Source organism: Binatus soli (SeqCode) (assembly GCF_050015535.1).
GTDB lineage: Bacteria > Desulfobacterota > Binatia > Binatales > Binataceae > Binatus > Binatus soli.
In genome coordinates this window covers 114,388-169,925 of the sequence record NZ_JBEKBF010000006.1, presented here as the reverse complement: position 1 = coordinate 169,925, position 55,538 = coordinate 114,388, and the positions used below count along the sequence as shown (strand labels likewise).

60 protein-coding genes, 2 tRNA genes and 1 pseudogene (2 of these 63 only partly in view) are annotated in these 55,538 nt (G+C 62.1%); 27 read left to right on the top strand and 36 right to left on the bottom strand.

Annotated elements, in window-relative coordinates; all coding sequences use genetic code 11:
• The 5 genes in view from menD to menC are tightly spaced (at most 32 nt apart) and all read left to right on the top strand, a layout consistent with a single transcriptional unit that may run on beyond the window.
• On the top strand, window positions 1-57 hold the final stretch of the coding sequence (gene menD, locus ABR989_RS06565) for a 2-succinyl-5-enolpyruvyl-6-hydroxy-3-cyclohexene-1-carboxylic-acid synthase (RefSeq protein ID WP_428126762.1). It extends 1,764 nt beyond the left edge of the window; only the last 57 of its 1,821 coding nucleotides appear in the window; its start codon lies off the left edge, out of view; its stop codon occupies window positions 55-57.
• Entirely contained in the window at window positions 54-908 is an 855-nt protein-coding gene (menH, locus tag ABR989_RS06560) for a 2-succinyl-6-hydroxy-2,4-cyclohexadiene-1-carboxylate synthase (RefSeq protein ID WP_428126760.1), read from the top strand. Before menD ends, menH begins: the two co-directional genes overlap by 4 nt.
• A 32-nt stretch (window positions 909-940) precedes the next feature.
• Window positions 941-1,759: a 1,4-dihydroxy-2-naphthoyl-CoA synthase gene (gene menB / locus ABR989_RS06555; RefSeq protein ID WP_428126758.1), complete on the top strand. Its 819-nt coding sequence runs from the start codon at window positions 941-943 to the stop codon at window positions 1,757-1,759.
• Window positions 1,756-2,655 (top strand): 1,4-dihydroxy-2-naphthoate polyprenyltransferase, encoded by a 900-nt coding sequence (locus ABR989_RS06550; RefSeq protein ID WP_428126755.1) that lies wholly within the window; start codon window positions 1,756-1,758, stop codon window positions 2,653-2,655. The genes menB and ABR989_RS06550 overlap by 4 nt, the downstream gene beginning before the upstream one ends.
• Complete coding sequence (menC, locus tag ABR989_RS06545; RefSeq protein WP_428126753.1) at window positions 2,652-3,743, top strand: o-succinylbenzoate synthase; 1,092 nt, start codon at window positions 2,652-2,654, stop codon at window positions 3,741-3,743. The genes ABR989_RS06550 and menC overlap by 4 nt, the downstream gene beginning before the upstream one ends.
• 408 nt (window positions 3,744-4,151) lie before the next feature.
• On the opposite strand, the gene ABR989_RS06540 is transcribed toward menC, so the two are convergent.
• Window positions 4,152-4,418: a BrnA antitoxin family protein gene (locus ABR989_RS06540; protein ID WP_428126751.1), complete on the bottom strand. Its 267-nt coding sequence runs from the start codon at window positions 4,416-4,418 to the stop codon at window positions 4,152-4,154.
• Window positions 4,415-4,717, bottom strand: a complete 303-nt coding sequence (locus tag ABR989_RS06535) for a BrnT family toxin (protein ID WP_428126749.1) — start codon at window positions 4,715-4,717, stop codon at window positions 4,415-4,417. Before ABR989_RS06535 ends, ABR989_RS06540 begins: the two co-directional genes overlap by 4 nt.
• 161 nt (window positions 4,718-4,878) lie before the next feature.
• Here ABR989_RS06535 and ilvD point away from each other — a divergent pair, with 161 nt between their 5' ends.
• Genes ilvD through ABR989_RS06515 form a run of 4 tightly spaced genes read left to right on the top strand, consistent with a single transcriptional unit; the run spans window position 4,879 to window position 9,100 of the window.
• Window positions 4,879-6,561, top strand: a complete 1,683-nt coding sequence (gene ilvD, locus ABR989_RS06530; RefSeq protein WP_428126747.1) for a dihydroxy-acid dehydratase — start codon at window positions 4,879-4,881, stop codon at window positions 6,559-6,561.
• Window positions 6,558-7,316 carry a M48 family metalloprotease gene (locus ABR989_RS06525; RefSeq protein WP_428126745.1) on the top strand — a complete coding sequence of 253 codons (759 nt, stop codon included), beginning with the start codon at window positions 6,558-6,560 and terminating at the stop codon, window positions 7,314-7,316. Before ilvD ends, ABR989_RS06525 begins: the two co-directional genes overlap by 4 nt.
• Window positions 7,313-8,308: an ABC transporter ATP-binding protein gene (locus ABR989_RS06520; RefSeq protein WP_428126743.1), complete on the top strand. Its 996-nt coding sequence runs from the start codon at window positions 7,313-7,315 to the stop codon at window positions 8,306-8,308. The genes ABR989_RS06525 and ABR989_RS06520 overlap by 4 nt, the downstream gene beginning before the upstream one ends.
• A 6-nt stretch (window positions 8,309-8,314) precedes the next feature.
• Entirely contained in the window at window positions 8,315-9,100 is a 786-nt protein-coding gene (locus tag ABR989_RS06515; RefSeq protein ID WP_428126742.1) for an ABC transporter permease, read from the top strand.
• 33 nt (window positions 9,101-9,133) lie between these two features.
• Here ABR989_RS06515 and ABR989_RS06510 read toward each other — a convergent pair whose 3' ends face one another.
• The 20 genes and pseudogenes from ABR989_RS06510 to ABR989_RS06415 all read right to left on the bottom strand — a co-directional run bounded on the left by ABR989_RS06510 (window position 9,134) and on the right by ABR989_RS06415 (window position 25,261).
• A complete protein-coding gene (locus ABR989_RS06510; protein WP_428126740.1) occupies window positions 9,134-10,021 on the bottom strand; it encodes a polyphosphate kinase 2 family protein in 888 nt (295 codons plus the stop codon).
• 131 nt (window positions 10,022-10,152) lie between these two features.
• Window positions 10,153-10,229, bottom strand: a tRNA-Arg gene (locus tag ABR989_RS06505).
• 109 nt (window positions 10,230-10,338) lie between these two features.
• Window positions 10,339-11,742: an ATP-binding protein gene (locus ABR989_RS06500; protein WP_428126738.1), complete on the bottom strand. Its 1,404-nt coding sequence runs from the start codon at window positions 11,740-11,742 to the stop codon at window positions 10,339-10,341.
• Entirely contained in the window at window positions 11,735-12,496 is a 762-nt protein-coding gene (locus ABR989_RS06495) for a response regulator (protein WP_428126736.1), read from the bottom strand. Before ABR989_RS06495 ends, ABR989_RS06500 begins: the two co-directional genes overlap by 8 nt.
• 25 nt (window positions 12,497-12,521) lie before the next feature.
• Window positions 12,522-13,217 carry a phosphate signaling complex protein PhoU gene (phoU, locus tag ABR989_RS06490; RefSeq protein ID WP_428126735.1) on the bottom strand — a complete coding sequence of 232 codons (696 nt, stop codon included), beginning with the start codon at window positions 13,215-13,217 and terminating at the stop codon, window positions 12,522-12,524.
• A 17-nt stretch (window positions 13,218-13,234) separates the two neighbouring features.
• Window positions 13,235-13,996, bottom strand: coding sequence for a phosphate ABC transporter ATP-binding protein PstB (gene pstB / locus ABR989_RS06485; protein WP_428126733.1), 762 nt, complete (start codon window positions 13,994-13,996; stop codon window positions 13,235-13,237).
• A gap of 2 nt (window positions 13,997-13,998) precedes the next feature.
• Complete coding sequence (pstA, locus tag ABR989_RS06480; protein WP_428126731.1) at window positions 13,999-14,874, bottom strand: phosphate ABC transporter permease PstA; 876 nt, start codon at window positions 14,872-14,874, stop codon at window positions 13,999-14,001.
• A complete protein-coding gene (gene pstC / locus ABR989_RS06475; protein ID WP_428126729.1) occupies window positions 14,874-15,851 on the bottom strand; it encodes a phosphate ABC transporter permease subunit PstC in 978 nt (325 codons plus the stop codon). The genes pstA and pstC overlap by 1 nt, the downstream gene beginning before the upstream one ends.
• A 233-nt stretch (window positions 15,852-16,084) precedes the next feature.
• Window positions 16,085-17,416: a serine--tRNA ligase gene (serS, locus tag ABR989_RS06470; RefSeq protein ID WP_428126728.1), complete on the bottom strand. Its 1,332-nt coding sequence runs from the start codon at window positions 17,414-17,416 to the stop codon at window positions 16,085-16,087.
• Window positions 17,417-17,818, bottom strand: coding sequence for a YraN family protein (locus tag ABR989_RS06465; protein ID WP_428126813.1), 402 nt, complete (start codon window positions 17,816-17,818; stop codon window positions 17,417-17,419).
• Between the two features lie 121 nt (window positions 17,819-17,939).
• The gene (locus ABR989_RS06460) at window positions 17,940-18,659 is read right to left on the bottom strand and encodes a metal ABC transporter permease (protein WP_428126726.1); all 720 of its coding nucleotides are present in this window, start codon (window positions 18,657-18,659) and stop codon (window positions 17,940-17,942) included.
• Between the two features lie 22 nt (window positions 18,660-18,681).
• Window positions 18,682-19,437, bottom strand: coding sequence for a metal ABC transporter ATP-binding protein (locus ABR989_RS06455; protein ID WP_428126725.1), 756 nt, complete (start codon window positions 19,435-19,437; stop codon window positions 18,682-18,684).
• 169 nt (window positions 19,438-19,606) lie between these two features.
• Complete coding sequence (locus ABR989_RS06450; RefSeq protein WP_428126724.1) at window positions 19,607-19,753, bottom strand: hypothetical protein; 147 nt, start codon at window positions 19,751-19,753, stop codon at window positions 19,607-19,609.
• A gap of 17 nt (window positions 19,754-19,770) precedes the next feature.
• Window positions 19,771-20,010: pseudogene (locus tag ABR989_RS06445) on the bottom strand (MBL fold metallo-hydrolase); the annotation flags it as partial.
• A gap of 200 nt (window positions 20,011-20,210) precedes the next feature.
• Entirely contained in the window at window positions 20,211-20,513 is a 303-nt protein-coding gene (locus tag ABR989_RS06440) for a YMGG-like glycine zipper-containing protein (protein ID WP_428126722.1), read from the bottom strand.
• Between the two features lie 293 nt (window positions 20,514-20,806).
• Window positions 20,807-20,882, bottom strand: a tRNA-Asn gene (locus tag ABR989_RS06435).
• A 162-nt stretch (window positions 20,883-21,044) separates the two neighbouring features.
• On the bottom strand, window positions 21,045-21,899 hold the full coding sequence (locus ABR989_RS06430) for a hypothetical protein (RefSeq protein WP_428126720.1): 855 nt from the start codon (window positions 21,897-21,899) through the stop codon (window positions 21,045-21,047).
• A gap of 243 nt (window positions 21,900-22,142) precedes the next feature.
• Complete coding sequence (gene rbp / locus ABR989_RS06425) at window positions 22,143-22,511, bottom strand: RNA-binding regulator (protein ID WP_428126719.1); 369 nt, start codon at window positions 22,509-22,511, stop codon at window positions 22,143-22,145.
• A 236-nt stretch (window positions 22,512-22,747) separates the two neighbouring features.
• Window positions 22,748-23,635: an alpha/beta fold hydrolase gene (locus tag ABR989_RS06420; protein WP_428126717.1), complete on the bottom strand. Its 888-nt coding sequence runs from the start codon at window positions 23,633-23,635 to the stop codon at window positions 22,748-22,750.
• Between the two features lie 396 nt (window positions 23,636-24,031).
• Window positions 24,032-25,261, bottom strand: a complete 1,230-nt coding sequence (locus tag ABR989_RS06415) for an MFS transporter (protein WP_428126715.1) — start codon at window positions 25,259-25,261, stop codon at window positions 24,032-24,034.
• Window positions 25,262-25,457: 196 nt separating this feature from the next.
• Between ABR989_RS06415 and ABR989_RS06410 the strand changes: the two genes are divergently transcribed.
• From ABR989_RS06410 to ABR989_RS06390, 5 genes are all read left to right on the top strand, one after another.
• Complete coding sequence (locus ABR989_RS06410; protein ID WP_428126713.1) at window positions 25,458-26,147, top strand: NuoI/complex I 23 kDa subunit family protein; 690 nt, start codon at window positions 25,458-25,460, stop codon at window positions 26,145-26,147.
• A gap of 4 nt (window positions 26,148-26,151) precedes the next feature.
• Entirely contained in the window at window positions 26,152-26,397 is a 246-nt protein-coding gene (locus tag ABR989_RS06405; protein WP_428126711.1) for a hypothetical protein, read from the top strand.
• Window positions 26,398-26,451: 54 nt separating this feature from the next.
• Entirely contained in the window at window positions 26,452-27,762 is a 1,311-nt protein-coding gene (gene thiC, locus ABR989_RS06400) for a phosphomethylpyrimidine synthase ThiC (RefSeq protein WP_428126710.1), read from the top strand.
• A gap of 4 nt (window positions 27,763-27,766) precedes the next feature.
• Window positions 27,767-29,002: a molybdopterin-synthase adenylyltransferase MoeB gene (moeB, locus tag ABR989_RS06395; RefSeq protein ID WP_428126708.1), complete on the top strand. Its 1,236-nt coding sequence runs from the start codon at window positions 27,767-27,769 to the stop codon at window positions 29,000-29,002.
• 113 nt (window positions 29,003-29,115) lie between these two features.
• On the top strand, window positions 29,116-29,817 hold the full coding sequence (locus ABR989_RS06390; protein WP_428126706.1) for a histidine phosphatase family protein: 702 nt from the start codon (window positions 29,116-29,118) through the stop codon (window positions 29,815-29,817).
• Window positions 29,818-29,834: 17 nt separating this feature from the next.
• Here ABR989_RS06390 and ABR989_RS06385 read toward each other — a convergent pair whose 3' ends face one another.
• Window positions 29,835-31,025: a VWA domain-containing protein gene (locus ABR989_RS06385; RefSeq protein WP_428126704.1), complete on the bottom strand. Its 1,191-nt coding sequence runs from the start codon at window positions 31,023-31,025 to the stop codon at window positions 29,835-29,837.
• A gap of 239 nt (window positions 31,026-31,264) precedes the next feature.
• Here ABR989_RS06385 and ABR989_RS06380 point away from each other — a divergent pair, with 239 nt between their 5' ends.
• The gene (locus tag ABR989_RS06380) at window positions 31,265-32,431 is read left to right on the top strand and encodes a M20 family metallopeptidase (protein ID WP_428126703.1); all 1,167 of its coding nucleotides are present in this window, start codon (window positions 31,265-31,267) and stop codon (window positions 32,429-32,431) included.
• 24 nt (window positions 32,432-32,455) lie between these two features.
• Here ABR989_RS06380 and ABR989_RS06375 read toward each other — a convergent pair whose 3' ends face one another.
• The 6 genes from ABR989_RS06375 to ABR989_RS06350 all read right to left on the bottom strand — a co-directional run bounded on the left by ABR989_RS06375 (window position 32,456) and on the right by ABR989_RS06350 (window position 38,174).
• Complete coding sequence (locus ABR989_RS06375; protein WP_428126700.1) at window positions 32,456-32,710, bottom strand: FmdB family zinc ribbon protein; 255 nt, start codon at window positions 32,708-32,710, stop codon at window positions 32,456-32,458.
• A gap of 8 nt (window positions 32,711-32,718) precedes the next feature.
• A complete protein-coding gene (gene mce, locus ABR989_RS06370; protein WP_428126698.1) occupies window positions 32,719-33,123 on the bottom strand; it encodes a methylmalonyl-CoA epimerase in 405 nt (134 codons plus the stop codon).
• Between the two features lie 8 nt (window positions 33,124-33,131).
• Window positions 33,132-35,528, bottom strand: coding sequence for a tetratricopeptide repeat protein (locus tag ABR989_RS06365; RefSeq protein WP_428126696.1), 2,397 nt, complete (start codon window positions 35,526-35,528; stop codon window positions 33,132-33,134).
• A 78-nt stretch (window positions 35,529-35,606) separates the two neighbouring features.
• Entirely contained in the window at window positions 35,607-36,323 is a 717-nt protein-coding gene (locus tag ABR989_RS06360; protein ID WP_428126811.1) for an HAD-IA family hydrolase, read from the bottom strand.
• 94 nt (window positions 36,324-36,417) lie between these two features.
• The gene (locus ABR989_RS06355) at window positions 36,418-37,293 is read right to left on the bottom strand and encodes a VOC family protein (protein WP_428126695.1); all 876 of its coding nucleotides are present in this window, start codon (window positions 37,291-37,293) and stop codon (window positions 36,418-36,420) included.
• A gap of 224 nt (window positions 37,294-37,517) precedes the next feature.
• Window positions 37,518-38,174: a metallophosphoesterase family protein gene (locus ABR989_RS06350; protein WP_428126693.1), complete on the bottom strand. Its 657-nt coding sequence runs from the start codon at window positions 38,172-38,174 to the stop codon at window positions 37,518-37,520.
• Between the two features lie 198 nt (window positions 38,175-38,372).
• On the opposite strand from ABR989_RS06350, the gene ABR989_RS06345 reads away from it, so the two are divergent.
• From ABR989_RS06345 to ABR989_RS06335, 3 genes are all read left to right on the top strand, one after another.
• A complete protein-coding gene (locus ABR989_RS06345; protein WP_428126692.1) occupies window positions 38,373-39,152 on the top strand; it encodes an RNA methyltransferase in 780 nt (259 codons plus the stop codon).
• An 85-nt stretch (window positions 39,153-39,237) separates the two neighbouring features.
• On the top strand, window positions 39,238-39,513 hold the full coding sequence (locus ABR989_RS06340; protein WP_428126690.1) for a hypothetical protein: 276 nt from the start codon (window positions 39,238-39,240) through the stop codon (window positions 39,511-39,513).
• A 129-nt stretch (window positions 39,514-39,642) separates the two neighbouring features.
• The gene (locus tag ABR989_RS06335) at window positions 39,643-40,653 is read left to right on the top strand and encodes an aspartate-semialdehyde dehydrogenase (protein WP_428126689.1); all 1,011 of its coding nucleotides are present in this window, start codon (window positions 39,643-39,645) and stop codon (window positions 40,651-40,653) included.
• Here ABR989_RS06335 and ABR989_RS06330 read toward each other — a convergent pair whose 3' ends face one another.
• Together ABR989_RS06330 and ABR989_RS06325 are read right to left on the bottom strand one after the other, a co-directional pair.
• A complete protein-coding gene (locus ABR989_RS06330; RefSeq protein WP_428126688.1) occupies window positions 40,654-40,827 on the bottom strand; it encodes a hypothetical protein in 174 nt (57 codons plus the stop codon).
• The gene (locus ABR989_RS06325) at window positions 40,824-43,820 is read right to left on the bottom strand and encodes a choice-of-anchor Q domain-containing protein (protein ID WP_428126687.1); all 2,997 of its coding nucleotides are present in this window, start codon (window positions 43,818-43,820) and stop codon (window positions 40,824-40,826) included. Before ABR989_RS06325 ends, ABR989_RS06330 begins: the two co-directional genes overlap by 4 nt.
• A gap of 299 nt (window positions 43,821-44,119) precedes the next feature.
• Between ABR989_RS06325 and ABR989_RS06320 the strand changes: the two genes are divergently transcribed.
• From ABR989_RS06320 to sat, 5 genes are all read left to right on the top strand, one after another.
• The gene (locus ABR989_RS06320) at window positions 44,120-44,851 is read left to right on the top strand and encodes a HesA/MoeB/ThiF family protein (protein WP_428126685.1); all 732 of its coding nucleotides are present in this window, start codon (window positions 44,120-44,122) and stop codon (window positions 44,849-44,851) included.
• A gap of 10 nt (window positions 44,852-44,861) precedes the next feature.
• Window positions 44,862-45,467, top strand: coding sequence for a ubiquitin-activating E1 family protein (locus ABR989_RS06315; protein ID WP_428126683.1), 606 nt, complete (start codon window positions 44,862-44,864; stop codon window positions 45,465-45,467).
• 30 nt (window positions 45,468-45,497) lie between these two features.
• The gene (locus tag ABR989_RS06310; protein WP_428126681.1) at window positions 45,498-46,181 is read left to right on the top strand and encodes an HAD family hydrolase; all 684 of its coding nucleotides are present in this window, start codon (window positions 45,498-45,500) and stop codon (window positions 46,179-46,181) included.
• A gap of 120 nt (window positions 46,182-46,301) precedes the next feature.
• Window positions 46,302-46,844 (top strand): adenylyl-sulfate kinase, encoded by a 543-nt coding sequence (cysC, locus tag ABR989_RS06305; RefSeq protein ID WP_428126679.1) that lies wholly within the window; start codon window positions 46,302-46,304, stop codon window positions 46,842-46,844.
• Complete coding sequence (gene sat / locus ABR989_RS06300) at window positions 46,841-48,022, top strand: sulfate adenylyltransferase (protein ID WP_428126677.1); 1,182 nt, start codon at window positions 46,841-46,843, stop codon at window positions 48,020-48,022. The genes cysC and sat overlap by 4 nt, the downstream gene beginning before the upstream one ends.
• Before the next feature lie 60 nt (window positions 48,023-48,082).
• On the opposite strand, the gene ABR989_RS06295 is transcribed toward sat, so the two are convergent.
• The 5 genes from ABR989_RS06295 to eutC all read right to left on the bottom strand — a co-directional run bounded on the left by ABR989_RS06295 (window position 48,083) and on the right by eutC (window position 52,292).
• Window positions 48,083-48,478, bottom strand: a complete 396-nt coding sequence (locus ABR989_RS06295; protein WP_428126676.1) for a type II toxin-antitoxin system VapC family toxin — start codon at window positions 48,476-48,478, stop codon at window positions 48,083-48,085.
• Window positions 48,475-48,714: an AbrB/MazE/SpoVT family DNA-binding domain-containing protein gene (locus ABR989_RS06290; protein ID WP_428126674.1), complete on the bottom strand. Its 240-nt coding sequence runs from the start codon at window positions 48,712-48,714 to the stop codon at window positions 48,475-48,477. Before ABR989_RS06290 ends, ABR989_RS06295 begins: the two co-directional genes overlap by 4 nt.
• An 83-nt stretch (window positions 48,715-48,797) precedes the next feature.
• Window positions 48,798-49,670: a VOC family protein gene (locus ABR989_RS06285; RefSeq protein ID WP_428126672.1), complete on the bottom strand. Its 873-nt coding sequence runs from the start codon at window positions 49,668-49,670 to the stop codon at window positions 48,798-48,800.
• A 40-nt stretch (window positions 49,671-49,710) separates the two neighbouring features.
• On the bottom strand, window positions 49,711-50,124 hold the full coding sequence (locus ABR989_RS06280) for a nuclear transport factor 2 family protein (RefSeq protein ID WP_428126670.1): 414 nt from the start codon (window positions 50,122-50,124) through the stop codon (window positions 49,711-49,713).
• Between the two features lie 56 nt (window positions 50,125-50,180).
• Entirely contained in the window at window positions 50,181-52,292 is a 2,112-nt protein-coding gene (gene eutC, locus ABR989_RS06275) for an ethanolamine ammonia-lyase subunit EutC (RefSeq protein ID WP_428126668.1), read from the bottom strand.
• 110 nt (window positions 52,293-52,402) lie between these two features.
• Between eutC and ABR989_RS06270 the strand changes: the two genes are divergently transcribed.
• The 4 genes from ABR989_RS06270 to ABR989_RS06255 all read left to right on the top strand — a co-directional run.
• Entirely contained in the window at window positions 52,403-53,212 is an 810-nt protein-coding gene (locus ABR989_RS06270) for a hypothetical protein (protein WP_428126666.1), read from the top strand.
• Between the two features lie 22 nt (window positions 53,213-53,234).
• Window positions 53,235-53,363, top strand: a complete 129-nt coding sequence (locus ABR989_RS06265; RefSeq protein WP_428126664.1) for a hypothetical protein — start codon at window positions 53,235-53,237, stop codon at window positions 53,361-53,363.
• Between the two features lie 768 nt (window positions 53,364-54,131).
• Entirely contained in the window at window positions 54,132-55,103 is a 972-nt protein-coding gene (locus tag ABR989_RS06260; protein WP_428126662.1) for a retron St85 family effector protein, read from the top strand.
• A 10-nt stretch (window positions 55,104-55,113) separates the two neighbouring features.
• Window positions 55,114-55,538, top strand: partial view of a retron St85 family RNA-directed DNA polymerase gene (locus ABR989_RS06255; RefSeq protein ID WP_428126660.1) — the 5' portion only. 523 nt of this gene lie beyond the right edge of the window; only the first 425 of its 948 coding nucleotides appear in the window; it begins with the start codon at window positions 55,114-55,116; the stop codon falls past the right edge of the window.

The following is a 55,538-nucleotide window of genomic DNA, read 5'->3' as shown; positions in this document are numbered from 1 at the left end:
ATCGAGACGGCGCTCAGCCGGGTCCGCGCCGGATCCGATGCGGGAACCATCCGATGAATCGTCGAATTGCGATCGACGCTGCGACCGTCGAATTCAGCGACGAAGGTCCATCCGCATTGCCGTCGGAAACGGCGGCGCGCGATCCCGTCGTCCTGCTGCACGGTTTCACCGGCAGCAAGGACAGTTGGCGCGATCTGCGCGAGAAACTCCGGCCGGATCGGCGCGTCGTCAGCATCGATTTGCCGGGACACGGAGGCACCCGAGTCGGAATCGAGGTTGAAAATTATTCGATCGAGCACGCGGCGGCGATGGTGATTCGCTTGCTCACGGAGGTTCTCGCAGTCCCGCGCTTCTCGATGCTCGGTTACTCGATGGGCGGCAGGCTCGCGCTGTTTATCGCGCTCAATTATGGCGCTCATATCAACCGGCTGGTGCTGGAGAGCGCTTCTCCGGGCATCGCGGATCCCGGCGAGCGGGCGGCGCGCAGACACGCCGACGCGGAGCTGGCGGCGTTCGCCGAGAGCGCCGGAATCGCAGCGTTCGTCAAACGATGGGAGTCGATCCCGCTGTTTGAGTCGATGGCGCGGATGCCGGCCGAAAAGATCGATCGTATCCGGCTCGAGCGGCTTGGCTGCCGCGTCGAGGAGCTTGGGCGAAGTCTGCGCGGGATGGGAACCGGAGCGCAGCCATGGCTCGGCGACGAATTACCGGCACTGCGCATGCCGATGCTCGCGATCGCGGGCGCGCTGGACTTGAAGTTCACCGTTATCGGCGAGCGAATGGCCGCGCTGGTCAGCGATGCGCGCTTTGAAGCGATCGACGGCGCGGGTCACGCACCGCATCTGGAACGTCCCCGCGAATTCAACCGCGTCGTCGCTGATTTTCTTGGCCGCGAACGGCAAAAGTAAAAACTTAATCCAACACTTTAAGGAGAACCGCAGTGCAAATCGATTGGCATGACGTGCACGATTATAAAGACATCAAATTTCAGAAGGCCGAAGGAATCGCGCGAATTTCGATCAACCGCCCCGAGGTTCGCAACGCATTTCGTCCACTGACGGTGACGGAGTTGCTCGATGCCTTCGCGCGCGCGCGCGAAGACGGCGAGATCGGCGTAATCATCCTGACCGGTGAAGGCACCGAGGCTTTTTGCAGCGGCGGCGATCAGCGCATTCGAGGCGAGCAGGGTTACGTCGGCGCCGACGGCGTCCCGCGCCTCAACGTGCTCGACCTGCAGAAGCTGATTCGCAGCATCCCGAAACCTGTTATCGCGATGGTGGCCGGTTTCGCGATCGGCGGCGGTCATGTGCTGCACGTAGTATGCGATCTGACTATTGCAGCCGACAACGCGGTCTTCGGCCAGACCGGGCCGAGGGTCGGAAGTTTCGACGGCGGTCTGGGCGCGTCGCAACTCGCGCGGCTCGTCGGTCAGAAAAAAGCTCGCGAGATTTGGTACCTGTGCCGGCGCTATAGCGCGGCCGAAGCGCTCGATATGGGATTGATCAACGTGGTTGTGCCAATTGCAGAATTGGAAGAAACGACCGTCCAGTGGTGCCGCGAGATTCTCGCGCAAAGCCCGATGGCGCTGCGATGCCTCAAGTCGGCGTTCAATGCCGAGATGGACGGGATGGCGGGAATCCAGGAACTGGCTGGAAATACCACCTTGCTCTACTACATGACGGAAGAGGCGCAGGAAGGCCGCAACGCCTACAACCAGAAGCGCAAGCCCGACTTCTCGAAGTTCAAGCGCGTGCCGTGAGCGGTCAAGCGATCGAAAATTCGGAGCGGCCGGGCTTTTCGGTTTGGCTTGCCGCGGCGCGACCGCAGACCTTGACCGCTGCCGCGGCGCCCGTGATGGTGGGTCTGGCTTTGGCCCGGCGGAGCGGCCACGTGAGCGCGATGCTCGGGTTGATGACCCTGCTCGCGGCATTGCTGATTCAGATCGGCACCAACCTCGCCAACGATTATTTCGACTTCGTCGCGGGAGCTGACACTGCGGCGCGGCTGGGACCGCTTCGCGTCACGCAGGCAGGCCTGGTCGAGCCTTCGACGGTCAGGAACGCGGCGCTCGGCGTGCTCGGTCTTGCGGCGCTGGTCGGATGCTACCTCGTCTGGGTCGGTGGATGGCCGATTCTGTGCATCGGGATCGCGTCGCTGGCGGCAGCGATCGCATACACCGCCGGGCCATTGCCGCTTGCATACAACGGATTGGGCGATGCGTTCGTGTTCGTATTTTTTGGTCTCGCGGCGGTGAACGGGACGGTGTTTCTTCAGACCGGCACTGCGACTTCGCTTTCGATGGCAGCCTCGATTCCGATTGCGTGCCTGGTCACCGCAATTCTGATCGTGAACAACTTGCGCGACATCGATACCGACGGCAGCGCCGGGAAGCGCACGCTTGCGGTGCGGTTCGGAGGAGATTTCGCACGGGCCGAGTACGGCGGGCTGGTTGCGATCGCATTCCTGATGACGCCAGTGCTCGCCTGGCTCGGGGGCGCGATGCTGTTGTTGCCAATCGCAGCCGCGCCACTCGCGTTTGCGGAAATACGCGCGATTTGCCGGCGCACCGGAGCGGAGTTGAATCAGAGCCTCGCGCGAACCGCCGCGCTGCATCTGGCCTACGGCCTGCTTCTGACCGTGGCGCTCATCCTTTGAAGATCACAGCCGCATCGATCACACCATTTTGCGCGCGCCTCGTGCGGCCGCTCTCGACTGCGCAGGGACGAATCGAATCGCGCGAGGGGTTCGTGTTGACGCTGGAATCGGACTCCGGTGCGCGGGGAATGGGTGAAGCCAGCCCCGCGTATTGGCTCGGCGGTGAGCGAATAGCGGAAACGCGCCGAGCGCTCGAATCGATCGTTCAAAGTGTTGAACGCCATCGCGATTCCGACGAGCTGCGCCGCCTGATCGATGAGAATAGTTCCGGCGGCTCTCCGCTTACGCCCGCCGGATCATGCGCGCTCGACACTGCTCTTATCGATCTCAGCGCACGTCTGCGCGGAGTTCCGATGGCTTCCGTGCTGGGCGGCGAATCGATTGGCCCCGTGCAGGTCTGCGCGCTACTGGCAGGCCTGAGTCCCGAGGAGTTGACCAAGGAAGCGCGCATTGCTGTCGGACGCCGGTACACGTCCTTCAAGCTCAAGGTTGGGGCGCGCGCGATCGCGGCAGACGCGAAGCAGGTTGCATCGTTAAGAATGGCGATCGGAAACGATTTTTCAATCCGTCTCGATGCGAACCGCGCATGGACGCTGGATCAGGCGGAGGTTGCGATGCGTGCGTTCCAGCCCTACGGCATAGAGTTTCTCGAAGAGCCTTTGCGCTCGCCGCAACCGGGCGACATGCGGCGGCTCAGCGATGCCACCGGGGTTGCGCTCGCCCTCGATGAATCAATCAGCGGCGCCGCGGCGCTGGGCGCGTTTGTCGAACATGATGTCGTTGACTACCTCGTCCTGAAAGCAGCGCGGCTCGGAGGCCCGACTCGATGCGCCGAAATTGCGAGACTGGCGGGGACGGCCGGAATCAAAGTCGTGATCACAGATTCTATCGAGAGCGCGGTTGGCATGAGCACCGCGGTACATCTCGCATCGGCACTCTCGCGTCGTGGAACCGCAGTCGGTGCGGGCGGCGCGCGATTTTTCCCGGCTGTATCGTTTTGCGGAGTTGAGTTCCCCTCGGTCTCGCAGGTTCTTCCCGACGGTCCGGGCCTGAACGTCTCGGCTTACACGCCTCGAAAAGGCAAATGACGCAGCCTCCCAATCGCCGCGAGTGCGAAGGTCTAGGAGCCGCTCCTGACCGTCGGCTTTTTCGCGCCACTGATCTGCAAGCCCGAGCCCTTGGGATGCGTGACGCGTCGAATGCGACTCTTCGGCGATGACGTTTCGATAGCGCAATGGCCGCACAGCTCAAGCCACCCGCCGCATGATGAACAGGGATGTTTAGTCGTCGTGTCGCCGCTCGTCACTTTCATGGTCCTAACCTCGGCTGATTCGATGAATACCCTGATCGACCATAGCCGAACCGACCCGCCCGCCGCCATCGCGCCGCCGCCGTTTGCCGGCCGCGCAGCAGCCTGCTAACCCACTGTTCGTGAATCTCGGCCACGCCGCCGCGCCATCGGGAAATGCCAGACAGCGGTTTTCGCGTGGGCACGGTCAGGATTTGAGCTCAGCCTTCAGCCGCTCGGCGACGAACATCTTCAGCAGTGATTGATAGGGCACGTCGCGCTTGTTCGCCAGAAGCTTCAGGCGATCCAGCATCGGCTTCGGGATACGGATCGAGATGGTCTGGGACGAAGGCTTCAGGTTCGGCAGCGTTGTGCGCCTGGCCTTGCGCCAGTCGATATATTCCGTCGAGTCGTGAGACGCCCAAAACTCGCGCTCGGCATCTTCGGTCCTGAATTTCGGCACAGCTTTTTTCATGACGATTGATAGACCTTTCGTTCCTTGCGACTCATATCGCGAGCCGAAATCACGCGGATGAGGCGGCCGCGTATCGTGAACGCCACAAACAGAAGCCTGACCGCATCGGTTTGCCCCAAGGCATAGAGCCGCCCCTCCTCCACCGAATGTTTCTCGTCTTCACCAACGATCAGGGGCTGATTGAAAAAGACCTCCTCGCATTCGGTCGGCACAACCTGATGCCGTTCCCGGACCTTGCCGGCGTTCGCGACGTCCCACTGGAAGCCTTCGCACTCGGCAAATCTCTCCACCCATCCCATCCGCACCCATTGTATATGGTTGGCACATACACTGACAAGCGGCCGCGTTGAATCTCCCGTTCATTCGGCGCTGCGGGGCGGGATTTCGCGGCGGCGCGCGCTGTTATACTAATCATTAATCGCCCTCGGCCGCGGCATCCGATCGCCGCAGGAAACATCACATGGCAGAAAACAAAAATTCTCTACGATCCAACAGCAGCGTCCTCGTCGATGGTCCGTCGCGCGCGCCAGCGCGCGCGATGCTCAAGGCGGTCGGCTTTACCGACGAAGACCTGAGCAAGCCGCTGATCGCGGTCGCGCATACGTGGATCGAAATCATGCCGTGCAACGCCCATCTGCGGGATCTCGCCGCGCACGTGAAGCGGGGAATCCGCGCCGCGGGTGCGACGCCGATCGAATTCAACACAATCGCCGTGTGCGACGGAATCTCGATGGGCACGGCTGGGATGCGCGCGTCGCTCATCAGCCGCGAAGTGATCGCCGACTCGATCGAACTCACCGTGCGCGGGCATCTGTTCGACGGCGTCGTGGCGATGTCGGGATGCGACAAGACTATCCCGGCGACGGTGATGGCGTTGCAGCGGCTCGACCTGCCCTCGCTGATGATTTACGGCGGCTCGATCCAGCCCGGGCGCTTCGGCGATCAGGATGTTTCGATTCAAGACGTGTTCGAGGCGGTCGGGGCGCATTCGGCGGGCAAGATGAAGCTCGAAGACTTGAAGCGGCTCGAGGACGTCGCGTGTCCCGGAGTCGGCGCATGCGGCGGCCAGTTCACCGCCAACACGATGGCGACGGCGACCGAGCTTTTGGGCATCTCGCCGATGGGCTCGAACAGTATTCCTGCGACCGATCCGAAAAAGCCCGAGAGCGCTTTCCAGGCCGGGCGGCTCGTCGTCGATTTGCTCAAGCGCAACATCCGGCCCAGCCAGATAATCACCAAGAAGGCGCTCGAGAATGCGATCGCGGCGGTCGCGATGACGGGCGGATCGACCAACGCGGTGCTGCACCTGCTCGCGATCGCGCACGAAGCGGGAATCGCGCTCGACATCGACGACTTCGACCGGATCAGCTCGCGCACTCCGATCCTCGCCGACTTGAAGCCGGGCGGCCGTTTCCTGGCGACCGACATGTACAAGGCGGGCGGGATTCCGCTGATCGCCAAACGTCTGAAGGAAGCCGGGCTGCTCCACGAAAACGAACTCACCGTGACCGGCCGGACGATTGGGGTCGAAGCCGACGCGGCGCGCGAGACGGCGGGGCAGGAAGTTGTGCATTCAATCTTGAAGCCAATCAAGGAAACCGGCGGGCTGGTGATTCTGAAGGGCAACCTCGCGCCGGAAGGATGCGTGGTGAAAGTCGCGGGGCATGAGCGCATGACGCATCGCGGGCCGGCGCGCGTGTTCGACTGCGAAGACGATGCGTTCAAGGCGGTGTCGAAGCAGCAGATTAAAGCCGGCGACGTCGTCGTGATCCGCTACGAGGGGCCAAGGGGCGCGCCCGGGATGCCCGAGATGCTGGGCGTCACGGCGGCGCTGTCGGGACAGGGCCTGGGAGAATCGGTCGGGCTGCTGACGGACGGACGTTTCTCGGGCGCGACGCACGGCCTGATGGCGGGACACGTCGCGCCGGAAGCGGCGGTCGGCGGACCTATCGCGGCGATCCGCGACGGCGACGTAATCACGTTCGATATCGCCAAGCGGAGACTCGACGTCGATCTCACCGATGCGGAAATCAAGACGCGGCTGAAGAACTGGAAGGCGCCGGAGCCTCATTACAAGAGCGGCGTGATGGCCAAGTACGCGCAGTCGGTATCGTCGTCGTCGCGCGGCGCCGTAACCAATTGAGGGAGTCAATCGAAACGACAGCGGCGGCGCCCGCGCGCCGGTACCGGGCGATGGCGCTGGCGGCATTCGCGATGCTCGCAGGCGTCGTCGTTGTCGGCGCGAATTCGATTCGCGCCGATGACGACTGGCACGTCGTCGAGCGGCATACCACAAACGCGCCGGCCGACACGGACACGGCGCCCGCTGACCCAGCGGCGGCTGGCACGTTCAAGGCGTGCGGCGAAGCGGCGCGGCCGGCGGGCGAGCCGTACAAGACGATCGTCGCGCAGCTCAACGATATGTGGGGAACGAATTTCCCGGTTTACGAATCGCTCAAAGCCGGCTCGCCGCACGCAAGCATCGGCGGATGCATCTTCTACAACCAGCAGTTCCTCGACGGCCTGCTTCAACAGTGGATGAGAGTCGACGACCCGGACACCGTTCGGCCGATGCTGTACGCGATCTTCGCGCACGAGATCGGCCATCTCGCGCACGGCGACTTCGATCCCGGCAGCGCCAACGTCCCGGTGAGGAACAAGGAACTCGCGGCGGATCAGTTCGCCGGTTACTCGCTCGAGCGCATGGGGATTCGGCGCCTCGATGCGGTCGAAGTGACGCGCTACTACCAGCTCACGGGCGACGACTTCGTCGGCGCCGCGTCGGGGCACGGCAACGGCGCCGAGCGCTCCAGGGCGTTTCAGGACGGATGGCATCGCGCCGCAATCGGACTGCCGGAACAAGGCACGCAGCCCGCGGGCGGGCTAGGCGAACCGTGAGCGCCTCGACAATTTCTAATCCATCGCAGACCGCGGACGACGCGATTCGCGGCGAATCCGGCGCGCTTGACGTGCGCGCGCTCGGCTTTCGCTACGGCGATCGCGAAGCGCTCAGCAATGTGACTTTTTCGATCGCACTCGGCGAGTTCTTTGGCTTTCTGGGACCCAACGGCGGCGGCAAAACCACCTTGTTCAAGTTGCTCTCGACGCTGGTGCCGATTCAATCGGGAAGTGCGCGAATGTTCGGTCACGACCTGGCGGGCGAAACCGGCGCGGTGCGGCGGCGGCTCGGCGTCGTGTTTCAGCATCCGAGTCTCGATGGCAAACTGACGGTCGGCGAAAATCTCACCAATCATGGTCATCTATATGGAATCACCGGCAGGCGGCTGCGCGAGCGGATTGCGGCGATGCTCGATCTCCTCAGACTGTCGGCGCGGGAACGCGACCGGGTAGAGACGTTGTCGGGCGGACTGCAGCGGCGGGTCGAGCTCGCCAAGGCTCTTCTCCACGAGCCGGAGCTGCTGCTGCTCGACGAGCCCAGCACGGGGCTGGATCCGGCGGCGCGCCGCGAGTTTTCCAACTACCTAGAGCATCTGCGCGAGCACGCGGGCGTGACCGTCGTGCTGACGACGCATTACATGGAAGAGGCGGAGCGATGCGATCGCATCGGGATCCTGCATGAAGGCAAGTTGGTCGCAATCGCGCCGCCGGGCGAACTCAAGTCCGAAGTCGGCGGTGACGTGATCGTGATCCGGGCGCAAGCGCCTGAACTCCTGCAACGGAAGATCCTCCAGCGCTTCAAGCTCAGGAGCCAGCTCGTGGACGGTGCGATCCGTATCGAACGGATCCGCGGGCATGAATTGGTTCGCGACCTGATCGACGCATTCGGCGAGGAGATCGAGTCGGTCTCGTTCGGCAAGCCGACTCTCGAGGACGTATTCGTGCACCTCACCGGGCATCAGTTCTTCGCGGAAATGGCCCAGACGGAATAGACGGAGATGCGCGAAATTTTTCTTCAGGCCGCAACGCTCTGGCAGCGCGAGATCGTGCGGTTCATCCGGCAACCGATCCGCGTGATGAGCGCGATTGCGACGCCGCTGGTCTTCTGGCTGCTGCTCGGCGCCGGCCTGCAAGCGTCATTCAAGCCGAGCGGGATGCCGGCCGGCATCGACTACGCGCAATACTTTTATCCCGGCGTGATCGTGCTGATGCTGCTGTTCACGGCGATCTTCGCGACCGCCTCGACCGTGGACGATCGCCGCCAGGGTTTTCTGCAGGGCGTGCTGGTCGCGCCGATCTCACGCGCGACGATCGTGCTCGGCCAGGCGCTTGGCTGCACGACGCTGGCCCTGATGCAGGGAGCTATTTTCCTCGCGATGGCGCCGCTGGCGGGAATCCGGCTGAGCCTCGAAGCGATCGCGGTGTCGGCCGCGATGATGGCGGTTATCGCGTTCGCGATGACCAGCATCGGGCTGACGATGGCGTGGCGAACCGAATCGACGCAGGGCTTCCATGCGTTCATGAACATGCTCTTGCTGCCCATCTGGATGCTGTCGGGCGCGGTTTTTCCGGTCGCGGGCGCGCCGGCATGGTTTCAGTGGACGACGCGGTTGAATCCCCTGACCTACGCTGTGGATGCGCTTCGGCGGGCACTGTATCTCGCCGAGCCGGCCTCGAGCGGCGCGACGATGCCGATGGGATCGTCGGTGGCGATTGCGATCGCGTTTGCCGCGTTCGCGTTTATCCTGGCGACGCGCGTCGCGCGGAACGCCTCAACGATTTGAGGGCGATTCAGCGCCGGGGCATGCGCGCAAGGGTCAGTGATGGCCTTCATGCTCGAGGGCGACGCGCGCGGCTTTCAGTTCCTTGCGTTTGGCGGCGCCGACCATCGGATAGTGGAGATTGAGATCTTCGAGAGCGCTGATGACCGCGTCGGCCACCACCAGCCGCGTGTACCATTTCTTGTCCGCGGGAACGACGTACCAGGGCGCGTGCGGAGTGGCGGTGTGCTGGATCATTTCCTCGTAGGCCGCCATGTACTCGTGCCATCGTTCTCTTTCCGTGACGTCGGAGGCCGAAAACTTCCAGTTCTTGGCGGGCTCTTCGAGACGGCTCAGGAAGCGCTGCTTCTGCTCCTCCTTCGATAGATTGAGAAAGAACTTCCGGATGACGACGCCATTGCGCCACAGGTAATGTTCGTATGCGTTGATGTCAGCGAAGCGTTCATTCCAGATGTTCTTCGTGACGAGCGCCGGCGGCGTCCGTTCGCGCTCGAGCATCTCCTTGTGCACGCGGACGACGAGAACCTCTTCGTAGTAGGAGCGGTTGAAGATTCCGATTCGGCCACGCTCGGGAACGCACTTGGAGGTCCGCGAGAGGAAGTCGTGATTGAGTTCTTCGGCGGAAGGCTCCTTGAACGAATAAACCTGGCATCCCTGCGGATTGATGCCGGACATCACGTGCTTGATGACGCCATCCTTGCCGGCGGCGTCCATCGCCTGAAGGATCAGCAGAATTGCCCATCGATCCTGCGCGTAGAGCTTGTCCTGCAATTCGCTCAGCCGCTCGATCCCGCGCGGCAATTCCTTTTCGGCCTGCTTTTTCGATTTCAGACCGCTGCTGTCCGCGGGGTCGAAGTCCTTCAAGCGAAACTTGCGGCCGTCATCGATGCGGTATGGTTTTGAGAAATTGCGCGCGGCTGACATAAGGATGCGCTCCTCCGATTCGGTCCCAATTTGCCTATCCCTGTTTGGCGGACCCGCACGATCGTTACACCACGCCGCGCCCGGCAGTCGAGCGCAAGCCGTGCGGCGCAATTTTCAATTCGAGGGATGGATGGTGCGCCCTGAGGGACTTGAACCCCCGACCTGATGATCCGTAGTCATCCGCTCTAATCCACTGAGCTAAGGGCGCGTCGGAACCCTAGAAATTTTCACATCGCAGCCTTGCGAGCAAGCTGATCTGCGCCCCTCGAACACGCGCGAAGCGCCGCTTGCGTCCCTCTTAACACCGGGTGCGGGGGTCACCCCTGCTGCGCGGCGGGAATCCAGACGGATACCGTCGTTCCTTCATGCACCTTGCTCTCGATCCGCAGCGCGCCATGATGCAACTGGACGATGTGCTTGACGATCGCCAGGCCCAGGCCGGTGCCGCCCAGTTCGCGCGAGCGGGCCCGATCGACGCGATAGAATCGCTCGGTCAGGCGCGGGATATCGGCGGCTGGAATTCCCTCGCCGGTATCAGCGACGACCAGCGCGACGCCCGGCTTGGCGTCTGCTCCGTTGGCGCCCGCGGCTGCGCGAGCCTCGACCGTGACGCGGCCCTCGCGCGGAGTGTACTTGATCGCGTTGTCGATCAGATTGAGCATCACCTGATGCAAGCGGTCGCGATCGCCGGCCAGCTTCGGCAATCCCGGCGGGCATTTCACTTCCAGGTGCAGGCCGCGGCGTCCCGCCTGCTCCTGCATCAACTCCGCCGCCTCGGACAGCACGCGCAACGGCTCGAGTTGCTCGATCTTGAGCGGAGTCAGCCCGCGCTCCAAATCCGAGAGCGAGACCAGGTCGTCGAGCAAACGCGCCAGCCGGCGCGCCTGCCGCTCGATGATGCCGAGAAAGCGCGCCGCGGTTTCACGATCATCCACGCCTTGAACGAGGGTTTCGGCGTAGCCGTACAGCGCGCTGAGCGGAGTGCGCAGCTCGTGCGTGAGGTTCGAAATGAAGTCGGCGCGCAGCGTCTCGTACGACTTGAGCTGCGTGATGTCGTGGAAGACGAACACCCACGCCGCGCCGCGCGAGGTGCGAATCTGCGCGGCGCTGGCGCTCACGTAAAGCGGCGCGGGATTCTGGATCATGATCTCCGCGCTCATGACGCTATTGTCCGCCGATCGCATCGAGCGACCGGCAAACTCCTGCAGGCGCGGGTCGCGGCATAGCTCGACGAACGGCCGATCGCGATAGTCGGTGTCGGCTCCCAGAGCAAAGATGCGCCGGGCCGAGCCGTTGAGCAGAACCACCTCCCCGCGCGCGCCGGTCACGACCACTGCCTCGGTCATGCTGCGCAGGATCGCCTCGAACTCGTCGCGCTGCTCGGCAAGCGAGTCCACCTCGGCGACGATCGCGTCGGCAGCGTCGAGCAAGTGGCGCTCCGCACGGCCCATCGCGTCGCTTCCGTTGGGCAGCAGATGCGGCGGCGGACGCCTGTCCTGCAGCGCGGCGGCAACCGCGTCCAGTCTTTCTGCGCGGCGCGACAGCGTGCGTCCGATCGCGCGGGCGGGAATCGCGCCGAGCGCAAGCCCGAGCACGATTACGACGGCGACCCACACACCCGACGCCGCTCCGGTGGCGGCAAGCACCACCAGGAATATAGCTGCCGGTGCGAGGCCGATTCCTATCGCTGCGATCAGGCCGGCGGTCGGTGATCTATCCAAGCGCTTCGGGGTTGAAGCGATAACCGACGCTTCGCACCGTGAGGATCAATTCCGGATTGGCGTCGTCGCGCTCGATATGCTGGCGCAGGCGGCGCACGTGCACGTCGACGGTCCGCGGTTCGACGAACGTGTCGCGGCCCCACACCATGTCGAGCAGTTGTTCGCGCGTGTACACACGCATCGGATGCTGCACGAAAAATTTGAGTAGTTCGAACTCGCGCAGCGCAAGCTCCCTGCGCTTGCCGTCGACGAACACCTGGTAGGTGCCGAAGTCCATTCGCAGCCGCCCCTTCTCATACGCACCGCCGCCGGAATCCGGCTCCGAGAGCGGATTGGCTCGCCGCAGGAGCGCCTTCACGCGCGCTACCAGCTCGCGCGGGCTGAACGGCTTGACCACGTAATCATCGGCGCCCATCTCCAGGCCGAGTACCTTGTCCACCTCGGTGCCCTTGGCGGTGACGATGAGTATCGGAAGATGCGCGGTCTCGCGCTCGGCGCGCATCTGCCGGCAGACCTGCAGCCCCGGCATCCCCGGCAGCATCAGATCGAGCACCATCAGATCGGGCACGCGGCGCTTGACGCGCTCGAGCGCCTGCGCCCCGTCGGCCGCCTCCTCGACGATGAGACCCTCCTGGGCGAGGTTGTAGCGGATCAGTTCGCGAATATCGGCATCGTCTTCAACGATCAGCACGCGGTAGCGGACTCCGCGTTGCGCCTCGGAGACCGCGTTCGTGGCCTGGCTTGTTTGATTCATCGCTTCACCTCCTCCACCTTGTCAATCAAGTTGCCCGCTTCCTGGTTTCGTCGTGACGGATCATTTTGCCCTTGACCATGAACGTCACCATTTCGGCGATGTTGGTCGCGTGATCGGCGATACGCTCGAGATACTTGGAAATGAACAGCAGCCGCGTCGCGGACCCGATCGTGTGCGGATCCTCGGCCATGTAGCTGAGCAGCTCGCGATAGACCTGGTAGTTGAGCAGATCGACTTCGTCGTCGCGCGCGATCACCTGGTCGGCGAGGTCGGTGTCGTCGCGCATGAACGCGTCGATACTGTCCCTGACCATCGACTGCGCGATCTCCGCCATCCGCGGCAAGTCTATGTAGGGCTTGAGCTGCGGAACTTCGTTCAGTTCCAGCGTGCGCTCGCAGATGTTGACCGCGTTGTCGCCGATTCGTTCCAGGTCGGTCGTGATCTTCAGTCCCGTGGTGATGAAGCGCAGATCGCTGGCGGTGGGCTGATGCAGCGCGAGCAGCCGGATACACTGCTCGTCGATATCGTTGTCCATCCGATTTACTTCTTCGTCGCGCGCGATCACCTCGCGGGCGTGCTCGCTGTCGCGATTAACCAGTGCATCGACCGCCTCGGCGATTTGACGCTCCACCAATCCGCCCATCTTGAGCAGACCGGCGCGCAAGCCGCGCAAATCCTCTTCGTACTGCCTGTTGGTATGCTGCGGCTGGGTGCTATCCATTCTACTCTTCCCCGATATCAGCCGAATCGCCCGGTGATATAGTCTTCAGTCTCGCGCCGGGTGGGGTTCGTGAATATCTGCTTGGTCTCGCCATATTCGACCAGGTCGCCGGTGTACATGAAGGCGGTCATGTCGGAGCAGCGGGCGGCTTGCTGCATGTTATGGGTCACGATAACGATAGTGTACGCCGACTTAAGTTCCAGCAATAGTTCTTCGATGCGCGCGGTCGAGATCGGATCGAGTGCGGAGCATGGCTCGTCCATCAACAGCACCTCGGGCTGAACCGCCAGCGCGCGCGCCACGCACAGGCGCTGCTGCTGTCCGCCCGACAAACTGCCGCCCGGCCGCCGCAGGCGATCTTTCACCTCTTCCCAAAGCGCCGCCTGGCGCAGGCTTCGCTCGATTACCTCATGGCGCTCGGCGTGGCTTATCTGCACCCCGTTGAGGGTCAGCCCCGCCGCGACGTTGTCCTCGATCGACATGGTTGGAAAGGGAGTCGGCTTCTGGAAAACCATCCCTATCCGCCGCCGCACCTGCACCGGATCGACGCCGTCGGCGTAGATGTTGTTTCCGTCGAGCAGCACCTCGCCGGTCGCGGTCGCGCCGGGCACCACCTCATGCATCCGGTTGAGACATCGCACCAGCGTCGATTTGCCGCATCCCGACGGTCCGATGATCGCGGCGATGCGGTCTTGCTCGAAGGAAAGGCTGACATCGTGAAGCGCGCGATTCTTGTGGAAGTACGCGTTGAGATTTTTGACGACCAGCTTTTCAGCCATGGCTACCTTGGCGCTTTCGCCGCCCCGCCCGTCACCCATCGCACGCCCAGCTCGAGCGCGAGAATTATGCCCGTCAGCACCAGCGCGCCCGCCCACGCCTGCCGCTGCCAGTCGGCGAAGGGCGAAATGGCATAAGTGTAAACCTGAACCGTCAGCGTGTTGATCGGATGAAACAGCGAAGTTGACCAGAACCGGTTGCCGAACGCCGTAAACAGCAGCGGCGCCGTCTCGCCCGAGACTCGGGCCACCGCCAGGATGACGCCGGTGGTGATTCCCGACAGCGCCGTGCGCGCGACCACCGACAGCGTCGTGCGCCAATGCGGCACGCCCAGCGCCAGCGACGCCTCGCGCAGTTCGGGCGGCACCAGCAGCACCATCTCTTCGGTGGTGCGCGTGACCAGCGGAATCATGATCGCCGCCAGCGCGACGGAACCGGCCAGCGTCGAGAACCCGCCGAACGGACGCACGATCACCGCGTAGGCAAAGATTCCCACCACGATCGACGGCACACCCATCAGGACGTCGGCCGAGAAACGCACCCAGTTGGTGAACTGGCTCGCGCGATTCGCCGCCAGGTAGAGACCCGCGCCAACCCCGATCGGCACCCCAATCAGGCACGCGATCCCCACCACTTCCAGCGTGCCGACGATCGCGTTGGCCATCCCGCCGCCCGCTTCGCCGACCGGCGCGGGCATGTGCGTGAAGAACGCCCAGTTCAGACTCGCGACACCCTTGGTGAGCAGATAGCCAAGCACCAGGAACAGCGGGATCAGCGTCAGGATGGTCGCGCCGACCGTGATCGCCATCATCGAATCGCTCTTGAACTTGCGATAGCGATAGCTGGTCTCGCCGTGAAGATTGCTGACGCCGGCCGCCATTACTTGCCCGTCTCCCGATAGCGGCGCTGCTGCACGACGAGCACCAGCGCGCGCGCCACGACGTTGAGCACGATTCCGAGAATCAGCAGCACCAGTCCCAGTTCGATTAGCGCGGCGACATACAGGTCGGAGGTGGCTTCCGCGAATTCGTTGGCGATTACGCTGGCAAGCGTCGCCGCCGGCTTGAACAGCGACGCGGAAATCTGCGCCGAGTTGCCGATTACCATCGCCACCGCGATCGTCTCGCCGAGTGCGCGGCCCAGCCCCAGGATTATCGCGCCAATGACGCCCGTCATGCCGTACGGGATCACCGCCGTCTTGACCATCTCCCACTTGGTCGCGCCAAGCGCGAGCGCGGCCTCGCGCTGCGTATGCGGCACGACGCGAAAGACGTCGGTGCAAACCGACGAAATGTACGGGATGATCATGATCGCGAGGATTATCCCCGCCGAAAGCATCCCGACTGCCACCTTGGGCCCCTGGAACAACGGCAGCCAGCCGAACCAATGCGCCAACGGCGGCTCGACGTGGTCGCGAATCCACGGACCCATCACGAACACGGCCCACAGGCCGTACACGACGCTGGGAATTGCGGCCAGAAGATCGACCAGGAAGCCCAGCCGATGGCTTAACCAGTCGGGCGCCATCTCGCTCAGGCACAGCGCGACGCCGAGACTTAGCGGCACCGCGAGTGCCAACGCGATGAACGACGAAACGAACGTCCCGTAGATGAACGGCAGCGCGCCGTATTGTTCATTAACCGGATCCCAATCTGCGCTGATGAAAAAATGCAGACCAAACGCCCGAATCGCAGGAAAGCTGTCGGCAATCAGCGCAACCGCAAGTCCGAACAGCAACGCGAGAATCGACAGCGCAAGAATAAATGTCGCGGTGTTGAAAATTCGATCGCCGAACAGACGCACCTGCACGGGCGCCCTCGCGCGCTCGTGTCGGACCGCCGGAATGCTGTCGGCCATCGAACCTTCTAATTCGGACAAGCGAACTCTTCCTTCAGAATTTTTTACCGCACTCACATCGGGAGCCGATCACTACATCGCGACCGGACTGACCGTCGTCACAATCATACGCATCGAATGTTGCGGGAATGTTACGGAGGCTGAAAATCGCAATGAACCCGCGAATCTTCGGCGAAAGCGGCAGGGGCTGCCCCCTGCCCAAGGAGGTGCGGAACCCACGGTGGGTTCCGCATTTAATTTTTCGTTATCCGTTCCACTCCGCCCATATAAGGCCGCAAGACCTCGGGAATCGTCACGCTGCCGTCCTCGTTCTGGTAGTTTTCCAGCACCGCGATCAGAGTCCGCGGCAACGCCAGCCCTGAACCATTGAGGGTGTGGAGCAACTCGGGCTTGCCGCCCTTGGTTTTGAAACGAATCTTCGCGCGGCGTGCCTGAAAGTCCGTGCAGTTGGAAATGGAACTGACCTCGAGCCATTCAGCACATCCCGGCGCCCACATTTCCAGATCATAAGTGACCGCGCTCGCGAAACTCAGATCGGCCGTGCACAGTTCGACGACGCGAAACGGAATTTTCAGCCGCCGGCATATCTCCGAGGCATCGTTCACCATCTTGTGAAATTCATCGTCCGACGTTTCCGGGCGAACCAGCTTGACCATCTCGACCTTGTCGAACTGATGCCCGCGCTTGATGCCGCGCACGTCGCGCCCGGCCGACATCTTCTCGCGCCTGAAGCACGGCGTATATGCGGTCAGGTAAATTGGCAGGCGATTTTCGTCGAGAGTTTCGTCGCGATGGAGGCTGGTCAGCGGAACCTCGGCGGTCGGGATGAACCAGAAGTCATCCTCTTCGTCGTGGTACATCGTGTCCGCGTTCTTTGGGAGATGCCCGGTGCTCGTGGCCGTCTCGCGAGTCACCATCAGCGGCGGGATTATCTCGAGGTAGCCCTGCTCCTGCTTGACGTCGAGCATCCACGTTATCAGCGCGCGCTCGAGCCTTGCGCCCGCGCCGCTCAAGACATAGAAACGCGTGCCCGAGAGTTTTACTCCGCGATCGAAATCGATGATTCCAAGATTCTCGCCGAGTTCCCAATGCGGGAGCGGCTTGAACGCGGTGAACTCTATCCGTGTTCCCTCGGTTCTGATTACACGGTTGTCGGCCTCGCTGGCGCCGACGACGACATACGGCCGCGGGATGTTGGGCATAGTAAGCGCCAACTCCTCAACCTTCCGCTCGGCGAGCCCCAGCTGCATGGCCAATTCCAACGAGGGGTTGCCGGTAGTCGCTACGCCAGCGGGGTCTGTGAAAAGTTTAGTCAGCTTCTCTTCATCCGCTTCTTCTGCTCGTATCTTCGCGATCACGGCCGAGCGCTCGTCTGGCGGTAGCTTGCCGACTTCCCTTGCGCGCAGTTTGCGTAGGGCTCGCAGCCGATCGACTGTGTCCTGAAGCTTGCGACGCTTCTGGTCAGCTTCGAGTAGTCGATCGACTTCCGCGGGGTCGATCCCCCGCTTGGCTAGTTCGCCTTTTACAAAATCGGGGCGTTCACGAATCAGCTTGATATCCAGCATTCAGAATGCGTTCCTCAACAGTTCAATTTCCAGCCGCTTGCCCGACGCGTCAACCGCCACGATGTCAAAGCGCATCTCGCTGTCGTCCGCGCGATAGCGCCTCGCAAACACTTCCGCCGCGCGGCGCATCCGCTTTTGCTTGCGCTCATCGACCGCCTCTTCGGGCGCACCCGCCGCGCGGCTGCGGCGCGTCTTCACCTCGACGAAGACCAGAGTCTCGCCGTCCATTGCGACGAGATCTATTTCCGCTCCGGCGGCGCGAAAATTCCTCGCGACGATCCGGTAGCCATTGCGCCGCAGATGCCGTTCAGCAGCACGCTCGCCGCGCCGCCCGAGCGCAACCTGTCCTCGAAGAGCAGCCAACCAGGCCACGGCTCGGGCAATCGACTCGCGCGGCTTCATCTTATCCAACGCGCCCCCATCCTCGCGAGATGACACGAGACAACGACGACCCTAAGGCTAAAAGTCCGCGCCGGCAGCCGCAAGCCAAATCAATGTCTATCCACAGAGGACCGGCGAGCCATCATGATTTGAGCAGACTCAGGAAGAACAGCCCGCCGGCCACGGCTACGATGACCGGGCCGGAAGGACGGTGCGTCAAAACAGCTATCCAACTGCCCAGAAGCGTGGAGGCGAGCGCAGCTCCGATTGCAATCGCGAACATGGCGTCGATGCTTGTCGCGAGACGCTTGGCAACGGTTGCCGGGATGATGATGAGGGAGCCCATGAGCAGCACCCCGAGATAACGCATTCCCAGCGCGACGGTCACTGCGAAGGCGACCAGAAACGCGAGGTCCAGGCTCCTGACGCCAATGCCCGAAGCGATCGCTACCTCGTTCGAGACCAATGACACTACGAGACGATCTCGCGCCTTGAAAATGAAACAAGCCACCGCAAGGCCGGCGACCAGACCGAACAATGTCTCCGCGGTCGTCACACTGCCCGGCGTCCCGAATAAGGCGTCGATAAGTTCTTCGCCGGTAGCAGTGAGGCTGCCGATGGCAAGCGCGACTGAAAACACGACTCCCGTGATCGCTTCGGTCGATAGTTTGGTCTTGCCCTCAATCGCCCAAATCAAAACGGCGCCCGCCAGCAGCGCGGCCAGCGCACCGAGCAGCGGGTTGAGTCTGAGGACGAGAGCCAGCCCGATTCCCGGCAAAGCGACGTGAGAGAAGGCGTCAGCGGCCAACGTCATCCGTCGCATCACGGCGAAGCAGCCCACGAGCCCGGCCGCAACTGACATTGCGGCGCACACAATCAGCGCCCTAGCGTCCATGGTCATCGTGGAAGTGAAAGCTGATTGGCGTACCGTAGACTTCCGACAACCGCTCGGGCGTGAGAACCGCTTGGGGCGCTCCCAAGTAGGCTTGTTGCCGTGCGAGGCACAAAACGGTGGAGGCGTAGTGGTACACGACGCTCAGGTCATGCGAGATGAGAAGGGTCGTAATCGCCTCTTCTTGCTGGAGTCGGCGAAGTGCTGCATTCAGCGCTTCCTGGCCAGGAACATCGACACCCGCCGCCGGTTCGTCGAGCAGGAGGACGTCGGGCTTCCCGATCAACGCAAACGCGACCAGGAGGCGCTGAAACTGGCCTCCCGACATGCTTCCGATCGGTTTAACCAACACCTCTTCCCGCAGATCCACGCGCTCCAGAGCACGAAGTGCATCTTCCTTTCGCGCGCGTGCGATCGTTAACTTGGCGCGCAGGAGATCTCGTCCGGTTATCGGAAGATCGCGCTCGATATCGAGTTTCTGCGGCACGTAGCCGAACCGTGTGCCCGGCGCCCAGCGGATCGTCCCTTCGTGCGCAATCGCGCCAATGAGCGCCCGGAACAGCACCGTTTTGCCGGCGCCGTTCGGACCAATTACAGCAAGCGAAGCCCCGCGGGCGACGGTGAAACTGAGGTCCGCGAGGATCACCGTGTGGTCGAAGCTGACAGTGAGGCGATTCACATCGAGGACAGAACCGCCAACGGCTGCCTCTTGGCTGGGAATCTGGCGCTCTGGAACCTCGTTCGCCATCAAATTTAATCTGACGATGGCAGGGACAGCTTCGCTTCCCTGATCTTCATCGGCTCCCCGCAGCATTCGAGCGTGCCGGTGCAGACCATATTACAAAGCACCTCCGTTTCGCATCTGTCACACAAGTAATGGCTATGACCCGAGTCACATCTCATCTCCAGATGGCAGGTTAAGGATCTTCGTCGTAGCGGACCAGGTGGCGCACGGAGTTGCTGTATTCGAGCGCGGCCTGAAGCTGAGAATCGCTTTCGGCGTGAATCTCGAAAATCGGCTCGCCCCGCATGACAGTGTCGCCGACGCTCTTGTACAGCTTCACGCCTGCGGAAGCATTTGAAGGTGCGCGTGCGTCAGCAGAACGGCGTCGATGCCGTGCACATCGACGGGCAACGGCTGCCAGTTCATCAAGCGGAGCTGCTTGAGCCCCTGGAACAAGCCGCAATCGACAAGTACGCGATGGCCTCCGACCGTCAGCAGAAACTTGCTGCCCGTGACCGTGCCGGCAGCGCCAAGGAATCGGAGAATCGGGGCTGGGGCGTTCACGATGCGGTCCTCGTCAGCGCTACGTTTCAGCATGTGGTCGGGAAAATAGTTGAAACCGAGGCGCAAGTCATCCGGAGCGTCGCAGAAAGATGGCCGCAGCGGGTTCTACTTACGAACTTTTGGAATGGCTCGCCGGGCCGGATTCGAACATGACGGATGCGCGCGCGGTTCACGATTTCAACGCGCGCATTCAACTCGACGCGGGGAACTGGCGCGGCGGCGCCAGGCGGCGATCAGAATCCGCCGGGGTAGTATCCGCGGTTGTACCCACGATTCTGCATCTCGCTGCCGACAATGTAGCCGACTGCGCCACCGCCGAGACCGCCAATAACCGCACCGGCTAGCGGTGACCCTTCAGCGCCGCCAATCAGCGCTCCGCCGCCGGCGCCGATTGCAGCACCGGCAAGCGTGTCGTTTGCGCGAGGACTGGCAAAGCAACCAGTCATCGTCGTCAGAGCGAATGCGCCGGCAAGCGCGATAATCGCGGTTCGCAAGGTTCTCCCGGCGCTCACTGTGGCCGTTTGTTTTGAATTCATCTTCACACCTCGACGATCGTATTCACCATCGGATACGAATGATGCGATCGTCTGGTTGCATAACCTTACGGTTTCGTAATCTTGCGCGACGCGAGGAAATGCAACTGGAGGGGCTTTTCTGTCATGTGTTGGCAGAATCCTGAATCGCGCGCGAAAAAAATCGCGCGCTGTATAAGGACTTTTCACTCTCCCCTTCATCCCTCGCCCTAACAGGGCGAGGAAACAGAAGGCTCGATCAGGTTACGCACAAGTCTCCCGAGGGAGAGATGGGCGGGGGGGGCGGAATCCTAACTTGGCTCCCCGGGCCGGATTCGAACCAGCGACATGACGGTTAACAGCCGTCCGCTCTACCGACTGAGCTACCGGGGAGTATTTTACCGGGTCAGGTTGGGTTCCTGTGCGCGGAGCCCGAACTATTCCTGCTATCTGCGTATCAATGCGAAATCAAGTATTCAACTATATCAACTGACAGCGCCCGACATTATAGCTGGAGATGGGGCGTACGAATCAATCCGCATCGCGCGCCCCAAATCACTCGGGTATCTTGGCGCCGCGCAGCCCTTTGTCCTGCACCACACCCATCGCCTTGACAGTATCGGCAACGTACCTGGCCGGGAGAACGCCGGCCAGACCGGAAAAAACCGGATCGGTGTTGAGAGAAGTGTTGGCCTCGAGAATTCCCCATAGCGCAAAGCGAAGCCCGGCGCTGACGAAGACCGGGGCGCCGCTGGAAAATCCGGGCGCCCCGCCGCCGTCAAGATAGCTGAGTTGCTGCAAGCCGGCGCCGATAACTTCGGTGTCGGCGGGCGCCGCAACGGAGACGTGGCCGAAACGAGCGAGCGCCTCGAAGCGATGGCGGTTGACGCCCACGGTCGCGGCGGTCAGGTAGTACACCTGCGCGCCGGTTTCGGGCCGGGCGAGCGGATCGTCGCTGCCGAGCAGAGAGCCAAGCGCGATGGGCGCGATGCTCGCGTTTTGGGGAGTGAACGGAACCGCGGCGACGTCGGCCTTTTCTTCCTGCGGATCGAGCACCCAGCGGTTTTCAAGCGGCAGCGGCTCCTCGCGCATCGCACCTGTCTTGGCGTCCTCGAGCGTGAGCAAGAGACCGGCACGTGGATTGCCGCCATCGTCGAGCAGATTGTGGTGTGCGGTCACCAGGTAAACGAACGACCGGCCGGGGAATACCGCGCTCGGCACGGCGACGAAAAATGCGGTGCCGACCTGCACGACGCGCCCGTCGCGGTGGGTCACGATGCCGGCGACGTTGCGCAGCGTTCCAGAAGGTACGGTGTCGGCGGTGTCGGCGGATGACGCGCTCGGCGGGATAGCGAACGTGGACGCGAGCGCGACGGCGGCCGCCGCAACCGAGAGTATTGCTTTTCTCATTCGATCAGATTCATCCAGAGTTTCTTGTTTTGGGGTCGGCTCGGTTCCGTTGTCGGCGCATAACGATAGCAGAAGAGCAATCGTGTGGAAGGGGCTCGCAGCCAGTTCGATGCGTGAGTGAGAAGTGGGAAAACAGAGCGGCGCGGCAGGAGCTATTTGCTCCGACCACGCCGCCAATTCAACTAATCAACTTTTCATTATTTCACTGGCTATAAGTCGAATCGCGATACGCGACGCGAAATTCTACCAGCGGCTGCGATTTCCGCCGCCGCCACCGCCCTCTCTGCCGCCACCACCGCCGCCGCCCTCTCTGCCGCCACGCCGGCGATCTCCGCCACCGCCGCCACCGCCGCGCGGGCCACCGGTGCTGGCGCGAGCCTCGTCAATCTTAATCTTTCGGCCCTTCAGGTCGGTGTCATTAAGTGTCTGGATTGCCTTGGTCGCGTCGGCCGCCTCCGCCATCTCGACGAAACCGAAGCCGCGCGACTGCCCCGAGAATTTATCGGTCACGACGACCGCGCTCTCGACCTTTCCCGCCTGCGCAAAGAGTTCCGCCAGGTCTTCCTGCGTAACCGCGTAGGCAAGGTTGCCTACATACAATTTAGTGGGCATAAAAGCCCCTCCTTCTGAGTTTGCCGGGAAGCTCCTATACAGACGACCATCCGGGATTTTGACCGGGATCGGTGAGAAAGGCGGCGTCCAAGGCGTTTCGATCCTGAAATAAGGATAAGCACGGGGCGAAGCGGTGTAAAGGCAGGGGTGACCCCTGCACCCACCGTTAAGGCCGCGCTCCGTTGTCGCGCGCGGCGACTGCCGGGGAAAAGCGAGCTGGGAGGCGGAACCCTCGCCTAGCGGCCGCCATCGAGGAAATTGCGGACGTACTGATTCACCAGCTCGGGTTTTTCATTCTGCACCCAATGGCCGGAGTCGGCGATGTACTTGATCTCAAATGGACCGGTGAACAGCCCCTCCATCCCGTAGGTCAGTTCCTTCCCGAGTGCGAAATCATTCTCGCCCCAGATCAAAAGCGTGGGCGCCGAGATCTTCCGGTCGATCCAGGGGTTGGAGCCGGGCCTGGCCATGAAGCCGGTGCGGAAGCTCGCGCGATAGTAGTTGATCGCGGCGGTCAGTGAATAGGGATTGCGAAACGCGGCGCGGAAGTAGTCGAGATCGCTTTCGCTGAAGACGTTTTTCTGAAGCGTACCGTTGCGCAGCGCGTTCACAAGCGCTTCATAGTTGCGCCGCCGTAACAGCCACTCGGGAAGGCGGGGGATCTGAAAGAAAAGTATGTACCAGCTGCGCAGCATCTGGCGCGGATTGCGCCGCAGCGCGTGACTCATCCGCTCGAGATGAGGGCAGTTCATGACGATGAGCCGCTCGACAACGTCGGGACGCATCATCGCGGTCGCCCAGGCTACGGCGCCGCCCCAATCGTGGCCGACTACAGTGGCGCGCCGATGGCCGAGCGCCTCGATCAGATCGGCGACATCGCCGACCAGCTTGTCGAGCGTGTAGTTCGCGACCCCGACGGGCGCGTCGGATTCGCCGTAACCGCGCATCTCGGGTGCGACGCAATCGAAGCGGTCGCAAAGCGCGCGCATCTGATGGCGCCACGAGTACCAGCATTCCGGAAACCCGTGCATCATGATGATCGGCGGACCTGCGCCGGCGCGGGCGATTCGCATCGCAAGTCCACTCTTGAGAGTGATTTTTTCGAAGCGCCAGGGTTCAGGCATGGGTTTGCGGCCTCAAAGAAGGAAAAGCCCGCGGCATGTTTGGCGCCGCGGGTGGACTTAGCGCATAGAACATTGGGTATTGGTTGAGTTTGGCGACCGGAAGACTGCGACGGGCCCGATTCTGACTGATCGAAACGAGCTGAAAAGAGCAATTCATACCATCCGTAGCGGTTTTGGGACGGCTGCGCTCTATGGCTAGCTTCGTTCCGTCAAAAATTAATTCCGCGGGAAGCGGAGGTCGCCTGATTTCGGGCGACCCCAGTGAGTACGGGATATCCTGGCGGTTGACCATAGAGTACGCATAGCACGCTACATCTGCCGGGGGCAGGCTGAATAGTTCATCCTAACTGGGGCGCGGGAAGAAGGGCAGTCTAATTTCGGGCGCGGCGGGCGGCTTCAGGCAGCGCCGGAATGGAGGTCGCGGCCCATGCGCTCGCTGCCGAGCAAGATGACCACGGTCGCCAAGACCATCACGATTGCGGCGACGCCGGCCAGCGTCGCGGCGTAGCCGAATCGTTCGGCGAGCAAGGCTTCACTGACGGCGACGCCCGACGCGAGCAACACTCCGATTTGATAGGCGAGGCCCGAGAACAGACCGCGAACTTCCGGCGGCGAGAGCTCGGTCAGATGCGCCGGGATCACGCCCCATGCGCCCTGCACCATGAACTGCATGAGAAACGCGCCAAGCGTCAGGACCGTGAGCGTGCCCGGATAGATCCACAGCGGTATGACCAGGCCGGCGCATACCACCGCGGTCGCCATCGTGCGACGCCGCCCCATGTGGTCGGACAAGTAGCCAAAGGTCAGGCCGCCGAGCAGCGCGCCCACATTATAGATGAGCGCGATCGTCGCCACCGTGCGGGTGTCGAAGCCGCGCTGCTTTTCGAGGAAGGTCGGATACATGTCCTGGGTGCCGTGCGACGCGAAATTCATCATCGTCATCAGCACGCATAGGTAGAGGAACAACTTCCAGTTGGCGCGAATTGCATGGCGAATCTGCGCCATGTCGGGGCGCGTGCGTTGCCATGCCTCCGACTCGGGCACCCGGGCGCGGATGTAGATCGTCAGCAGGGCGGGCGCGCCGCCGAGAAAGAACATCGCACGCCATCCATAGTGCGGGAAGACGAAGAAGAACGCGGCTGCGGCGAGCAGGTAGCCGACCGCGTAACCCTCCTGCAGCAGGCCGGAAAAAAGTCCGCGCAATCGGGGCGACACCGCCTCCATCGCGAGCGACGCGCCCACGCCCCATTCGCCGCCCATCCCGATTCCGTACAGCGCGCGCATTGCCAGGAACCATCCGTAGCTCGGGGCAAGGCCGCTGGCCACTTCGACGACGGAATAGAAGATGACATCGACCATCAACGGAACACGGCGCCCGTAACGGTCGGCTATCCAGCCGAACACGAGCGCGCCGAGCGGACGCAGTGCGAGCGTCGCGGTGATCGTAAACGCGATGTGCGAGATGGGGCGATGGAACTCTTTGGCGACGGCGGGCATGACGAAAATCAGGATGAAGAAATCGAAGGCGTCGAGCGCCCAGCCAAGAAAGCTCGCGAGGATGGTGTGCGCCGCCTCGGCTGCGGTGATCGAGCGCACGGGCTCAGGGGAGGTGCCGGGAGAAACCATGGCGTGCAATGTTTAATCGAACTGGCGCGGTGGCGAAAGGAGAGCCGTCCGGTTGGATCGTCCGTCTAACTTGACTGCAATTCCGAGGACTCCCTATAGTTTAGCTTCGGAGTCCGGCGAGCCATCCGGCAAACGCAGCAACCCCCGTTCAGACAATGGCTTTGGCGCTGGTTTAGAGATGCAGAGAAGCGAACAAATGACCTTATGGGAGCGGATTTATATCCCCGAAATCCTACGAGGTCTTGCGATCACCAACTACCACTTTTTTCGCAACCTCGGGCTCCATACCGCCCATCTGTTCGGCATGAAGCGCGGCGTTAACGCGACCTCGACGACTCAATATCCGGAGGAGCGCAAGCGTTATTCCGACAATTTTCGCGGCAGCCATCGCCTGACGCTGCGCGAAGATTCCTCGGTGCGATGCACCGCGTGTTTTTTGTGCGCGACCGCGTGTCCGGCGCAATGCATCTATATAGAAGCGGGCGAATCGCCCGATCCGCATGTTGAAAAATTTCCGGTGCGCTACGAGATCGACACGCTCCGATGCATTTACTGCGGGCTGTGCGTCGAGGCATGTCCGTGCGACGCGATTCGGATGGACACCTACGTTCATCCGCGCATCTGGGGTTTCGACCGCAAGGATTTCGTCGAGCCCAAGGAACTGCTGATGCATCGGTCGCGCGTGCTGGCCGAGAAAGGCCGCGACGGCAATATGGACGAGATGTTGGCGTGGTACCGCGAACAGGATGCCGCGGTTTACGATCCGCAGCGTCCAGAGATGAAGACCTTCACCGATCGCGAGGCGGCCAAGCATTACGCGGAAGCGCCGGACCATATTGACGATCTTACGGTGATCGACCGGCATCCGGCGCGCAGCGGCAAGTAGCCGGATGACCCGAGTGACTATCGGCCTGACCGTGGCGAGTCTGATCGGTTTGTTCATCGCCTACGCGAACGGCGTGGGCGTAGTTCACGGCGGCGACGTGATTAGCCACATGTACTGGGCAACGGGAGCGCTGACGCTGGTGGTGCTGGCCAATGTTATCGCAGTGGCGCACCTGGCGCGCTCGGAGCGGATGATCCGGGAACTGCGCGCGCTATGCGACAAGAACGGCATCGAGTACGGCGAGGATTGAGCTATACTTAAGGATTCAGGGCCGGAGCGTCGTGCCGGCCGCGGAGGTGACGCGATGACGCAGATTGAGGCCGCCCGCAAGCAAATAATCACCCGGCAGATGACCGAAGTTGCCGAGGACGAAGGTTTCGCCGTCGAAGACATTCGCGCGCTGGTCGCGACCGGCGAGGTCGTGATTCCGCACAATATCCATCACGATTTCAGAGCAATCGGAATCGGCAAAGGCCTGCGCACCAAGGTCAACGCCAACATCGGCGCCTCGAACTTCCATCAGCTGATCGAAGAGGAAATCGAAAAACTTTACACCGCGATCCGCTACGGCGCCGACTCGGTGATGGATCTTTCGACGGGCACCGACCTCGACAAAATACGCGCGGAGATTCTGTCGCGATGCACCGTGATCCTGGGCACCGTGCCCATCTACCAGCTCGGCTCCGAGCGCACGATCATGGAGATGGAGGCCGAGTTCTTTCTGGACGTAATCGAGCGGCAGGCGCGCCAGGGCGTCGATTACATGACGCTGCATTGCGGGGTCACGCGCGAGAGCGTGAAGCGGCTGCGCGGGCATCGGCGAATCGAAGGCATCGTGTCGCGCGGCGGAGCGATGCTGGCGGCATGGATCGATCGGACCGGCAACGAGAATCCGCTGTATGAGCACTTCGACGAAGTCTGCGCGGTGCTGCGCGAGCATGACGTGACGATATCGATCGGCGACGGGCTGCGGCCAGGCGCCACCGGCGACGCGACCGATCGCGGGCAAATCGCGGAGTTGCTGCTGATGGGGGAATTGACCGAGCGCGCCCGGGCGATGGGCGTGCAGGTGATGATCGAGGGTCCCGGCCATGTGCCGCTCGATCAAATCGAAGCCAACGTGAAACTCGAGAAGCGAGTCTGCGGGGGCGCGCCGTTTTATGTGCTCGGGCCGCTCACCTGCGACGTCGCGCCGGGCTACGATCACATCACCGGTGCGATTGGCGGAGCGATCGCGTCGGCGGCGGGAACCGATTTCCTGTGCTACGTGACGCCCGCCGAGCATTTGCGGCTGCCCGATATCGACGACGTGCGCGAAGGAGTGATCGCGACGCGAATCGCGGCTCACTCGGGCGACTTGGTCAAGGGAGTGCGCGCGGCGAAAGTCTGGAACGATCAGATGTCGCGATACCGCAAGGCGCTCAACTGGGAAGGGATGTACGCGATGGCGATGGACCCCGACAAGGCGCGCCGCTACAAGGAAGAAAGCGAGGCGGCGGGTTCCAACGTCTGCACGATGTGCGGCTCGCTGTGCTCGATCAACATCGACAATGCGGCGATTAAATTCACCAAGCGGCGCCCGCTGGCCGAGGCTCCGTCGCATGCCGCCGGCTGAATTTATGGCGAAAACTTCGAAGAATATCCTCGACGAAGCACGCTCGACAATTAAGCAGATCGATATCGACGAAGCGCGCCGGATGATCGAAAAGCCCGGCACCGTGCTGGTTGACGTACGCGAGAGCGACGAGTGGCGGCGGGGACACATTGCGCAGGCGGTCTCGATTCCCCGCAGTTTCCTGGAACTCAGAATCGAGGAGAAAGTCCCCGATCGCAAGACCCCGATCATTGTGCAGTGTGAGTCGGGCACACGCTCGCTGCTGGCGGCGCGAACGATCCGCGAACTCGGTTACGAAAACGTGTACAACATGACGGGCGGCTTCGGCGCGTGGAAGGATCGCGGCTTGCCGTGGGTGGCGGATCGCGCGTTTACAGCCGGGGAGTTGACCCGCTATTCGCGCCACTTCGTAATTCCCGAGGTCGGTGAGAAGGGACAGGCAAAACTGCTCGACGCCAAAGTGCTGCTGCTTGGCGCGGGCGCGCTCGGCTCGCCGTCGGCGCTGTACCTCGCGGCGGCGGGAGTCGGCACGATAGGCCTGGTGGATTTCGACGTGGTCGATCTGTCCAATCTTCAGCGGCAGATCATCCACACGACCGATCGCGTCGGGATGCCAAAGACCGAATCGGCGCAAAAGGCAATCAACGCGCTGAATCCGGGCGTCAAGGTGATTCGTCACGACGTGCGGCTTACGTCCGACAACGCGATGGACATCATCAAGGATTACGACGTGGTCGTGAACTGCGGCGACAATTTCCCGACTCGATATTTGATCAACGACGCGTGCGTATTCTCAAAGAAGCCGCTGGTGGACGGCGCGATTTTCCGCTTCGAAGGCAACACGACGGTTTTCTACCCGGCCAAAGGCGGACCGTGCTACCGATGCCTGTATCCCCAGCCGGCGCCGCCGGACATGGCGCCGTCGTGCGCGGAAGCCGGCGTGCTCGGCGCGCTTCCGGGATTGATCGGATCGATCGAAGCGCTCGAGGCCATCAAGTTGATAATTGGCGCGGGGTCTCCGCTCATCGGCAGGATGGTTTACTTCGACACGCTGTCGGACAAGGACTACGTGCGAATTCTGAAGATCCGCAAAGATCCGAAGTGCCCCGTCTGCAGCGAGCATCCCAGCCAAACCACGCTTATCGATTACGAAGCGTTCTGCGGTCTGGGTGCGACTGCCAACGGAGCCGCGCATGCGGAACAAACAGCGCATACGAGCGCGGCAGCGTCGGCGCGATAACACTCACGCGCCGGCAGGCACGGTCGAAAATCCGGTTTGATTGCGGCGGGCGCTCATGGGCGAGGTCCCGCCGCCTTTTTTTGGGGCTGAATTTCATCACCGAGGCAATTTGGATGGCGCTGGGACCGTTTTACGTCGCGGATAAACTGAAGGGTGCAACCGGGATGAGGGGAATCGCGCTTTTGATGCGCCATGGCGAGACCGCATGGAACCGCGAAGGCCGCGTGATGGGCCGAAATCCAATCGAACTCGATAAGCACGGACGCGCGCAGGTGCAAGCTGCGATTCCCTTCGCTCGCCTGATAAAGCCCGAGTTGATCGTCACGAGTCCGCTGGCGCGTGCGCGGCAGTCGGCGGAGATAATCGCTGCCGGCGTCGGCGACATCCCGGTTACCGAGGACCCACAACTGTCCGAAGTCCTGTACGGGCGATGGGAAGGGATGGTGTACGACGATTTGGTCGAGGATGCCGATTACCTGAACTATCGCGATCATCCGCTGGACGCGCCGACTCCCGGCGGCGAGACGATCGGGCAGGTGCAATCGCGAGGCGTCGAGGCAGTGCGCCGTGCGGTCGGAGCGAATAGCGGCCGGCGGATTCTGTTCGTCTCGCACGGCGACATCATCCGCGCCGTTTTGTGCCATTTCATGCGGCTCGAACTCGCGCACTTCCGGCGGATCCGCGTGGACAACGCGGCCTTCTCGGGTTTCCAGCTCATCGGCGATTTCGCCGAAGTGAAATTCCTGAACCTGCTGCCGGATCCGAATCGCGCATTTGTCGCGCCATTTGTATCGAATAAGCGCGAGCCGCCCTGAGCGGCGACCTGGATGGATCAGGGTCCGCCGGCGACCGACGGATCGAGGTCGGTCGGCGCCGAGCGCCCGCCGACTTCGATTCCCTTGCGGACGCGAACGTCCGCTCCTGATTTGCCGGGAACGTCCACTCTCAGGCTGCGGTATCCGCCCGCAGTGGGATCGGGCGCGAGAAATCCTATTGTGTATTGCTCACGCAACTCGAGACTGATGTTCTCGCACGCGCGACGCAGAGCCTCTCCGTCCCCGGCCTGGCGGATGATGTAGGTCCTGGCGCCGGTTTCGGTCGAAAGAGTGTGCAGGGTCTCGGCGTCAACGTGTTCGCTATCGTCGCCGCCGAACACGAATGGTCCGATCGAGACGGCAGGCCCGGAACCGGACCCGTTGGGATCGCCGATTCCGATCGAGTACACGAGCACGCCCATTCGCCGCGCCTGGGCGACGACGTCATTCACCGTCGAGGCGCTGGTGTTGTCCATTCCGTCGGTGACGACGAGCAGCGCTTTTTTGTCGTAGCGGCCTCGTTGCACCATCTGCAGTCCCTGCATGATCACGTCGAACAAAGCGGTCTGTCCGTAGGCGTGCAGCAATGCGAGCCGGCGCATCACGAGATCGTGATTGATCGTGAACGGCTGGAGCAGGAACGGATGGCTGGAAAACGCAAACAGAAACACGTCGTCCTTGTCATTCAGATCGCGCAGGAACTGTGCGATCGCGGCCCGCGCCTGCGGAATTTTGGGCGTCATGCTGCCCGAAGTGTCCACCAGGATGCCGACCGAGACGGGAGTGTTCAGGTCCTGGCGAAAGAATTGTATCGGGCGCTGCTGCCCGTCCATGTAGAGTTTGAAATCTTCCTTTTGCAGCCCGGTGACGTAGGTGCCGCTCGGTTCGGTCACTGTCACCGTGACCTGCTCGTAACCCGGCTGCTGGCGCAACTCGCGCATCGGCAGCACCAACTCCTGGCCGGTTTGCGGAACCTGCGGCGGGATGTTGAGCGAGTCACCGCCCTGTTTCGCCGGCATCGACGGCAGCTCGAGCGTCGAGGTTTCCCTGCCCTGACTGCCGGGTATCACGATCGGCGCAGGAATCGATGAGCCCTGCTGCGCCGCGGCGGGCGCGAATCCGCCAATCACGATCGCCAATCCAATCACCGCGGCCGTGAGCGCGGAAATCAAGCTGCGTCCTATACCCGGAATTGTTGTCGTTGTCATCGCGATGCAAGCGCTCCACCGAAGCGGCACGCGTTCGTATGTAATGATCCTATTTGATCCTGCGTTGGGCAAGCCGGTCTGTTTTCCCCAGGCTCTTGATTCCCCGATGCTCTCACATCTTGGACGAATTCGCGCAGGCAAAGTTTCAGGGCGGCGCAGGGCGTACGGCGGCGAAGTTTGGATAATTTGCGCGCTCGGTGCTATTCACAATGCTGCTCAGCATCGAGAGGAACACACCGATGGACGCTCACGCCGAAATCTGTCGCACAATCGATAACTACCGCGACCAAGCGGTCGCGCTCAGCCACGAAATCCATGAGCATCCCGAGCTCAAGTTCCAGGAGCATTTCGCCGCCGGCCTGCTGACCAAAGCCGCCACCGAATTGGGGCTCGAGGTCGAGCGCGAAGTCGGTGGACTCAAGACCGCGTTTCGCGCCGAGTTCGGCGCCAGCGGTCCCGCGGTCGCAATCCTCGCCGAATACGACGCCTTGCCCAATGGTCATTCATGCGGCCACAACCTGATCGCCGGCGCCGCGCTCAGCGCCATCGCCGGTTTGAAGAGCATCGCGAGCCAACTACCGGGGCGAGTCGTTTTTCTCGGCACGCCGGCCGAGGAAGGCGGCGGCGGAAAGATAATCCTGATCGACAAGGGCGCGTTGCGCGGCGTCGATGCGGCCATGATGGCGCATCCAACCGACACGGAATCGTGCACGATGCCGGCGCTCGCCACGCAGCATCTCAAGCTGACCTTTCATGGTCACGGCGCGCACGCGGCGCTGGCGCCATGGGACGGCTCGAGCGCATTGGCCGCCGTGATCCAGACCTTCCAGAGCGTCGATGCGATGCGGCTGCACCTGCGCGACGGCTCGCGCATCCACGGCATCATTACCGACGGCGGCCAGGCGGTTAATATCATCCCGGAGCGCACCGAGTGCCTGTTTTTAGCGCGCGCCAGGACCAGCCGCTACGCGAATGAAATCGGCGCGCGGGTGATCAGATGCGCCGAGGGCGCCGCGATGGCGACGGGAACGCGCGTCGAACACGTTGTCGAAGGCGGTTACAAGAATCTGATCAACAATCTCAGCATGGCGCATCGTTACGCCGCGCATAGCGAGGCGCTCGGCGCAAAATCTGTCGAAGCCCCGGCAGACACGCCCACCGGCAGCACCGACATGGGCGACGTCAGTCACGTGATGCCGGCGATTCATCCGTCGTTCGCGATCTCGCGCCACGGCGAGGGCAATTGCCACGAAGACGCGTTCGTCGCGCACGCCGACTCAAAGCGCGGCTATGATGCGATGATTCGGGTGGCGAAGGCGATGGCGATGACCGCGTACGATTTGCTCGCACAGCCTGAATTTCTGGCGTCGGCAAAAAAAGAATTCGAAGCGCGCAAGGAGAGCTGAACCGGGCGAACAACGAACACGGCGCTAGTGGCAGCCGCATCCACCCCCGCCGCAACCACCCCCGCCGCATCCGCCGCCGTTCGCCGCGCCGGAATTGGCCATCGCATCCGCGGCCGCGGCAGCGCCGTCGCCATTACTGCCGCGCGCCGCGAACGTGGACAGCTCGCGCTTCAGCTTCGAGCCGTGACAGAGCGGGCACTGCGCGCCGCCGTCGCCGGGGCGCACGAACGCCTCGAACGAGCGGTCGCACTTCGTGCATCGGTATTCGTAGATCGGCATGTCTTTCTCTACTCGCCGGGTGGCTGGGCGTATTCAACCAGCACGCCGCGGGTGGCCTTGGGATGCAGGAAGCAGATCATGCCCGCCAGGCCGCGGCGCGGCTTCTGATCGATTAGCTGGATTCCTTTGCCGCGCGCCGCTTCGAGCTCACGTGCGACGTCGTCGGTCTCGAAGCATACGTGATGCAAGCCGCCGCCGCACCGCGCGAGGAATTTGCCCACGGCATTGTCGGGATCGAGCGGCTCGAGCAGTTCAATCTCGCTCTCGCCGGCTTTGAGCAACGCGGCTTTTACGCCCTGCTCTTCAATCGTGGCGCTCTTGGTGAAATGCAGGCCGAGCGTGTCGCGCCAGAAGCTCAAGCCCGCGTCGAGACTCGGCACGACAACGCCGACGTGATGAATCTTCTTGAGCATCTGAGCTGCTAGCTGCCCTTGCGATCGAGGCACAGCTTGCGCTGCAGCGCGTCCCACTGTGTCTTCATCACAGGCGAGCCCAGCGTGGGATGTTCGGCGCGCGTCTGCGCCAGCTTGCTGCATGCGCCCTGGGTGTTGCCTTGCTCGTTGTAGATCACCGCGATGTTGTACTTCGCCTCATACCACAGGGGGTCGGACTCGGCCGCAGTGTTCTCGACGGTGGTCCACAGCGTCACCGCGTTCTTCCAGTCCTTCTTGGCTTGCGCGATACGGGCAAGTCCGGCGTTCGCGTCGGGCGATGCCGGGTCGGCCTTCACGACCTCCTTGTAGATGGTCTCAGCTTTCTCTTCCTGGCCCATGGCCTGCAGAGCCTGCCCCAGGATTGACAGCGTGCCGGTCAGATTCTTAACCGGGATTTTGCCCGACGACACCATGTCGGCAAAGAAGTTGTATGCGGTCGCGGTCAACTTTGCGTTGGCCAGATATGCCTTCTGATCGCCCTTGGCCTTGGCTTCCAGCGCGGCCTTCCAAAAATCGATTCCAAGTCCCTTGATGAAATCGCCCTTGGCGGTATTGCCCTTGTTGCGTTCGACGATTCCGGCGACATCGGTGTTAACCTCGTCGTACTTGCCGAGATGATCGAGCGCCGTGATGCGCCATTCGGCCACATCCTGGAACTTCGCGCTCAGGCTCGGGTATTCAGATTCGTAGCCGCCAAGGAGCGTCGCGACCTGCGCGTAATCGACCTTTTCCGGGTCTTCTTCCAGGATTGAAGCAAGCATGTAGGCCGCTTCACCGCGAATATCATGAACTGCTTTCTTGCCAGGTCCGGAGGCGGTGTGCTCCGCTTCGGGGCCCATCTTGATTGCCTCGCTCACGTTTTCGAGCGTCAGCTTTCTGAGCGACTCGGTATCGATCTTGGGCCCCTTGTTATCCTTGGCGTTGGCGCCCTGCAGCTCCGCGTAGTAGCACTCCGCGGCCTTGAACTTGGCGGTGAACGTGAATTCGGGGTCGCCCTTGACCTGGGAATACAACTGGGCGGCCTCGACGTATTTATTCTGTCGCTGCAGGCGATCGGCGAGCGCCACGCGCATCTCGGCGGCGTGCTCACCATCGGGATATTTCTGCAGGTAGTCCTGCCCGTCCTTCACCCACTGATCTTCCAGCGCAGTATCCTTCGAACCGCCCTGCTCCCATCGGTGATGCGCGAGGCTGTATCTCACGTACGCAGCCCATTGCGCGTCGCCGCCGCCACCGGATGCGATCTTGCTCAGCATCGCCTCGACCTGGTCGTAGCGTTTCTCCCGCAGATAGATGTCGATGGCAAACTTGTAGGCTTTGGGATATTTTCCGCTGGCGCCCGCCTCGGCATAGTACTTGGCCGCGTTGGGCTCATCCTTGCGCGAGAGCAGGACGGCGGCGAGCAACCATTTCTCGAACGGATCGCTCGAGTTGCCGAATTCCTCGACCACGTTGTTTGGAAACTTCGACGCCGCCGCCACATCGATCGCCCATCCTTCCTTGTCGTTTTCCTTGGACTTCATCGCGTCGATGATCTGCTTGTGATAAACAGCCTTCTTGGCCGGGTCGCTGGTGGCTCGTTCGGCGCTGAACAGGGTCTGCAACTGAAGCATGAGCTGGCCGGATCCGCCTTTCCCGCCACCACCAACCGGAAGCATCTCCGCAGCCTTCCCCGCCTCACCCATCTTGGCGTAAGTCGTGGAGAGTCCCTCGCGCGCCGCGGCATATTGCTGCGTGCCGGTGCCGTCATCCATTATTTTCTTGAAGTCGGCGATCGCGTGGTCGTATTCGGCGTGATCGAACTTGCCCAACTCGCGTTCGCAGTAGGCGCGGCCGAGCGTATTTTCGCGAATCAGGTTGGGATCGGGCATCGCCAGCGTGCTGGCGGTGAAGCCGTCGATCGCTTCGTTCAGCAGTTTCTTCGATTGCTCGGCGTTATCGTCGAACAGAGTGGTCGCAGCCGTGAACCGCAGCCATGCAAGCGGATATGCGGCGCGCAATGACAACTGCTCGGGCTTGTCGTAGTCGCATTGCCCGCCGTTGTCGATCTGCGCGATGCAATCGTCTTTCTTCTTCGCAAAGGCCGTGTCCATCCGATCGAGCATCGATTCGAGCTGGCGGTAGAGCGGGATGAGCGCACCCTTGTCCACCTTGCCGCTCGAAGTGAGCTTGGCGAAGGTTCCCTCGGCGTTGTCGAGGCGGCTGATCACCTGGTCGGCGGTCGAATCGTTGGACTCGGCGGACGATATTTGGCCGGAGAGGCTCGAAAGCTCGCTCTCCAGCTCTCCGACGCTCTGCGCGGCGGCGATGCCGGCGCTGAAGGCGAGCGTGAAAAACGCGGTTATCATCACCATCAGGCGATGCGAAAAAAGCAGACGGTTCATTTTGCTAATCCCCAAAATACTATTCCCCTGAAAATTGTGGCCTTAGATAAGAATAACGGCGCGATAACGTCAAGCGAGTCAGAATACTTGCGCAACCTCAGGGACGCTGGCAAGCGAACAAATTCGGGCGGTGCGGGCCGCGATCGATGGCGCGGCTTGCTTATTACCGCGATCGATCAGGACGGCAGCCATCCCGATGGCCGCCGCCGGCGCGAAATCGAGGTGCTCCGAGTCGCCGATATGCATCGCGTCATGCGCGCTGACGCCGGCACCCGAGAAAGCGGCCTCGTACACCTCGCGCCGGGGCTTGGCATAGCCGGCTTCGGAGGAAATCGTGATCGAATCGAAGTAACGGATCAGGTCGAGGCCGTCGAGAATTCGATACAAGCGGTAATCGAAGTTCGAGATCACGCCCAGTTTGAGTCCATCATTCTTTAGACGTTGCAGCATCGGCGCCGCTTCAAGATCCGCAATCCAATGATCGGGATCGGCGAAGTGGGCAAATAGAGCGTCGAAGTAGGCATCGAAGTCGGGGAATGTGCCCATCGGCGCGAACGTTTCGCCCACGCGCCGCCGCCACCATTCCCGCTCCAGACGTCGAAGCTCGTCGGGCCCATGCCCGGGTCCGAAGGCCAGAGCGGGCGCCGCACCGAAAGCTCGGCGAAAACTGGCCGCGACGGTATCCTCGGGAGCGTCGAGGCCGAATTGCCGCGCGAGGCGGGCGTAGGTGCGTCCGACGGGCTCGCGCGGCTCGAACAGCGTGCCGGCAGCGTCGAAGAATGCGGCGAGGATCATACGATTCACTTAATTGTAGCCTTTTCAGAATGCGAAACCCCTTCGGCTGAGGAGAAGAGAAATCCCGCATTGGGTGCAGGGGTCTGCCCCTGCCTCACTGAAGGCCTTCCCAGATTTGGATCAGCACGCCGAAGGCCGACTGCGGCGAGATGAAGTACTGGCGCTCGCCGCGCCAGTTTCGCCTTTCATCCACCACCCGGACGCCGTCGCGTTTGAGCCGCTCGCAGGTCGCGTCAAAATCCTTGAGGTCGATCGAAATATGATGCATCCCCTCGCCGTAGCGCGCGATGAACTTGCCGACAAAGTCGTTGTCGGTCTTGTGCGCCGGGCTCTGGATAAATTCGAGCTTGAAGCCGGCGACCTCGAGATGGCCGAGCGCGAAGTTGCCCTGGGAATTGCTCACGTGTGGCTCGTGGGTAACTTTCGTGCCGGGAAAGTAGCGCGTGAAGAAATTGTAGGCTGCGTTGATATCCTTGACCGCGATCGATACGTGATCGAAGTAGGCCAGGCCGTCGGGCGCCGGCTTGGGATGGGCCTGTTCCCAATTCGGGGTGTGCCAGAGCTGGATCAGCGCGCCGAAGGCGGAGCGCGGCGAGATGAACGCGGTCGCGGAGCCTGAATCGTATTTTTGCTCGTCGACGACCCGCACTCCGCCGGCCTTCAGCCCGGCAACCATCGCGTCCAGATTGTCCGTCTCGATCGACAAGTGATGCATCCCCTCGCCGTGCTTGTCGATGAACTTCGTGACGAAGCCGGGCTTGCCGGGCGGATCCTCGATAAGCTCGACGACGAATCCGCCGAGGTGGAAATCCTGCCAGTAGAACGATCCGCTGACCTGCTCGTCCATCGATTTGGCGCTGCGCAACTTGATTGGAAAATATTTCGCGAAGAATTCGTAGGCGCGGTCGATGGACTTCACCGCGATCGAAACATGATCAAACCTCATCCGAACATTGTCGGTCGCATCCATGCGCAAGCAATTCTCCCTTCGACAAAAATGTGTAAACGGCCTCGAGGTGCAGAGCTATTCCGTTGTTCCGCCCCCGCAACAATCTCCGGCCCTACTTCGCGGCGCGTCCGGGCCGGAAGCGCCAGAGTAGCCGGAACGAGTTGCGCAGCACCAGCGGCCATGCGTTGGCGATTTTTCCGGCGTACGTGCGAAGCGATTGATCGACGCGCGACAAAGCGGGCACGTCAAAGAAATTCGAGCCTCGCGTCAAGCCGCCCGTCGCCGGTGCGTACAACTACGTAGCCGCCGCCCTTGAACGGGCCTGCGTTGAAAATCCTGGTCGGACCGATTCGATCGACGCCGACGGATTCGTGAACGTGCCCCGAGATGCAAACTTCGGGCTTCACTTCTTCGATGAATTGGCGCGCGGCAGTGCTGCCGACCGGCTTGCCGCTCAGGATTCGATCGCATTTGGTGTCGAACGGAGGCGTATGACAAACCATCAGGAGCGGCCGCACGTCGCGCACGAAGTCATAACCGGCGCGCAGCGTCGCATAGATTTCGTCTTCGCTGAACTCGGTCGGCGTGCCGAATGGCGTGATATTCGAGCCGCCGCATCCGAAGATCCCCACTCCCCCCTTGACGAGACCCTTGCCGTGCAGCGCGACTCCGTCTTGTTCGAGGAACGGGATCACCTCGCGCCGGTCGAGATTGCCGGATAGCGCGAGCACGGCGGGACATGCGCGGCGGACGTCGGCGAGGACCTTGCGCGCGTCGTCGATGCCGCCGAAGTTGGTGAGATCGCCGGACAGGATTATCAAGTCGCAATCGCGCATCACCTCGCCCATCCGGTCGAGATTGCGGGTCGCCATGTGAACGTCGCCGAAGGAAATTATTTTCATCGGAGGAATACACTTGATTGTAGTGAAACCCACCGTGGGTTTCAGCAGGGGTGATGCCTGCACCCAATGTTAAAACAAAGATGCGGGCGGAGTTTATCCTGAGTACTCGAAGGGCCCCGTTAGAAGGGTGAAGGCGAAGAGGTGCGAGGCTGGCTGCGGCGGTTTCGCATTCCTTAGAGGCTACGGTTAAATGAGAAGATGGCTTTGCGGGAGAGATTCGCATTCGTGCTGTTCAGGCCGCAATCGGCCGGCAATATCGGCGCGGCGGCGCGAGCGCTCAAGAACATGGGCTTCGACGACCTTCGCCTGGTCGCGCCCGGCACGTTGAACGATCGCGAGGCGGCCGCGATGGCGGTGCATGCCGATGACGTCCTGGCGCGCGCGACCGTCTATCCCGATCTGGCGGCCGCTCTCGCGGATTGCTCGGTCGCGGTCGGCACGACCAGCCGCCGCGGCGGCTATCGCAGCCGGGCGTATCCGCTGCGCGCGGCGGCGGCGGAACTCGATGCTATTGCCGGCTCGAACAAAATCGCGATCGTCTTCGGCCGCGAAGACCGCGGGCTGACTAATCGCGAGCTCAAGCTCTGTAATCGGTTGATCACAATCCCGACCGCAGCCGAATATCCGTCGCTCAACCTGGCGCAGGCGGTGGTAGTCGTCGCGTACGAACTGATGATGGCGGCGGAAGAATCGGCGGCGGCGGAAATCGAAGCCGCCCGCCCGCCGCATTTCGTAGCCGCGGCGATCAGCGACCCGATGCTGGCGCGGATGGAGGAGGCGCTGGTCTCGATCGGTTTTATTCCCGACGACAATCCGGACCATATCATGTTCGCGATCCGCGAGATTTTCGGACGGAGCGGATTGACGGCGCGCGAGGTCGAGATTCTCAACGGGATGGCGCGGCAGATGCGATGGGTCGCCGAGGGTGGATATCGGACGCTCGCGGAGAAGCGGCGCGCGGGCAAGAAATTAAGGTGAGTCGCCGCACTGTCTTGTGGTTTCCAGGCGCTACCCTGATAAGCGATAATCTTTTGCGATGGCTCGCGCGAAGCGTGAATCATAAATGGCCGAGATAATCGATTTTGCGGAGCTCCAGGAGGCGCGGCGCAAAGCCCGCGTGCCAGCGCCCGAGCGCGAAAACCTGGAGCGCGCGGTGCAACTGATGCGCGAGAATCTGGCCGCCGTCGCCGCCGAGCTGGCCGACGCGCCGCGTGCCGAGCAGGGCGAACTGTTGACGCGGGTCGAACGGCTGGCGGCGCTGATTCGCTACGGAATGCGAATGCTCGGCGAGGCGACCGAGGCTGGACTGGATGGGCCGGCCTCGATTCGGTCGCGATAGGCAGGGGGCCGGCGCAAGATCCCAACCGATGGACGAAGGATTGGCTCTGAGAATCACCGGCCCCGAGCCGGCCACTCGAATAACAATCGCCATATGGAATCGGACGAATTGACCTGAGAGAATCAATCAATGGCCAGCGGACAACGAATCGCGGTGGTGGGTGCAACGGGCGCAGTCGGACAGACCACGCTCAAAATTCTCGAACAGCGCAAGTTCCCGATTCGCGAGCTGCGCGCGTACGCGTCGGAGCGATCGGCGGGCAAGACCGTGACGTTCGCGGGCGAGTCGATAACGGTGCGGCGGCTCGACGCCGACTCGTTCAACGGAATCGATATCGCGCTGTTCTCGGCGGGCTCGGCGCAGTCGCGCGAGTTCGCACCGATCGCGGTCAAGGCGGGCGCGATCGTCGTGGACAAGTCGAGCGCATTTCGAATGGACCCCGACGTTCCGCTGGTGGTGCCTGAGATCAACCCCCGCGCGGCGCGCAATCACAAGGGAATCGTCGCGTGTCCGAATTGCACGACGATCGTCACCGTGATGCCGCTGAAGCCGATCCATGACCTGGGGCGTCTCAGACGCGTGGTGGCGACGAGTTTCCAGGCGGTATCCGGCGCGGGCGTCAATGGTGTTGCGGAACTGCGCGAGCAGACGATGGCGTGGTCGAGGGGCGAGGCACTCAAGGTGAAATTTTTTCAGCATCAGATTGCGTTCAACCTGATTCCGCATATCGACAAATTTGTCGAAGGCGGATACACGGGCGAGGAAATCAAGCTGGTCAACGAGATCAGGAAGATCCTCGAGCAGCCCCAATTGCTGATTTCGCCGACCACGGTGCGGGTGCCGGTCTTCACGGCGCATTCGATTTCCGTCAACGCGGAGACCGAGACGAAAATTGCGGCCGCCGACGCGCGCGAGGCATTCGCGCATTTTCCGGGGATTCGGCTGTTCGACGATCCAGCGCACAATCGCTACCCGATGCCGGTCATCGCCGAGGGACAGGACGACTGCTTCGTCGGGCGAATTCGCGAAGACCTGAGCTGCCCGAACGCGCTGAACTTCTGGGTGGTGGGCGACCAGTTGCGCAAGGGCGCGGCGCTCAACGGCGTTCAGATCGCGGAACTGCTCATCGGCAGCCGCTAGTTACTCCGCTATGAAAGTCACCAGGCCGGCCGGAAGCGGGCTGGGCGCAGTATGCCCTCCCGTTCGCGGCGCGCTCGGCAGCCCCTGAAGATCGACCACAGCCACGTAGCTGAAGTCGCCGTTCTCCAACACAGCGTATGCCTTTTTGCCGTTGGGGCTGACATAAGCCGTCACCGTATGCGGGTCGAACCCCTCTGACCAGGCTTCCTCCGGTCGTACGGAGCAAGCGCAGGAGCGATGCCGCCGTACTCGAATGCGCCGACGTCGCAGGCGCTGTATCCCGGCGCGGGCCGTGGAGCACCGCGCTGATCGGTGGCCGGACAATCGGCAGCCGGGATCGCGGCGATCGCATAACTGCCCGATTCAAGCGCGATCGTCTGGGTAGGCCCGCCGTTATTCTGCAGCCCAAGGGGGTCGAGCGCCACATTGCTATCACTGACGCTATCGCCGATCGGTTTGCTGGTGGTGACATTGGTGCCAGTAAACTTACACGTGCCGTCATCCGAGATATTGTAGCCGCCGTCGGTGACAGCCGGCGTCCCGGTCCCCGCGCAGTTTCCATCCGTGCTGCCCGCGAGGATCGAGTTGCTAAGAGTGGCCGAGCCCCCATTGTAGATGCCGCCGCCGCTCAAGCTGGCGCTATTGCCCGAGAAGGTGCTGTTGGTGACGCTCGCCGTCGCCGTGTACTCGTTGTAAATGCCGCCGCCGGTGCCGCCGCTGTTGCCAGAGAAGGTGCTGTTGGTGACCGTCAGCGCGCTCTCATTGAGGATGCCGCCGCCGCCGCCGTTGGAGGCGGCGCTGTTGCCGGAGAAGGTGCTGTTGGTGACGCTCGCCGTCGTCGTGATCTCGTTGAAAATGCCGCCGCCGTAGACAGCGCTGTTGCCCGAGAAGGTGCTGTTCGTGACCGTCAGCGTGCCCCCATAGCTCAAGATGCCGCCGCCGTCGCCGCTGGTGCTGTTGCCCGAGAAGGTGCTGTTGGTGACCGTCAGCATGCCCCCAATGCTGTAGATGCCGCCGCCGCCGGCGCCGCCGCTGGTGCTATTGCCCGAGAAGGTGCTGTTGGTGACGGTCAGAATGCCGCTATTGGAGACGCCCCCGGCGTAAGGCGCGCTGCCATTGGCAATCGTCAGGTTATTCAGATTGAGAGTGGCGCCCCCGTTCACCGCCAAGACAATATAAAGATTGGCCCCGCTGACCGTGATGGTCTGCCCGGTTCCATCGATTGTCAGTGTGTTCTGGATCGCGGGAAGACCGCTGCCCACCAGCGTGATCGTGCCGCTGACGCTGAACTTGATGTAGTCGGTGCCGGTGCCCGCCGCGCAGTCGCCGCCTGAGGTATCGGACTCGGCGTTGGCGTTGTTGATCGCCTCGCGCAGGGTGCAGAACCCGTTGCCGGAAGTGCTTGCCGGGTCGGTGGTGTTGGTGACCGTTATCGTATTTTCGCTTTCAGGGACGAACCCAGTTGGGAAGAACTTCACGCCGTTGCCGTTGTCGCAGGCAAACGCGGTTGAGATACCCGCGCACGATCCGCTGGGCAGCGGGGTCGTGATCGCCGCCGGATTGCTCTGCAGGACCGAGAGATCGATCTGGACTATGAAGTCGAAGCTCGCGCTGAGTACGTAGCCCAGGTTGTTGGCCGCGTCGACGACGGTCGCATACGGAAAAGCTTGGATGACGAATGGATTGCCGTTCGGATCGTTGGGGATCGTCGATTGGGCGACCGCAGTGACCATCCCGCTGCCAAGCTGGGTCACCGGCGATGAGGGCAAACCGACGAGAGCAATTGCCGGTCCGTCCACGTCGGTCAGAAATGCCTGGTGAGTAACCGGGTTGACCGCAACCCCCGGCATATCCGCGTCTGTTCCGGTATCGATGTTGACGGAGTTGGGAAGCGTGCCACCCTCGTTGAGCATGCACGGCGTGACGGTTTCATCGAAAGCCGCGCCGTTCAGATTTATGACCGTGGCTTGCGAGGAATCGTAGTTGCCGACTACGACGATGTTGGTCGTGGGATCGAACCCAGCGCTGTCCGGATCTGCCGCGAGCGCACTGACGCTCTCATCGGAAATGATGCAGCCTGTGGAATTGGGCAGGTCGATCGCATCCATTCCTTGGCCAGTGCCTAGGCCCGGATCGATCGCGTCGGCAGGCGCGATTATCGTTTGGGTGGTCGCGTTGAGCGCAAACGAATCGGCAAGATACGACTGGATGACGGGACCGAACGTCTGCGTGGCAAGGTTGAACCCTGCAAAGCCCGTGCACGCGCCGGCAGTCGGGCAGGTACTCGCGTCTCCTGTCGATACGATCGCCGCGCCCTTTACCGAATCGAAAAGAACCTGGCCAGGCGCGCCCGTCGGCGTCACCCCAGAGTCGGACCCCGGCGGAAAGGCGAACGGTGAGCCGCTGACGATGGCCAGGCTGGTCTCATCGATGAGGTCGAGGAAGCCGCCGTTACCCTCCTGGCCGCTGCTTACCAGCACTTCGTGGCTGGCCGGGTCGATGGCGGCGCCTCCCGGCAGGTCAGGATGACCCAGGTCGATCAACCCTAGGCGCGGATCCGTCGTGTCGGGATCCACGCCCACGTTTATTGCCGCGACCTGCCCGTTTCCGTCCTCGCCCAATTGGTTCAGAGCCACAAATGCCCGTCCCGCGGAAGGATCGACCGAGAATATGCTTGAGGCCGTGGGAATCTGCACATTCGCCGTCGGCGAGGCGGTCGGCGTCGCCGTCGTAGTTCCCGTTGCAGTGGCCGTAGCTGTTCGCGTCGCCGTCGCAGTGGCCGTAGCTGTTCGCGTCGCCGTCGCGGTGGCCGTCGCTGTTGGAGTTGCCGTCTTAGTCGCAGTCTGAGTGGCGGTCGCAGTCGGCGTCGCCGTCGCAGTGGCCGTTGCTGTTGGAGTTGCCGTCTTGGTCGCAGTCTGACTGGCGGTTGACGTCGCCGTCGCAGTGGCCGTAGCAGTTCGCGTCGCCGTCGCAGTGGCGGTGGCCGTAGCCGTCGTCGCGGTGGCCGTCGCCGTCGCGGTTTTAGTCGGCGTCGGACTGATGATCGAAGTCGGCGTCGGACTCGGCTTCGAGGAGCAACTGGGGCACGGATCGCATCCCGCGCCGAGAGACAGCCCTGCGACCGCAAGTAACAGACGAATAGCCAGCCCCGCCGATCGAGAGGTCATCGCCGATCTCCTATGCATTTCATCCGCAAAATCCGCAGTCCGACCGTGCGAATTTCGTTCCCCGCCAAAAGGCCCCCGCCTGTATGTTGCGGCAACATAGACAAATGCGGGGAAAGTAGCAACCGAATTGGCAGGCCCCTGACCGATTGCTTCGTCGATTGACAACGCACGCGCTCGCATATTACCGTTAGCTGACTGTTAGCGATTTCAGCCTTATCGTCGTCGCAGGATTTTCCACCAGCTTCCCACAAGCACTGATGGCGTTGCGGCTCTCAACGGGCGGGAGAAGCACGACCGAAGTGGCAACAGAACGAATACTGATCGTCGGCTTGGGGGGACTCGGCGTTCCCGCATTGTGGGCGCTGGCGCGAGCCGGCGCACAACGGAAGCGGCTGACGATTGTCGATCCCGACCCGGTCGAACTGTCGAATCTTGCTCGCCAGGTGATCTATCGAAGCCGGGATGCCGGCACGCCGAAGGTTGATGCCGCGGCGCGGTGGCTCGTCGAGCGGTTCCCCGATGTCAACGTTGAACGGCATCCGATTGCGCTCGAAGCGTCCAACGCGGCGCGTCTGGTCGCCGCACACGACTTTGTAATCGACGCGACTGACAATCCGGCCGCGAAATTTTTGATCAACGACGCGTGCATCGCCGCGCGGACGCCGTTCGTTTATGGCGGTGTAGTCGGGATGACCGGGCAAGCGATGACGGTAATTCCGGGCGAGACGGCGTGCATCCGATGCGTGTTCGAGACTCCGCCCGATGACAACGAAAACCAGAGTTGCCGCGAGGCCGGGATCGTCGGTCCTGTCGCGGGCGCGATCGGCGAAATGCAGGCGGCGGAGGCGATGCGCGCCTGGCGCGCGCAAAGGCCCTTGCTCTCAGGAAAAATTCTCACATACGACGCGTCCGGCCCGGCCCGGGTGCGCATTGCGGCGGTTAGTCCGCGCCCCGGGTGCGGCTGCGGCGCGTGGAAGCCGGAGAGCCGCGATGCGCGCAGCCGGCGCGAGCCGCAATCGCCGGGCAACTAACGCAATCGCGATGACCCTGACTGACGCGCAAATCGAACGTTACAGCCGCCAGATAATCGTCCCGCGCGTCGGCGGCCGCGGCCAGGAACGCTTGCTTGCCGCACGGATGCTGCTGGCGGGCGACGCGCGCGATATCGAAGCGCCGCTCGCCTATCTGGTTGGCGCAGGGGTCGGAGCGATCGGCGTTCGAGTGGCCGGCGGCCGGGGTGGATTCGCCGGGAAAATCGCTGCGGCGCGCGAACTGAACGCCGACGTATCTGTCACTGTCGCGGATGAGTCGCAGGGCCGCGTCGATTTGGCGCTCTTGATCGTTGGAAGTGACGCGGCGCGAAAAGTTGCAGATGAAATCGTGAGCTATCGCGACGTGCGAGCGTGGGTAGTCGCGCGCCTGGACGCGCCGGGAAAAATCGCCGTCATCCCTGGCGGCTCGACCATTGCGCCAAGCGTCGATGCGTCGATGCTTGCAGGAGTGGACAGGCGCTCTGAAGCTGCGGATTTTATCGCGATGCTCGCGACGGCGGAGGCGTTCAAGCTGATTGCTGGATACGTGGAAAATCCGTCGCGGGCGATCATTGAGTTCGATGGTTATCAAACCAGGGTCCGCGTTCATCCGTGACGGATTCTTAAGTCACGCCGCACCAACGCAATGTACAAGCTCTGGATGTTCGATTTCGACAACACGATCGCGCGGCTCGAGCCCGAGGTCGATTGGGCCGGCGGCCGGCTCATGCTCGAACCCTACCTGCGCTCCATCGGCGCGCCGGACCAGATGTTCGCACGAATCCCGCGCGGCAATCTCCCGCTCTATGACGCCTACCGCACGCTCATGCTCGCGGAGTCCAACCGACCCCGGGTCACGGAAGGACTACGCCGCGCTTCTGAGATAATCGAGAAAATCGAGCTGGCTGGAGTCGATCGCGCGCAACCACTGGAAGGAGCGATCGAAACGCTCGAGGCTCTGAAAGAAACCGGCGCCGCCGTCGCGATCGTGACATCCAACTCGTCGAAAACGGTCAAACGCTGGTTCGACAGGAAAGGCGACGCATCCGTCGACGCAATAGTCGGGCGCGACACTCTGCTCGGACTCAAGCCGGCGCCCGACATGCTGATTCGCGCGCTCGAATTGTTTTCCGTCGATCGATCGGAGGCCGCGTTTGTTGGCGACAGCGAAGCCGACCTGCTGGCCGCGCAAAGTTGTGGCGTGCGATTTTATGGAATCGCGGCCGCCGATGTCGCGCGCGATCGGTTGCTCGCGGCAGGCGCCACCGAAATCTTCGGCTCACCGGCGGCGCTCGCGATTTACCTGAACCTGCCGGCTGCGCGCGCCTGAACAGGTCGATCGGCGCGCCCAACTCCAGGACAACCGCGGCCTTGTTTCTTTCGATAAGATTCAGTAATTTTTAACGTTCACCAAGTAATCTAATTCTTAAGGGAGCATCAGTTTTTGCCGATGGATCAAGGTTTTACCTTGTGGTTTACAGGCCTGTCCGGGGCGGGGAAATCCACGCTTGCCAATCTGGCCGCCGAAGAATTGCGCAGGCGGACGCATCGCGTAGAAATCCTCGACGGCGACGAAGTCCGCACCAATCTTTCCAAGGGACTTGGCTTTTCCAAGGAGGATCGCGACATCAACATCCGGCGGATCGGGTATGTGTGCCATCTGCTGGCGCGCAACGGGGTGATCGCTATTTCAGCGGCGATTTCGCCCTACCGCGAGATTCGCGACGAGGTGCGCCGCCATCACGAGCGCTTCTTCGAAGTGTATGTCCGCTGCACGATCGACAAACTCGTCGAGCGCGACGTAAAAGGGCTCTACAAGAAGGCGCTGGCCGGCGAGATCAAATCCTTCACTGGCGTGTCGGACCCCTACGAAGAACCGCTGAAGCCCGAACTCGTCGTCGATAGCAGCACGGAAACCGTCGCGCAGAGCATGGCCAAGTTGCTCGGGCGGCTCGAGGAGCTGAACTACGTAAGCCCGGGAGCACGGCGATGAGCGTGCGCGACGACGCAATCGCGGCTCATGGCGGCGGCGAGCTGGTCGATCTGAAAGCGCCGGCCTCCGAGCGCGCTGCCCTGGCGGCGCACGGCGCGAAACTCGCCGCCGTTACGCTCAACGCGCGCGACCTGGCCGATCTCGAGATGCTCGCGTCGGGCGCGTTCTCTCCGCTGACGGGCTTCATGGGCGAGGCGGATTACATTCGCTCGCGCGACGAGATGCGGCTTGCGTCGGGAGTGCCGTGGTCGATTCCAATCACGCTCGGCGTCGATGAAACGACAACGAAAGCGAAATCACTGAAAGCCGGACAGGAGATCGCGCTCGCGACCGAAGACGGCCGGCGGCTGGCGATTCTGAAGCTTGCGGAAATTTACAAAGTCGATCGCAAAAGCGAAGCGCAAAACGTGTTCGGCACCGCCGAGGACGCGCATCCGGGAGCGAAGAACGTCACCTCGATGCCCCCGTACTGCCTGGCGGGCAAGCTCACGCTGATCGAGGAAATACCGGGGCGCACGTTCCTCGATTACCCGCGCGAGCCGCGACAGACGCGCGCGGCGTTTCGCGAGCGGGGATGGAAAAAAATCGTCGCCTTCCAGACCCGCAACCCGACTCATCGCGCGCACGAGTATATCCAGAAAACGGCGCTCGAAATCTGCGACGGACTGATGATCCATCCGCTGATGGGAGAAACCAAAGGCGACGACGTGCCCGCCGCGGTCAGGATGGAGACTTACAAGGTTCTGCTCGACCTGTACTATCCCAAGAATCGCGCGATGATCGGCGTGTTCCCGGCGCACATGCGCTACGGCGGCCCGCGCGAGGCTATCCTGCACGCGATCGCGCGGCGCAACTACGGATGCACGCATTTCATCGTGGGGCGCGATCACGCCGGCGTCGGCAATTACTACGGCAGCTACGACGCGCAGAAAATCTTCGAGCGCTTCGAGCCGTCCGAAATGGGAATAACGCCGCTCATGTTCGAGAACACGTTCTACTGCAAGCGATGCAATTCGATGGCGTCGTTCAAGACCTGCCCGCATGCCGACGAAGACCGGTTGATACTGTCGGGAACGAAAGTTCGCGAGATGCTGCGGGCGGGCGATGCGCCGCCGCCCGAATTCACGCGGCCCGAGTTGGCGGCGATTCTGGTCCGCGCGATGCGCGAGGCAAAGTAGCCCGCGATCGCGAAGTGCGGTTGGCGAATTCAAGCCGGCGGTCCTCCGACTGCCGGCTTTTCATTTGACCAGGCGAAATCCCTTTCGGCGAGCTGCCCTGCGGTCCAATGTCGCCGTGTATTCGCACCCAGCCCGGGTGTTCGCCGCCGCGATCAAGCTGTCGGCGAAGTCGGCGCCGTTCTGGTATTCATCGAGCGCGGCACGCGCGTCGTCCGGATGCTCAATCGATAGCTGGCTGGTAAGCAACAGCGCGCCGAGCGCTCTAACAATTTCAGGACGCGCGAGCTTGAATGCACTTTCGAGCACCCATACCAACTCCACCAGGACCACCTGATTGACGAAGCCCGGCTCCTGTACTGAGCAATCGTTCTCGATAAGCCGGGAAGCCGCTCGAAACTGCGCGGGATCATCTCTGACCAGATAGCGAACCAGGATATTGGTATCGATCCCCTTCACGGTCGGCGAAATCGGCTCCTCACAGCCTCGTCCATCTGCTCGATTGTGAGATGGCGTGGAGCGCGGCCAAGCATCCCGGCAAGTTCGCGGATGTCGATATTCTTCGGTGTCATCACGACTTTTCCGTCGTGCTGGATGACAAACTCAATCTTGTCGCCGGGCCGGAGCTTGAGATGGCTTCGAACCTTTAGCGGGATCGTGGTTTGCCCCTTTCTCGTCAGAGTCGACGCAGCCATATTCCTTACCATCTGTAGGATTCCTTACCTGCAGTAAGGATATCACAGGCACGCCACGCGGCAAAGGCCTTGAACGATAGCCGTTACGCCTTGCCGGCGCGCGCCATTGAGGCGCGGCGCGCACGTTCGGGATCGCCGGACCACAGCCACGCATGCTCGGTGCGGCTCACCCCGACCAGCACGCCGAGAAATGCCGAAGGATGGATGAACAATTCGGCCAGCCCCGCCTCGTCGCGGCGATGCGCCGCGAAGCGAGAGCCGCGCCCTTGCAGCCGCTTTTCGAGCGCGCCGACGTCGTCGGTCTCGACGAAAAACATGTACAGCGAGTCGCCGCGGCGTTTGTGAAAGCGGCCCATCGCAAGGTTCGCGTCGGTGATCTGCGCGATCTCGACGCGGTCAAGACGCGCGGGAGGATCGAACAGCGTCAGCGTGCCCGTGTAGCCGAAATCCTTGCTCTCGATCGGACTGAACTTGGTCGCGTCGAGGCCGAAGATGCGCGCATAGCGGGCGGACGCGGCCTGCCAATCGCCGACGACATTGGTGACTTCGTAGGCCCATTTTATCGCGCCGACGGGCGCGCGTTCGCGATGCTGCGAGATGACGGTGCGCATCCCAAACGTCGCGGCGGAGTCGAGATAGAGTTGTCCCGCGGATTGCTCGAAGCCGACGCCGCACTTCGCGAGATGATGCGCGGCGGCGTCGGGGTCGTCCACCGAAAATCCCGCGCCGAACAGTCCGGTCTCCCACTTCGAGACGAAATCCTGGACCGCTCCTGCCCCATCGGGTTCGAGAATTTCGACGAAGCTCGCCCCCGCTTGCATCGTGGTTCGCCTGGCGCCAAGCGGCGCCGCCTTGTCACGGCGGACCAGCTCTGCACCGAAGACTTCTGCGACGACCCGCTCGGCCGCATTGCTGTCGGCGACCGCAATCTGAACTCTGTCAACGCGTTTGAGCATCGTCGAATTTTCCCCTCGCACAGTTGCGGCAGGTTGCGAATTACTGGAGCGGCGGCTCGTCGTCGGGTGGCGCCATCACCGGCGACCCATGATGCATCACCATGAACCATCCATTGCCCACGCGCTCGAAAACGTTGGTCGCGAGCACGTTCGAGCGCTCGGTGCCGTCGTAGCCGTGCTGGGTCAGGGTTTCCTCGACGACGACGATCGCCAGGTCGCCGCTGATCGTCACTTCAATCTCCCCGAACTCGAACTTGATCTCGAATACGTTGTCGAGGATGCGCTCCCAGCTCGACATGATCGGACCCCATCCTGAAAGTTTGCGCCATCCGGGATGAATACAAATGATTCGCGGGTCGCGCAGCCAAACCGCTTCCATCTTTTCGGCGTCGAGACTTTCGAAGGCGTCGTAAAAGGCGCGGTTGGCGGCAAGCACTGACTCACGATCGGACATGGCTTTATGTTTTCCAGCGTAGTTTTTCGGATGAGCAGGCGCCAGTCGCGCAAGGATCATGGCGCGGGCGGGGTTTTCTCCGCCAGTGCGGCGCCCGACGCCCGCAATCGGGTCGCGTCGTCGATCAGCGCCGCGATTTTGCGCCCGGCCTCCGCGATCGGAATCCCGCCGCGATGAATGTTCGATATCACCGTGCGGTCGGGCTCGATCGATTTGAGCGTGGGCCGGTAAATCACGTACGCGCTCAGGCTCTCGGCGGTGGCCAGGCCGGGACGCTCGCCAACGATCATGCAGACCACGTCGGGACGCAATATTTCGCCGAGGTGGTCCTCGATTCTGACCCGCGCATTTCGGATGAAGATCGGCTTCAGGAGGCGGTAGCGCGACGAGAGCCGCCGGGTGAGCGCGCGCATCAGCGGCGCCGCGTTCTTCTCCACCGCAGCCGATGAAAGTCCGTCGCCGATGCATAGCAGCACGCTGGGCGTCGCCGATTTGCCGCGGCCGCGCGGCGCAAGGCGCGCCACGCGCGCAGCATCGGCGGCGTCAAGACGCCGGCCGCGCTCGGGATAACGCAAATAATCCTCGCGCGTGAGGGCCTGCGAGCGAACTTCAAGCAGGCCATTGCGCCGCGGCCAATCGCGCGCGACCAGCGTCATGACCGCATCGACGGCGCGCGCGTGATCTGCCCGCAGAGAGAGCATCGCGGCCGTCGTGTAGCGCGGGCCCGCGCGTCCCACGTCAAGCCGCGCGGGCGTCGCGCGGCGCATCGCGTCGAAATCTGCCTCACCGTCTGTCGTGCCCGGCGAATTCATCAGCAGCCTCGCGTCGCCGGCGCGCGCAGTGAGACGGCCGTCGCGGAGAATTCCCCGACTTTCGCACCATTCCTCGAACTCGGGCGCGGGACGCAGCTTGAGCACTGCCCTCAGCGCCGCGGCGTCCTGATAGCTGGTGGATTGATAAGAGAGCATCACGTCGTCGCCCATCGGCACCGCCATGAAGTAGTTGCATCCCGCCGATGCCAGCAGCACCGCCAGATTTTCGCAGTCGTTCTGATCGGCGCGAGCGTGATTGGTGTAACATGCGTCGGCCCCGTGCGGGACTCCGAGCAGCTTGCCCATCAGATGATCTTCCAGGCCGGCGCGCGTGATCTGTTTCGCATCGTAGAGATATTCGGGGCCGATGAAGCCCACCACGGTGTTGACCAAAAGTGGCGCGTAGCGGCGCGCCAGCCCATAGCATCGCGCCTCGAGCGTGACCTGGTCCGCGCCCTCGTGTGCATCGGCCGACAGCTCGGAGCCCTGCCCCGTCTCGAAATACGTCAGGTTCGGCGCGCGCAGGCTGCCGATCTCGCGAATCATCGCGTAGCCTTCGTCGAGCATCTTAACCGTAATGCCGAAACCGGCGTTGCCCTTCTCCGTCCCCGCCAGGCTCTGGAACATGATGTCCATCGGGGCGCCGGCCTCGAGCGCGCGCATCTGCGTGCTGATATGGCCGAGCACGCAGTTTTGCGTCGGCACTCCGGTGCGCTCAATGATGTCGGCGGTGAGTTCGAGCAATCGGCGGATGTTGTCGGGCTCGTCGATGCACGGGTTGATTCCGATGAGCGCGTCGCCGGTCGCGTAGGCGAGGCCTTCGTAGATGGCGGCGGCGATTCCGGTGAGATCGTCGCGCGGATGGTTGGGCTGGAGGCGCGTCGCGAGCCGGCCCGCGAGGCCAAGCGTGGTGCGCGCGCTGGTGACGACGCGAATTTTCGACGCAATCGCGATCAGATCGAGATTGGTGCATAGCTTGGCGGCCGCGGCGGCAATCTCCGCGGTGATTGCGCGGCCGGTCGCGAGGATCGCATCGCCGGTCGTCCCGTCGTCGAGCAGCCATTCGCGAAATTCGCCGACAGTCTTGTTGCGCACGGCGGCGAATGCGTCGCGATCCAGCGCGTCGTCGATGACGCGCGTAACTTCGTCGCGATCGTAGGCAACGACCGGGTTCTCGCGCAGGTCGTTCAACGTGAGATCGGCGAGCACGGCCTTGGCTGCTATTCGTTCCCGCTCGGAGCGCGCGGCGATTCCCGCAAGTTCGTCGCCCGAGCGCGCTTCGTTGGCGCGGGCGAGCAATTCCTTGACCGAGCGGAATTGGAAGAAAGTGCCGAGCAGTCGCGTCGAGAGTTTCATTGGCGTTCAGCCAGCGTAACGCGAGAGGATAGTAAGTGGAAAGAGAAAGGACGGCTGCGACGGGCGCGGTAGCGCGGGCCGCACCGCCGCCATAAGATACGATTCCGCCTATGAGACCGATTCGCCTGCTCGCCACCGTAGTCGCTTTGCTCGCAGCCGCCTCGATTGCCGCGACGATTGCGCGCGCGGCGCAAACCGGGAACCTGAAGCTCGATGTCCTCGGCGAAGAAGGCGCCGGCGCGAAAAATCCCGCGCACGTAATCGCGGCCAACGGCAAAGAGGCCGGCCAGGTCACGCCCGGCTCGTCGGTCGCGCTGCCGCCGGGCGAATACAAACTGGTGATGCCGATCGTCGGCGGCCAAATCGTCAAGGACGCCGTCCAGATCGAGGCCGGCCGCACTCACACCGTCCTCATAGCAAATGTTGCCGTGCTGCAGGTCAGCGTGAAAGACAAGACCGGCGCCGATCCCGGCTTCGGCGTGACCGTGACCACCACCGACTCGCCGCACGCGAAGGTCGCCAGCTTTATTTCGGGCGACAAATATCTGTTCGCACCCAGCGAGGTTGACGTCCACGTCGACGCACCCCCGCAAGGCTACGACTGGCACGCGTTGCAGCTCGCGCCCGGCCGTCGCGCGCTGCTGACGCTCGACGAAGTTGTGAAGGCTGATTTGGTCGTGCAGACCGTGATGTCGAAGATTCCGTTCGATAACTCTACTCGCGTGGTAATTATCCGCGCAGGAACGCAGACCAAAGTCGCCGAGAGCGATCCGGGAAGCGAACATCGCTTCAAACTTGACCCCGGCGACTACGATGCCTATGTGGAAAATCGGTCCGGCAAGGGCAAGCCCTACGTAACTTCGGCTGGAATCCATCTCAATTCCGGCGCAAAGGTGGAACGGACGGTCCCGCTGGACTAAGCAAGAAAAGAAGAGAGGTTAGATGGCAAGCGAACGGCAAAAAGAAATCAAGCGTCGGCGCAAACGGAAAAAATCGAGACTGCAGGCCAAGACCAGGGAGGCGCGCAAAAAGACCCGGAAAAAGCGGTCCGAACGTCCGCATCCAGCCTGAATCGGACGCTTAGCGCGCGGCAGGGGTGACCCCTGGCAGGGGTGACCCCTGGCCGTGGCGACGGCAGCGCAGTATTAAGCCGTTGGCAGGGGCCGCGCCCGCCAACGGCGGGCGGCCTTAGCATCGGGTGGAGGGGTGACCCCTGCACTCAGTGTTAAAACAAAGATGCGGGACTTCGTCCCTGTTAGAAGGGTTAAGGGGGACGGCGGATTTTTTCTTTGTGTCATTCTAGAGCGAAAGCTGCTGTAGCGAAGAATCCCGGTTCCGGCATTGCGCAATGGCAGTCAATTTTTCCAAAAGTGGTCGGAAATGGTGCTGTCCTGCTGAGGTTTTTACGACAACGTTTCACGTGAAACGTGTTTTAGTTCAGGAGAAGAAATTACGAAGCAGTGGCTTGACGGGCGAAGAGCACACGTTCAAGCGAGCAGGACTGGAACGAGAGCATCGGGCGAGAACTGGCCGCTCCCGGCGCCGCTGGAAACACCGTGTGAACAAACCCGGCGCGGAACCTTGCACAGGGAAGCCGTCGGGTCTATAGCGGGGCGGGTCCAAATACGGTAGTTCCGGCTTGCTCCTCTTGACGCGACGAATTCCAATTCGTATCCTTCCCTCGCTCTTAGTCAGGTTCCCGTTGACGAAACGCGAGCCTTATGCCGGGCGATTCGCCAGGCTGTTACGTATTGACCGTCATGCTGCGGGGCGGGTTTCGACGCCCTCCTCGTACGCGAGCCGGGCGTCGAAACCCGCCCGCTCAAAGTAAGAGCAACCATGGGCCACCCGTTCGATCATCCTGCGCTTTCCAAAGCTTTGGAAAGGGTGGTTGGAGCTTTCAAAACAAAGTCGGTTTCCGTGCTTCCAGGAGCCAAACTTCTGTTTGTCTGTGGCGGGCCTACGGACCCGGTCCCACTTACTGCAAAAGAGCGGTTTCTCGATTGGGTGGCCCCGGGGTTGAGGCTGAGCCGGACACGGCGGCAGACCATGCGGGGGCAGTTCCTCGATTGGGCGGCCACCAACATGCCCACCTGCAGGACCTTCTTGGCTGAGAAGGCCGCGCAAGATGTGGTCTCCCACGACAACCCGCCCCCTCTGAGACTCGCTAAATTCGAGGAATTTCTTGGCAGCGTTGCGGACTGTGTAATCGTATTCCCAGAATCCGTCGGGTCTTTTGCGGAGACCGGCTACTTCGCGGCCAAGGGAAACGTCCGCTGTAATTGCTTGATCGTAAACTCTGCCTCTGAGCAAAAGACTTCATTCCTTAACCGCGGGCCGATTGATGAAATCGAGCGGCATACCAAACTTGAATACAAGAGACTCGTGCTGAACTTCGATGCAACTCCGCCAGACTTCGCAGTCATAAAAGAACGTATCGAGAACACGCCACCCAAAGGCAAAACCGGGGTCTCCATGCACTCCTTTAACGAGCTAACGGCCGCAAAGCAATTAGCATTTCTGCTTTATCTCATGAGCCTATTTCCGTCCCTCGACCTAGAGGGCATGAGGCGAATCATCGAACTCGTATTTGGCAAAGGAAATTACGAGATGGAGCGCGTGAGACAGCTCTTGTCTGTCCTCGTCTCGGCGAAATATGTCGATCGCCTGCCAGCCGATAACGACTATTATTATTTAATCGAGCCGTCTGCACCTCCTTTGCTAGAAATCGCTGGCGAAAACCCAAGTCAACTGCTCGTCGAACATTCCGGGATTTATTCACGGTACTTCCCAAATTTGGTGCGCGTATAGAGAACTCCTGATGTTAGCCAGCGTCATAGCCAAGAAGACTGGTGTAACTGCTTTGTATATAGAGCAGCTAGCACGCTCGGCTAGTCACTTTTACAAGGTCTATCTTATTGATAAACGTCACGGTGATGAGAAAAGGATCATCCAGCAACCTTCGCGCGCGCTCAAATTTCTCCAGCGCTGGATTGTCGCCAATGTTATACAGGATATCCCAATCCACACCGCCGCGGCGGCGTACGTAAAGGGTAGCAGCGTTAGGAAGCATGCAGAGCGGCATGTTACGAACAACTACCTTTTGAGGTTGGATTTTCAGCAGTTTTTCCCTTCGATTAAGGGTAGCGACATAAGACGACATCTCGTTAAAAATCGGCCGCACCTGCACTTTGTCGAAGAAGACACCGATATTGAATTACTGGTCGCCGCAGTTACTCGCAGCGG

Bases quoted from the DNA above. Each gene is read 5' to 3' on its own strand.
- ABR989_RS06540 (WP_428126751.1), bottom strand. From the start codon at position 4,418: ATGAAAAAAGCTGTGCCGAAATTCAGGACCGAAGATGCCGAGCGCGAG.
- ABR989_RS06280 (WP_428126670.1), bottom strand. From the start codon at position 50,124: ATGTCCGATCGTGAGTCAGTGCTTGCCGCCAACCGCGCCTTTTACGAC.
- ABR989_RS06455 (WP_428126725.1), bottom strand. From the start codon at position 19,437: ATGGCGAACGAGGTTCCAGAGCGCCAGATTCCCAGCCAAGAGGCAGCC.
- ABR989_RS06535 (WP_428126749.1), bottom strand. From the start codon at position 4,717: ATGGGATGGGTGGAGAGATTTGCCGAGTGCGAAGGCTTCCAGTGGGAC.
- eutC (WP_428126668.1), bottom strand. From the start codon at position 52,292: ATGAAACTCTCGACGCGACTGCTCGGCACTTTCTTCCAATTCCGCTCG.
- ABR989_RS06340 (WP_428126690.1), top strand. From the start codon at position 39,238: ATGGCCGAGATAATCGATTTTGCGGAGCTCCAGGAGGCGCGGCGCAAA.
- mce (WP_428126698.1), bottom strand. From the start codon at position 33,123: ATGCTCAAGAAGATTCATCACGTCGGCGTTGTCGTGCCGAGTCTCGAC.
- menH (WP_428126760.1), top strand. From the start codon at position 54: ATGAATCGTCGAATTGCGATCGACGCTGCGACCGTCGAATTCAGCGAC.
- ABR989_RS06465 (WP_428126813.1), bottom strand. From the start codon at position 17,818: ATGAAGCCGCGCGAGTCGATTGCCCGAGCCGTGGCCTGGTTGGCTGCT.
- ABR989_RS06265 (WP_428126664.1), top strand. From the start codon at position 53,235: ATGGCAAGCGAACGGCAAAAAGAAATCAAGCGTCGGCGCAAACGGAAA.
- ABR989_RS06285 (WP_428126672.1), bottom strand. From the start codon at position 49,670: ATGCTCAAACGCGTTGACAGAGTTCAGATTGCGGTCGCCGACAGCAAT.
- phoU (WP_428126735.1), bottom strand. From the start codon at position 13,217: ATGGATAGCACCCAGCCGCAGCATACCAACAGGCAGTACGAAGAGGAT.
- ABR989_RS06460 (WP_428126726.1), bottom strand. From the start codon at position 18,659: ATGTCAGTTGCGGCCGGGCTCGTGGGCTGCTTCGCCGTGATGCGACGG.
- ABR989_RS06420 (WP_428126717.1), bottom strand. From the start codon at position 23,635: ATGCCTGAACCCTGGCGCTTCGAAAAAATCACTCTCAAGAGTGGACTT.
- ilvD (WP_428126747.1), top strand. From the start codon at position 4,879: ATGGCAGAAAACAAAAATTCTCTACGATCCAACAGCAGCGTCCTCGTC.
- ABR989_RS06360 (WP_428126811.1), bottom strand. From the start codon at position 36,323: ATGATCCTCGCCGCATTCTTCGACGCTGCCGGCACGCTGTTCGAGCCG.
- thiC (WP_428126710.1), top strand. From the start codon at position 26,452: ATGACGCAGATTGAGGCCGCCCGCAAGCAAATAATCACCCGGCAGATG.
- ABR989_RS06315 (WP_428126683.1), top strand. From the start codon at position 44,862: ATGACCCTGACTGACGCGCAAATCGAACGTTACAGCCGCCAGATAATC.
- cysC (WP_428126679.1), top strand. From the start codon at position 46,302: ATGGATCAAGGTTTTACCTTGTGGTTTACAGGCCTGTCCGGGGCGGGG.
- ABR989_RS06335 (WP_428126689.1), top strand. From the start codon at position 39,643: ATGGCCAGCGGACAACGAATCGCGGTGGTGGGTGCAACGGGCGCAGTC.
- pstA (WP_428126731.1), bottom strand. From the start codon at position 14,874: ATGGCGGCCGGCGTCAGCAATCTTCACGGCGAGACCAGCTATCGCTAT.
- ABR989_RS06325 (WP_428126687.1), bottom strand. From the start codon at position 43,820: ATGACCTCTCGATCGGCGGGGCTGGCTATTCGTCTGTTACTTGCGGTC.
- ABR989_RS06310 (WP_428126681.1), top strand. From the start codon at position 45,498: ATGTACAAGCTCTGGATGTTCGATTTCGACAACACGATCGCGCGGCTC.
- ABR989_RS06290 (WP_428126674.1), bottom strand. From the start codon at position 48,714: ATGGCTGCGTCGACTCTGACGAGAAAGGGGCAAACCACGATCCCGCTA.
- ABR989_RS06430 (WP_428126720.1), bottom strand. From the start codon at position 21,899: ATGAGAAAAGCAATACTCTCGGTTGCGGCGGCCGCCGTCGCGCTCGCG.
- ABR989_RS06380 (WP_428126703.1), top strand. From the start codon at position 31,265: ATGGACGCTCACGCCGAAATCTGTCGCACAATCGATAACTACCGCGAC.
- ABR989_RS06410 (WP_428126713.1), top strand. From the start codon at position 25,458: ATGACCTTATGGGAGCGGATTTATATCCCCGAAATCCTACGAGGTCTT.
- ABR989_RS06355 (WP_428126695.1), bottom strand. From the start codon at position 37,293: ATGGATGCGACCGACAATGTTCGGATGAGGTTTGATCATGTTTCGATC.
- sat (WP_428126677.1), top strand. From the start codon at position 46,841: ATGAGCGTGCGCGACGACGCAATCGCGGCTCATGGCGGCGGCGAGCTG.
- ABR989_RS06345 (WP_428126692.1), top strand. From the start codon at position 38,373: ATGGCTTTGCGGGAGAGATTCGCATTCGTGCTGTTCAGGCCGCAATCG.
- moeB (WP_428126708.1), top strand. From the start codon at position 27,767: ATGGCGAAAACTTCGAAGAATATCCTCGACGAAGCACGCTCGACAATT.
- ABR989_RS06405 (WP_428126711.1), top strand. From the start codon at position 26,152: ATGACCCGAGTGACTATCGGCCTGACCGTGGCGAGTCTGATCGGTTTG.
- ABR989_RS06510 (WP_428126740.1), bottom strand. From the start codon at position 10,021: ATGTCAGCCGCGCGCAATTTCTCAAAACCATACCGCATCGATGACGGC.
- pstC (WP_428126729.1), bottom strand. From the start codon at position 15,851: ATGGCCGACAGCATTCCGGCGGTCCGACACGAGCGCGCGAGGGCGCCC.
- ABR989_RS06260 (WP_428126662.1), top strand. From the start codon at position 54,132: ATGGGCCACCCGTTCGATCATCCTGCGCTTTCCAAAGCTTTGGAAAGG.
- ABR989_RS06350 (WP_428126693.1), bottom strand. From the start codon at position 38,174: ATGAAAATAATTTCCTTCGGCGACGTTCACATGGCGACCCGCAATCTC.
- pstB (WP_428126733.1), bottom strand. From the start codon at position 13,996: ATGGCTGAAAAGCTGGTCGTCAAAAATCTCAACGCGTACTTCCACAAG.
- ABR989_RS06385 (WP_428126704.1), bottom strand. From the start codon at position 31,025: ATGACAACGACAACAATTCCGGGTATAGGACGCAGCTTGATTTCCGCG.
- ABR989_RS06390 (WP_428126706.1), top strand. From the start codon at position 29,116: ATGGCGCTGGGACCGTTTTACGTCGCGGATAAACTGAAGGGTGCAACC.
- serS (WP_428126728.1), bottom strand. From the start codon at position 17,416: ATGCTGGATATCAAGCTGATTCGTGAACGCCCCGATTTTGTAAAAGGC.
- ABR989_RS06375 (WP_428126700.1), bottom strand. From the start codon at position 32,710: ATGCCGATCTACGAATACCGATGCACGAAGTGCGACCGCTCGTTCGAG.
- rbp (WP_428126719.1), bottom strand. From the start codon at position 22,511: ATGCCCACTAAATTGTATGTAGGCAACCTTGCCTACGCGGTTACGCAG.
- ABR989_RS06495 (WP_428126736.1), bottom strand. From the start codon at position 12,496: ATGAATCAAACAAGCCAGGCCACGAACGCGGTCTCCGAGGCGCAACGC.
- ABR989_RS06515 (WP_428126742.1), top strand. From the start codon at position 8,315: ATGCGCGAAATTTTTCTTCAGGCCGCAACGCTCTGGCAGCGCGAGATC.
- ABR989_RS06440 (WP_428126722.1), bottom strand. From the start codon at position 20,513: ATGAATTCAAAACAAACGGCCACAGTGAGCGCCGGGAGAACCTTGCGA.
- ABR989_RS06415 (WP_428126715.1), bottom strand. From the start codon at position 25,261: ATGGTTTCTCCCGGCACCTCCCCTGAGCCCGTGCGCTCGATCACCGCA.
- ABR989_RS06270 (WP_428126666.1), top strand. From the start codon at position 52,403: ATGAGACCGATTCGCCTGCTCGCCACCGTAGTCGCTTTGCTCGCAGCC.
- ABR989_RS06365 (WP_428126696.1), bottom strand. From the start codon at position 35,528: ATGAACCGTCTGCTTTTTTCGCATCGCCTGATGGTGATGATAACCGCG.